Raw genomic sequence first — 57427 nt, forward strand, 5'->3', positions numbered from 1 at the left:
GGGCAAGAAGGGCTCGGTCGCGGTCTATAACTATCTGCGCGAGTCGTTCGGCAAGCTCGATGCCGCGGCGGCCCAGCACGGCCTGGCGGTGTTTGGCGAGCATACGGTGGATGCGCGTAACCGTCCCGGCGCGCACCCGAACGTCGATCGGCTGCTGGCTGTCGCCGAGGGCGCGCCCGCGCTCGAGATCCGCGTGGTCGGCAACGGCTGACCGCATCGCACGCGTCAGCGCATCGCCTCGACGATGCGCGCCGCGTCGCGCGTGGGGGGCAGGCCGAACTCGCGCGCATATTCGCGGCTGAATTGCGTCGCGCTTTCGTAACCGACCGAGAGCGCGACGGTCGTGACATTGCCGGTGCCCGCCACCAGCAGCGTACGTGCCTGCAGCAGGCGAATCTTCTTCTGGTACTGAAGCGGACTCAGCGTCGTCACGGCCTTGAAGTGCCGATGGAACGCGGACGCGCTCATCGCCGCGCGCTCGGCCAATGCCTCTACCCGCAACGGCATGGCGTAGTCGCGCCGGATCCATTCGATGGCCTGGTTCACACGCGCCATCGCGCTGTCGGGTGCCGCGATATCGCGCAGCATCCATCCGCTCGGTCCCTGCAGCACCCGATACAGGATCTCCCGCTCGTAAGCGGGCGCGAGGGCCGCAATATCGTCGGGCCGGTCCATCAGCCGCAGCATCCTTACCCATGCATCCATCAGTTCCGGCGACATGGCCGCGACGGAGAAGCCTGCCTCGTGCCGCGCCGGGGAGGCGCTGCCCGTCACCAAATCGGCGAGCAACGGCGCGAGGATGCGCGGCTCGATCGTCAGACTCACCGCCAGATACGGCTCGCCGGCAGGGGCGGGGTGAACGGTACCGATCGCCGGCAACCCGATGGACATCACGAAATAGGTCGCGGGGTCGTAGCGTAGCGTGCGGTCGCCGATGGTCATGGTCTTGCTGCCTTGCAGGATCAGGTTGACCATGGGGTCGTACACGGCCGCGAGCCGATGCGCCGGAATGGCGCCCTGCACCATCGCCACGCGCGGAATGCCCGTTTCCGTCCGGCGATTCTCGGCCCTGGCGGCCAGTCTTCTGAGTTCCTGCAGTGCGGATTCCATGGCTGCTATCAGACCGCAGGTTGCGGTCCGCCGCAAGGGTTCGGCAGGCCGAATGCGCGGGTCTGGCAGGAATAGGCAGGATCTCGGCAAGATCGGGCACGTCCGGCGCGCGTGCCGCCCCTATCGTTGTGGCTCCTCAACATCCCTGTCTGGAGCCAGATATGAACAACGTCGTCGTCATCACCGGAGGCAGCCGCGGCATCGGCGCCAGCACTGCCCTGCGCTGCGCGCGGCAGGGCATGGGCGTCGTCGTGACCTACCGCCACCATCCCGAGGCGGCCCAGTCGGTGGTCGAGCAAGTTCGCGCGGCGGGCGGTGAAGCGGCTGCGCTGGCGCTCGATGTCGGCGACGTGTCGACCTTCGCGGCGTTTCGCGAGCAGGTGCGCGAGGCGCTGCGGCAGTCGTGGGACGCGTCCACGCTCGCGGGTCTCGTCAACAATGCGGGGTATGGGCGCTACAACCCGATCGAAACCGTCACCGAAGCGGAGTTCGATGGCCTGATGGGCGTGCATCTGAAGGGGCCGTTCTTCCTGACGCAGGCGCTGCTGCCGCTGCTGGCCGATGGCGCGAGCATCGTCAACGTGACCAGCGCCACCACGCGCGTGGCCACGGCCGGCGTGGCCCCTTACGCGGCATTCAAGGGCGGTCTCGAAGTCCTGACCCGCTATATGGCGAAGGAATTCGGCGAGCGGCGCATTCGCGTGAATGCGGTCTCGCCGGGCGCGATCCGTACCGAACTGGGCGGCGGACTGACGCCGGACTTCGAAGCCCTGCTCGCCTCGCAGACCGCGCTGGGCCGTGTGGGCGAGCCCGACGAGGTCGCGCGCGTGATCGCGAACCTGCTGTCCGCGGACGGCGGCTGGATCAACGCACAATCGATCGAGGTCGCGGGCGGCTACAACATCTGAGCGCCCGCGGACCGCGGGCGGTTACTCGATCGTGATCTTGCCTTCCTTGACGAGGCCGGCGAACTTGAGCGTCTCGTCGTCGATGCGCTTCGCAAACGCTTCGGGCGTGCTGGAGAGCGGTTCGGCACCGGCGGCATGCATGCGTTGCTGGAACTCGGGCGAGTTCACGATCCTGACGATCTCCGCGTTCAGGCGCGTCACGAGTGGCTTCGGGGTGCCGGCCGGCGCGAGCACACCGAACCATGTGCCGATGTCGAAACCCTTCAGTCCCACCTCTTCCATCGTCGGCACATCGGGCAGCGCGCTCGAGCGTTTGGCCGTCGTCACCGCGAGTGCCTTGAGCTTGCCGGCCTTCACGTGCGGCAGCACCGTGGTCAGCGTATCGAAGGACATCGTGACCTGACCGCCGAGCAGGTCGGTCGTCAGCGGGCCGCTGCCCTTGTACGGCACGTGCAGCAGCGTCGTGCCCGTGGCGGCCTGGAACTGCGTGCCGATGAGGTGCTGCGCCGTGCCGTTGCCGTTGGAACCGTACGAGAACTCGGGCGATGCCTTCTTCGCCAGCGCCACGAACTCGGCCACGTTATTCGCGGGCGTCTTCGCGGGATTCACCACGAGCACGTTCGGCACCATCGCGATGGGCGTGACGGGGGCGAGGTCCTTCTGGAAGCTGTATGGCAGCTTGCGGTACACGCTGGTCGCGATCGTATGGTGGACCGCGCCCATCAGCAGCGTGTAGCCGTCGGGCTTCGCCTTGGCCACGTAGTCGGCACCGACGGTGGCCCCCGCGCCGGGACGGTTCTCGACGATCACGGGCTGGCCGAGGCTCTTCGAGAGCTGGTCGCCGAGCGCGCGCGCGAGTACGTCGGTCGTGCCGCCCGAGGGGAACGGCACGATCAGGTTGATCGGTTTCGCGGGCCAGTCCTTGTCCTGCGCGATGGCGGTGGCGGCCACGCCAAAGGCAAGCGTGACCAGCAAAGCACGCAGGACGCGCCGGGTCGTGAGAGTACGCATGATTTGTCTCCGATATCGTTATGGTGTCGCCGCAGGCGTTACTGCACCTGAGCGATGCGCAGCAGGAGATGTGGCATCGGGCGGATGCGGGCCCACCGCACCCGATGGTCCGGATGCGGGTACTACGCGGTACCGCGGAGAATCCGCGTCAGGCGGCCTTGGCGACTGCCGCCCGCTTCAGGTAGTCGCACACGGCGCGCGTGACCTGCACCGTGGTGGCCTTGCCGCCGAGATCACCGGTATGCAGCGCGGGGTTTGCGGTGACCGACTCGATGGCGGCCATCAGGCGTTGCGCGGCGGCCTGTTCGCCGAGGTGTTCCAGCAGCATGACCACGGACCAGAACGTGCCGACCGGATTGGCGAGGCCCTTGCCCATGATGTCGAACGCGGAACCATGGATCGGCTCGAACATCGACGGATAGCGGCGCTCGGGATCGATGTTGCCCGTCGGCGCGATGCCGAGGCTGCCGGCCAGCGCGGCCGCGAGGTCGCTGAGGATGTCGGCGTGCAGGTTGGTGGCGACGATGGTGTCGAGCGACTTCGGACGGTTGACCATGCGCGCGGTGGCGGCATCGACGAGTTCCTTGTCCCACGTCACGTCCGGGAATTCCTTCGCCACGTGCACGGCCACCTCATCCCACATCACCATGGCGTGGCGCTGCGCGTTGGACTTGGTGATGACCGTCAGCAGCTTGCGCGGCCGCGATTGGGCGAGGCGGAACGCAAAGCGGAGGATGCGCTCGACGCCCACGCGCGTCATCATCGAGACATCGGTCGCCGCCTCGATGGGGTGGCCCTGATGCACGCGGCCGCCCACACCCGAGTATTCGCCTTCCGAGTTCTCGCGCACGATGACCCAGTTCAGGTCTTCCGGCGCGCAGCGCTTGAGGGGGCCGTCGATGCCGGGCAGGATGCGCGTCGGGCGCACGTTGGCGTACTGGTCGAAGCCCTGGCAGATCTTCAGGCGCAGGCCCCACAGCGTGATGTGGTCGGGAATCTGGTTGTCGCCGGCGGAGCCGAACAGAATCGCGTCCTTGCCGCGCAGCGCACCGAGGCCGTCGGCGGGCATCATCGCGCCGTGCTTGCGGTAATAATCGCCGCCCCAGTCGAAGTCCTCGAACTCGAACCGGAAGTCGGCCCCGGCCGCCACCAGCGCTTCCATGACTTCACGGCCCGCGGGCACGACTTCCTTGCCAATGCCATCGCCGGGAATGGTAGCGATCTTGTAGGTCTTCATCGGTTGTCTCCTGTTCAACGCGTGAACGCATTCTGTCGGGAGACAAGGGCACTGGATCGCCGCGAAAGTTAAGCCATCTTTAACTGTGGATTAACAATGATTTCCCTCCCCGCGCGGGGTCGACATACGCGTGTGCGGATGGGCATCCTGTCGCTGGTTGTGCTACCCAGCGAGAAGGCCATGCTATCGATCAGCAGGAACCCGCAGACCTCGGCGTTGCAGGACAGGCTTGGCCATAGCGTAGGGTCCGCGCTGGAGGCGCACCTCGATCCCGCACAAGGCGCGGCCCTTCTCGTGTTCTGCAGCCTGCTGCCCGACGATGCCACGCTCGGCGACCTGGGCGATCTGCGTCACTTCGCCGACGCCGGCGTCGCGCCGGACACGCTGGCGGCCTTCGCGCCGCTGGGTGCCCGGCTGCGCGCGTTGCCCGATGCGCAGCGCAAGGCGCCGCTGTTCGACCTCTTTCTCTCCGAAGTCCGCCTGCGCTCTGCCAGCCGGGACGGTCCCCCGACCCATTTCGAAACGGCGTGCCCGTCATGCGGGGCGCGCGTGGCATGGCCTGTGCAGGCAGGGGAGGACCTCAAGGACCGTCCGCTGCGCTGTGCTCAGTCGCATGTGTTTGCGTTGAGCGAGGGGCGATTCGTCTAGTCACGGACATGTCATCGCTGCAAGCGTTGGTAGGTCTTACGTGGCGACCGCGTATTAGTGACTGTTCACTTACTGCCACACTTTCTCACCGCACTCAATAACCGTGCGATTGTGAAACGACTTAAGCAGTCCAAAAAGGCCGGAATGGGCGTGGGCGCGCCTTTGCGGCATTAACACGCCGCATTCTGGTGCATGCCCGCGCGCGCGCGGAGCACGGGTTTTCCTCGCGGCACGACATTTGCAAACTCCCCCCGTAAATCCACGGTGGAGCGTATGCATTGGTCGCGAGGCATTTATGGGATTGTCTGCAAAACAGATTCGCATCGTGCGGCGGTTGAAGGGTGGCTACCGCCTCCGCATCATCCGATCGCCCATTACGCATCAGGAGTCCTACGCGGAACTCTATGACCCGGGCGAGCCGAGGGAGATCGAGGTAATCGGATGGTGGAGAATCCTGAAACTGATGCGGGCAGGGCAGATATGTCCCAACCATACCCCGCTGGCCACAGCGACGGAGCTGGTCCTGTGCTGATGGAGCGATTACGGCTTTAATATCAAAAATGCCATCTCGATCAGATTCGAGATAATCGGACAAAGATTTTCGGGCATTTGACGGAGGCAGAATCCCCGGGAATTGACGCGAAATGCATGCGCGTTACCCCGACAAGCCAGCCGATGAAGCGCCGGGCGAGACGTGCGCCGGTCTGGCGGCAAATATCAGGTTACATGTGCAGAAGGCGCCCCGGCGCCAGTCAGTTTGTACTACATTGCACCCTTCTGGTATCCGCGTCCCCGACATTGAAAGCCGCTGTCCACACCGATTTCTCGATCGATCCTGTGCGCGTGGAGTTCGTCGATCCCGACACCGAGCGGGATTTCCAGCGCCATCATCTGGATCACACCCGTGCGTCCCTGCGGCTGACGCTCGTGTTCTGCTCGCTGTTCTACGTCGCGTTCTCCCTCACGGATTTCGCCGCGCTCGGCTACGGCACCCATGCGCTGGTGCTCCTGGTCGGCCGTCTGCTGGTGGCGTTCACCGCGGGCGTCGGCCTCTATCTCGTGCGGGACGAGATCCACACGATCGCGCCGCATCGGCTGGCCGCGAGCGCGGCCGAGATCGTCGGCATGGCGGTATTCATGCTCGTGGTCTGGTTCCGCGCGGGCGAGTTGCCATGGCATGCGATGTCGCTGTGCATCATGCTGGTGGTCGTCTACGTATTTATCCCTAACCGGCTGATCACCTCGATCGCCATCGCTTTCGCGGCCACGCTGGCGTTCATTGCCATCGCGCTCACGCGCGGCGAACTCAAGCCTTCCGACGACGTCACGATGTCCATGCTGCTGTTGCTCGTGAACAGCTTCGGCATCGTCGCGGCGCGCCGCTATCAGCAGCTCTGGCGCGACGAGTATCGCGTGCTGATGGAACTCAAGCACCTGTCGATTCGCGACCATCTTTCCGGCTGCTTCAACCGCCGCCATCTGCACGCGACGCTGCTGCCTTCGGAAATGATGCGCGCGCGCAAGGGCCGGCAGTGGATCACGCTGATGGTCTGCGACATCGATCATTTCAAGCGCATCAACGACAGCTACGGTCACCAGAGCGGCGACGCGGTGCTCCAGCACGTGGCGGGCACACTGCAGGCGATGACGCGCGGGGAACTGGACAGCGTGGTGCGCTATGGCGGCGAGGAATTCCTGCTGGTACTGCCGCAGACCGACCTCGAGCGCGCGATGCGCGTGGCGGAGCGCCTGCGCCTGGCCGTCGAGCAAAACCCGATTCCCGACGTTTCCGGCAAGCAGATCGCGGCGACGATGAGCATCGGTGTCCTGTCGGTCAATTTCGCCACGGTCCGGCGCACAGTGTCGGAGGCCACGCTGATCGCGGCGGCCGACGCGCTGCTCTACGATGCCAAGAAGGCGGGGCGGAACAGCATCCGGTGCCTGCAGTGGACCGACGAGCTATCGCGCGTGGCCACGCATCCGGGCAGCATCCCGTTTCCGCTCTCCGGTCTGGAGGTCGAGGTCGATGATCGCGGTCGTGCCACGCTGATTCCGGGGTCGGGTACGGATGGCATGGACGCCATGGATGGCCTGGGCGCGCCGACCATCACGCGTTAGCGCTTCGCGTGCTTACCGGTAGTCGCCCAGCACCGTCGCGCGCGTGAACGCCTCGATATTGTCGAGCAGCGCATCGAGGGCCTGGCCCGCGGCCTCCACGTCGCCGCGCGCGATCGCCGAGGCCACCGCCGCGTGGAGCTTCGACATCGCCGGCAGGTCCGCGGCTTCCTTGTAATGCAGATACCAGAAGCGCCGCGAGAGTCCGTGCATCAGGCGCATGGCGCCCTCGGCAAACTCGTTGCGCGCGGCAATCAGGCATTGCTCGTTGAATTCGCGATCGGCGCGCACGAACGTAATGTCATCGCCGTTGCGTGACGACACCTCGAACTCTTCAGCCAGTCGCCGGAAATGCTCGCGCTGCTCGGCGGTCGCGCGCTTGGCCGCGCTGCGGCAGATGAGGCGCTCCACCTCGCGCCGCGTCTCCAGCAGCCGCAGTTGACGCGCCACGTCCATCGGCGCGATCAGCAGGCCGCGCTGCGGCAACACCATGATCAGATGCTCGCGCGCCAGGCGCTGGATGGCCTCGCGGATCGGCGTGCGGCCAATTCCCGTCATCTCGCTCAACTGCAACTCGGACACCGAACTGCCCGGCGCCAGCCGCAGGGTGACGATCGCTTCCTCGATCTGTTCGTATGCCTGGTCGGTCAGCTTGCCGCGCTGACCCGCGGGTTCTTCGGGTTCCGGAGTTGCCGCCGCCTTGTCGGGGCGGGACGCGGCGCGTGAGGCGGTTCTTGCGGTCATGAGCGATTGTGGGCGGGCACAGGCCGACCATTCTATCCGGTCCTTGCATCCCGGATGTTTTCTGCTAGCATGTCAGTAATATATTAGATGTACACGAAAAGTGTATCGGTTGGATTGCACCACAGGAGACGGTATGGGAGGGGAGGATCTGGTTCATTTCTGCGCCCCGGCGCGGCTGATCATGGGCACGGGCGCGCGGGAGCGGTTACCCGCGTTGCTGTATCGGCTCGGTTACCGGCGCGGCCTGGTGGTGACCGACACATTCTTCACGTCTTCCACGCCATGGGTGCGGGAACTCGTGGCCGCCGGGCACGCGCATGGCGTGACGCTGACCGTCTACGACGGTGGCGCCCCGGATCCCACCACCACCCTGTGCGACGCCGCGACGGCGGCATTGCGCGCCGATGCCGATGTCGCGGCGATCGACCACGTCATCGCGATGGGCGGCGGCAGCAACATCGATCTGGCGAAGGCGCTCTGCCTGACCCTGCCCGGCGGCGCCCCGATACGGTCGTTTATCGGCCGCATCGACAGCGCGACACCGGTCCTGCCGCTCGTCGCGATGCCGACGACCGCGGGCACGGGATCGGAAGCCACGCCCGGCGCGATCCTCGTCGACCCAGACAATGCCACCAAGGTCGCGGTGATGGACAACCGCCTGCGCCCGGCCGTCGCGCTGATCGATCCCGAGTTCACGTTCACGTGTCCGCCGCGCGTGACGGCCGACGCAGGGATCGATGCGCTGACGCATGCGATCGAATCGTATGTGACGATGGATGCCGCGCGGTTCGATCTCCGAGACGATCCGGACCCCGGCTACAGCGGCCGTAACCCGATGACGATGCTGTTCGCGCACGAGTCCATCCGCCTGTGTGCCCGGCATCTGCGCCGCAGCCTTGCCGACCACGACGTTGCGGCGATGCGCGAAGCGCGTGTCGGCATGAGCCACGCCAGTCTCTATGCCGCACTGTCGTACGGCAGCGCGGGACTCAATGCGGTACACGGCATCGCCTATGCCGTGGCCGGCCTGACGCATCTGTCGCATGGCACCACCAATGCGGTGATGCTGCCCTATGTCCTCGATGCGCTGCGCGACGTGCGGCGCGACGAACTGCTGACCATCGCCCGGCTGTTCGATATCGCCGATACCGATGCGGATACCGCCGTGGCGCGGCTGCCCGTGGTGCTGCGAGACCTCATCCACGCGCTCGGCGTGCCGGTGACGCTGGAAGCGTGCGGCATCCGTGAAGACGACCTCGACACGCTGACGCGCGATGCGCTGGCCGTGACGCGTCTCGCCAAGGCTTTTCCGGTGCCCGACGTGGCCGCGCGGTATGCGCGCATCGTGCGCAACGCCTGGGATGGCACGCTCGCTTTCGACGACGCCCCGATGCAACGCCGCGTGGCCTAGCGGCATACCGCTTTCCAAGACAAGCGCGCCGGACACAGAGCGCGCGACACCTGCAAACAGGAGACAACCATGGACATGTCCGTAGGCGCCCTCAGGCTTGAGACGAGCATCGCGGCGCGGCTGGAGCGATTGCCGATGACGCGCTATCAGCGTTCGCTGTTCGGCATCATCGCCACCGCGTGGTTCTTCGATTCGATGGACCTTGGGCTCATGACGTTCGTGCTCGGCTCCATCAAGGCCGAGTTCGGGCTCACGGCCACACAGACCGGCCTGCTGGCCAGTTCGAGTTTTCTTGGCATGTTCCTCGGTGCCGCCGTGGCGGGCCTGCTGGCCGATCGCTTCGGCCGCAAGCCCGTGTTCCAGGTCAGCATGGTTTTCTGGGGCGTGGGCAGCCTGATGTGCGGGTTTGCGCAGGACGTCACCATGCTGATGCTGTATCGCGTGCTGCTCGGCTTCGGCATGGGCATGGAGTTCCCGATCGGACTGTCGATGGTGTCGGAGATCGTTCCGGCGAAGAGCCGCGGCAAGTATGTCGCCATTCTCGAGGGGTTCTGGCCCATCGGCTTTATCGCGGCAGGGGTGCTCACCTACGCGCTGTTGCCGCTCATCGGCTGGCGTGGCATCTTCATTGCGCTGTCGGTGCCGGCGATCTTCGTGTTCGTGGTGCGCCGCATCGTGCCGGAGTCTCCGCGCTGGCTCGAGGACGTGGGCCGCACGCGCGAGGCCGACGCCGTGATGGCGGGCATCGAGCAGCGCGTGCAGCGCGCATCGGGCGCACCGCTGCCGCCGGTATCGGCGAGCTACACGTCCAGGCCGGCCACGAACCGCAAGGCGCGTTTCATGGAGCTGTGGAGCGGGCCCTATGCGCGCCGCACGGTCATGCTCTGGTCGGTGTGGTTCCTCGCGCTGCTCGGCTACTACGGCCTGACGACATGGCTTGGCGCGCTGCTGCAACAAGCGGGCTATGCGGTGACCAAGTCGGTGCTCTACACCGTGTATATCTCGCTTGCCGGTATCCCGGGCTTTATCTTCTCCGCGTGGCTGCTCGAGAAGTGGGGGCGCAAGCCGACCTCCGCGCTCATGCTGCTCGGCAGCGCATTGGCGGCATTCGCCTACGGGCAGGCCGCCGTGAACAAGGTCCCCGTCGAACAGCTGATTGCCGCGGGACTGTGCATGCAGTTCTTCATGTTCGGCATGTGGTCGGTGCTGTATGCCTATACGCCCGAGCTGTATCCGACGCGCTCGCGGGCCACGGGTTCCGGCTTTGCCTCGTCGGTCGGCCGCATCGGTTCGCTCGCGGGCCCGTACCTCGTCGGCGTGCTGTTGCCGATAACGGGGCAGGGCGGCGTGTTCACGCTCGGAGCCCTGTCGTTCGCGCTGGCCGCGGTCGTGGTGCTGGCGCTCGGTGTGGAAACGCGCGGCAAGGCGCTGGAGGAGGTGTCCAGCTAGCGCTTCCATCCCTATCTGACCGCCCCTGTCGCGCAGGGGCTTTTTTACCGCTCAACCGTTTTTATATCCAACTAATATGTTAGTTGGCCTCTCTGGAGAATCGTGATGATGACCGAACGCCAGCGCCAGTTCCGGGCGCAATACAAGGCCGATATCCATCCCGCCTACAACGGACTGCTGCATGTGATCGTGATCTACGGCGTGGGCGCCGCCGCGCTGTATTTCTCGATCGGCCAGCTGCACGGCGTGACGTGGGAATGGATGCTGATATTGCCCGTCTTTCTTGCCGGCAATTTCGTCGAGTGGTTTCTGCACCTGTATGTCATGCACCGCCGCATCGACGTGTTCGCGCTGCGCGCGATCTACGAACGCCACACGCGGCAGCATCACCAGTACTTCACCGATCAGGAACCGACGATCGATACCACGCGCGAATTCCGCATCGTGTTCTTTCCGTGGCGCGTGCTGGTCACGCTCGGCGTGGGCGGCTGCGGGCTCGGCTACCTGGCCTCGGTACTGTTCAACGCCAACGCGGGCTACTTCGTGTTTATCACGATGGTCGCGCAGTACCTGATCTACGAGACGTTCCATTACTGCTGCCATGTGCACGACAACTGGTTCGTGCGCAACATGCCGTTCGTCAACACGATTCGCCGGCACCATATCGCGCACCACAACATGGGCATCATGATGAAGTACAACATGAACCTGTCGTTTCCGATCGCCGACTACATCATGGGGACGTCGGACCTGCGCCGCGGCCTCATCGGTCATCTGTTCAACGGCTACAGCGAGGAATACGTGAAGGAGGAACTGAAGCCGATCATCCAGAAATTTCGCACCGATCATTCGCGCGTGACGCTCGACGGCCCGGTACTGGATGAAGACGAGCGGCGTGCCATGGCCTAGTTGCCCAGCAGCACTGATGCATGCCATGCATCAATGGCACGCAAATTTGCAATTCCCATGCGAAGCCGTGCCTGCGACCATGCGCGGATAACAATGCCAACATGGGAGACACCGCATGGCGCAGCATCACAACCCGAATCGTCGTCTCGTGCTACAGGCGGGCGGCGCGCTGGCCGCGCTGGCCGCCAGCCCGCTGCACGCGGCCGACGTTGCCGAGAAGGCCACGGAAGAGGGCGGACGGAAGGCGACGCAAACGGACGTCACGGCAAGGCTCGCGCGCTATATGGTCGCCGCGCGCGACACTGCCCTGCCGGACGACGTGCAGACCGCCACCAAGCACCGCATTCTCGACACGATCGGCGCGATGGTATCGGGCGCGCGCATGCGTCCCGGCGAAATGGCCCTCAAGTATGTGCGGTCGCTCGGCGGCACCGCCCAGGCTTCCGTGGTGGCGAGTTCGTTCCGTACCACGGCCGTCAATGCCGCGCTCGCCAACGCAATGTGCGCGCACGCGGACGAGACCGACGATTTCGAGCCCGTGACCAAGGCCCACCCGGGCAGCAGCGTGGTGCCCGCCGCCTTCGCCATGGGCGAGCTCGAAGGGCGCAGCGGTACCGAGATGATCCGCGCGGTCGCGCTCGGTTACGACCTGTGCTGCCGGCTGCTGATGGCGCTGGGCCCCGATCTCGTGCGCGGATCGCACCGCAGCGCCGAGGGCACGTCCTCGACGTTCGGCGCGCTCGGCGCGGCCGCGTCGCTCGCGCGCCTCGACGAGACCGGCATGCGCTACGCCATCTCCTATTCGGCGCAGCAGGTGTCGGGGCTGTGGAGCTGGGTCAAGGACAAGGACCATATCGAGAAAGCCTTCGACTTCGCGGGCATGGGCGCGCGCAATGGCGTCACCGCCGTGTCGATGGTGCAGGCGGGGCTCACTGGCGTGCCCGACGTGCTCGACGGCACGCACAACCTGTTTATCGCGCTGTCTTCGGCACCGAAGCCCGAGGCAATGGTCGAGGGCCTCGGCTCGCGCTTCTATGTCACCGAGACCGCCATCAAGACGTTCTCGGTCGGCTATCCGATCCAGTCGCCGCTGGACGCGCTGCTGACGCTGCGCAGGCAGCATGGCCTGACACCCGACAAGGTGCGCGGCATCGTGGTGAAGCTGCCGACCGACGCGGTGGGAATCGTCGGCGACAGCGCGATGCCCGACGTCAATTGCCGCCACCTCGTCGCGGTGGCGCTGGTCAAGGGCGCGGTGTCGTTCAACGACAGCCACGACGTGGCGCTGATGAAGGATCCGCGCATCGTGGCGGAGCGCGACAAGGTCACGATCGAGGGCACCCAGTCGCTGATGGATCCGGCCGCGCCGCGTGGTGCCGTGGTCGAGGTGACGCTGGCGGACGGCAGCAAGGTCAGCCACTTCACCAGGTTCCCGCCGGGCACGAAGGAGAACCCGCTCGATACCGCGGCCGTCAATGCCAAGGTGCGGGACCTGATCGCGCCCGTGCTCGGCAGGGACAAGGCGGAGAAACTGATCGCGCGCGTGAACCGCCTCGAGCAGGTGGGCAATATCCGCGACCTGCGATCGTTGATCAGCGTGTGATCAGGCTGCGATCATCGATTGGCCAGCTCGGCGGCCGGATTCCACAGCGTGGGGTCGAACGGGTTGATCTGCTGCGTCACCGTGGCGGCCTCGCGCTTCATGAGGTCGACGACGATGGGCAGCCGGTCCGCGCTCAGGCGCTCGATCAGCGTGCCGACGCCGAGCGCCGCCACCGCGCGTCCTTCCCGGTCGAGAATCGGCACCGCGACGCCGGCCATGCCCTCGAGCAGGCCGGTGCGCCGCGCCGCATAGCCGCTTTCGCGGATCAGTTCCACCTCGCTGCGCAGCGACACCTCGTCGTGCACGCCGTATTCGCGCAGTCTCGGCAGATTGAATTGCAGCACCGCCTCGCGTTCGGCCTCGGGCAGGAACGCCAGAATCGCCATGGCGGCCTGGCCCACGCCGAGCGGCACGCGGCCGCCGACGCCGCCCGTGAACGTGCGGATGGCGTAGGGCCCTTCATTGCGGTCCAGGCAGATGGCGTCGAAGCCGCTGCGCACCAGCAGGAAGATCGCGTCGTTGAGCCGCGCACCAAGACGCAGCAGCACCGGACGGCATAACTGCCGCAAGCCGTTGACGTTGCCGGCCTGCGCCGCCAGCACGAAGAATTCGATGCCAAGCCGGTAGCGCTTGGTGCGCGCATCCTGCTCGACCATCCCCTCCCTGACCAGCGATTGCAGCACACGGTGCGCGGTCGCCTGGGTCAGCCCTGCCTGTTCCGCCACATCCTTGACGCGCGATGCGCTGGCCTGGTGCATGGCGAGCACGCGCATCACCGCCATGATCCGGGCCGCGCCGCCGACGCCTGTTTCCTGAGGGTCTTCCATAAGTGGCGAGTTCCTGTGAATGAAATCCGATCGTGCCGAAAAGAGACGGCGATCTCGTTCAATGAAATAAAAAAGAAAAAAATCACGTTCACCCGAATTATCCACGCAAACGGGAATATTTCCTGCTCAAATGAAGACGAACACGATCAGAAGGAAACTGCCCCCATGTCATTCCTTACGTTGAGCAATGTGAACAAGTTCTATGGCGACCTCCAGGTCGTCAAGTCGATAAACTTGTCCGTGGAACAAGGCGAGTTCGTTTCGCTGCTCGGCCCCTCGGGCTGCGGCAAGACGACCTGCCTGCAGATGATCGCGGGGTTCACGCCCGTCTCGCAGGGCCGCATCACGCTGGCCGGCCGCGATATCACGCATGCGCGGCCGAACACGCGGGGACTCGGCATCGTGTTCCAGAGCTATGCGCTGTTCCCCCACATGACCGTGGCGGAGAACGTGCGCTTTGGCCTCGAGATGCGCAAGGTGTCGCGCGCCGAGCAGGAAGCGCGCGTCAAGCGCGTGCTCTCGCTCGTGCATCTGGAGGGGCGCGAAGGGCGCTATCCGCGCGAACTGTCGGGCGGTCAGCGTCAGCGTGTGGCCCTGGCGCGCGCGCTCGTGATCGAGCCCCCCGTGCTGCTGCTCGACGAGCCGCTGTCCAACCTCGACGCCAAGCTGCGCGAAGAGATGCAGTTCGAGCTGCGCCGCATCCAGCGGACCGTCGGCACGACCACGATCATGGTGACGCACGACCAGCACGAGGCGCTCTCCGTCAGCGATCGCGTGGTGGTGATGGAGCAGGGCATGCTCGTGCAGGCGGACGCGCCGTACGCGCTCTACGAGCAGCCCTCCAATGCATTCGTTTCGTCTTTCGTCGGCAAGAGCAATCTGCTCCCCGGACGAGTCAGCGCCGATGCCGGCGGCATCGTGCTCGACGCGCTCCCCGGGCTGCCGCTGGCCGCGCCCGCCGTGACACAGGCGGCGGGCACGGCCATCTTGTTCAGTCTCCGTCCGGAGAAAATCCGCCTGACGCCGGCCGGTGCGGGCCGTGTCGATGGCCGGGTGACCGAGCGGTTCTTCCTTGGCAGCCATTGGCTCTACCGGCTGGAAACGCCGATTGGCGAACTCGTGGCGATGTCGAACAACGACGGCGCCGCGGCGGTGGCCGATGGGGCGACCGCCGGCGTGGCCTGGGACGACGCCAGCGTACGCGTGTTGCCGGCGTCGTCCGCGGCAACGGCTGACACGGCCATGGCGGTGGCGGGATGAGCACGACCGTTCCCGCTGCCGATACCACCGCGCCGGGCCAGTCCGGCGCACCCGATGCACCGGGCCCGGGGCACGTGACGCCGTGGCTGATGACGGCGCCGGGCGTGGTCCTGTTCCTCGTGATGCTGGTCACGCCGCTCGTACTCACGGCCGTGCTGGCCTTCGGCGTGTTCGACCATACCCTCGGCACGATGGTCGATGGCGTGACGATGTCGAACTTCGTGGCCATCGTCACGGACCCGTATTACTACGCGATTCTGTGGCGCACGTTCTGGGTCGCGCTCGTGGTCACCGTGCTCAGCGTGGCGATCGGCGTGCCGGAGGCCTATATCCTGAGCCGCATGCGCAATCCATGGCGCTCGATCCTGCTGGTCGTGGTGCTCGCCCCGCTGCTGGTATCGGTCGTCGTGCGTGCGTTCGGGTGGAGCATCCTGCTGGGCAACGGCGGGCTCGTGAACCAGTTCCTGCAGGCGCTGGGCTTCGAGGAAGTGAAGCTGCTCTATACGAACACCGCCATCATCATCGGCCTCGTGCACGTGATGCTGCCGTTCATGATCATTCCCGTGTGGACCACGCTGCAGAAGATCGATCCCAGCGCCGCCGATGCCGCGCTCTCGCTCAACGCTTCGTTCTTCACGACGCTGCGCCGCATCGTGCTGCCGCAGATGACGCCCGGCATCCTGTCCGGCAGCCTGATCGTGTTCGGCCTGAGCGCGAGCTCGTTCGCCATTCCCGGCCTGCTCGGCGGCCGCCGTCTCAAGATGGTCGCCACACTCGTCTACGACGAATACCTCAACACCCTGAACTGGCCGCTCGGCGCGGCGCTGGCCATCGTGCTGCTGCTCGCCAACCTGTTGATCATGCTCAGCTACAACCGCTTGCTCGAACAGCGCTATCGCAGGCGTCTGGGATAAGGGGGAGAACGCGATGAACAAGAACGGACCGCTCGCCCTGATCTTCAACGCGCTTGTCGTGACCTTCACGCTGGCGCCCCTCGTCGTCGTCTGCCTCGTGGCGTTCACGCCCGAGGAAACGCTGACGCTGCCCACCACGTCGTTCTCGCTGCGCTGGTTCCACACGCTGTTCGAGCACGACGAGTTCCTCCACTCGTTCTGGATCAGCCTGGGCCTGGCCGCGTGCAGCGCCACGCTGTGTTGCCTGATCGCCGTGCCCGCCGGCATCGCCATCACGCGATACGCGTTTCCCGGCCGCAATGCGATCAACGCGCTGCTGCTGTCGCCGCTGCTGATTCCCCACCTCGTGCTCGGTGTGGCGCTGATGCGCATGTTCTCGCTGGTCGGCGGTGCGGGCAGCCTCGGCTGGCTGCTGCTGGCCCACGCGATGGTCATCACACCGTACGTGATGCGGCAGGTCGTGTCCGCGCTTGCCGGCTTCGACGCCAGTGCCGAGCAGGCCGCCGTGTCGCTGGGCGCGAGCCGCGCCACCGTCTTCCGGCGCATTACGCTGCCGATGATCTTGCCCGGCGTCACAGGTGGCTGGATGCTCGCGTTCATCAACAGCTTCGACGAAGTGACGATGTCGGTGTTTGTCACGTCCCCGTCCACGGTGACGCTGCCGGTGCGCATGTATATGTACGCCACCGAGTCCGTCGATCCGATGATGGCGGCCGTGTCGGCGCTGATGATCGCGATCACTGCCGCGGCCATGCTGATGATCGACCGCGTGTACGGCCTCGACCGCATCCTCGTGGGGCGCTCGTGATGACTGGACAACTGCAAAGGCTGCAGGAACTGCAGCGCTCGGTGCTCGTGTTCGAACTCGATGGGGAGCGCTGCGAGGCGCTGGCCGGCGATACCGTGCTGACGGCGATCCTGACCCAGCGCCATCGGCTGCGCGACAACGAATTCACGGCCACGCCACGCGCGGGCTTCTGCATGATGGGCGCCTGCCACGACTGCATCGTCTGGACCGCGCGCGGCGAACGCGTGCGCGCCTGCACCACGATGCTGCAGGCCGGCATGCGGCTGGTAACGATGCCGGCGTCCGCCGGCGCGGCCACCCCGAACGCTGCCGCGGAGGCCGCATGAGCCGACGGACAGCCACCGCCACGACTCCCGCCACGGTCATCGTCGGCGCGGGCCCGGCCGGCGTACGCGCAGCACAGACGCTGGTCCGCCATGGCGTGCGGCCGCTGGTCATCGACGAGGCGCCACGCTGGGGCGGCCAGATCTACCGCCAGCAGCCGCCGGGTTTCGAGCGGCCTGCCACGCAGCTCTACGGCTTCGAGGCCGGCCGCGCGCGCGCCATCCACGATACGTTCGAGGACCTGCTGCCGCATGTCGATTACCTGCCCGGCCAGCTTGTATGGAACGCGGGCGCGCGGCATCTCGATCTATGGAGCGCCAGCGCCAACCGCTATACGCAGGTGGCATGGCAGGACATCATCCTCGCGACGGGCGCGACCGACCGCATCCTGCCGGTTCCCGGCTGGACCACGCCTGGCGTCTATGCGCTCGGCGGCGCGCAGATCGCGCTCAAGTTCCAGGGCTGCGCGATCGGCAGCGACGTGGTGTTCGCGGGTAGCGGGCCGCTGCTTTACCTCGTGGCCTATCAATACCGCAAGGCCGGCGCGCGCGTGCGCGCGGTGCTCGACTATGCGACGCCGGGCGAGCAACTGCGCGCGGTGCCCGCGATGACGCGTCTGCCCGCGGTGCTGGCCAAGGGGCTGTATTACGTGGCGTGGCTGCGTGCGCATGGCGTGCCCATCCATCAGGGCGCGCGGCTCGTGGGCGTGGACGGCGATACGCAGGTGCAGGCCGTGCGATGGCAGCCGCGCGGCACCGGCGATGTCCGCACGATCGCCTGCGATGCGCTGGGATTCGGCTATGGCCTGCGTCCCGAGCATCAGCTTGCCGATCTGCTCGGCTGCCGCTTCGTGTTCGACGCGCAGCAGCGCGCGCACCTCGTGGAACAGGATCGTGGCGTGACCAGCGTGGCCGGCGTCTATGTGGCCGGCGATGGCGCGCGCATCCTCGGTGCCGATGGCGCCGAGCGTGCCGGCGAGCGTGCGGCATTGCGGCTGCTGGCAACGCGCGGCGTGTATCGCGACGACGCACGGCTGGCGGCGCTCGATGCCGAGCTTGCGCGCATCGAAACATTCCGCACGGGCATCGAGCATGCGTTTCCGTTTCCGCGCGACTGGGCGGAGCAGGTGACCGACGACACGCTGGTCTGCCGTTGCGAGGCCGTGACCGCGGGCGATATCCGCGAGACCGTCGCCACGCTCGGCGCGGACGAGATGAATCGCGTCAAGGCGTTGTGCCGGCTCGGCATGGGCCGCTGCCAGGGCCGCATGTGCGGCGCAGCGGGTGCGGAGATCGTCGCGCATGCCTGCGGCAAGCCCATCGACCGTATCGGCCGGTTGCGCGGACAGGCGCCCGTGAAGCCCGTGCCGATCTCCGCGTTCGCGGCGGACGAGATGGCACAGGGTGCGCAGGCGGAGGTGTCCCATGGCTGAGCGCAGTCTGTCGAATGCCGATGTGCTGAAGACCGATGTGCTGATCATCGGCGGCGGCATCGTCGGAACCTCCGCGGCCATTGCGCTGCGGCGGCGCGGCATGTCCGTGGTCCTGCTCGAGCGCGATCTGTGCGGCGCGCGGTCGAGCGGCATCAATTTCGGTGGCGTGCGGCGCCAGGGCCGTGCGTTCGGGCAGCTGCCGCTCGCGCAGCGCGCGCATCGCATCTGGCAGGATCTGCCGGCATTGCTCGGGACCGATGGCGAGTACGTGCGCAGCGGCCATCTGAAGTTCGCGCGCACCGCCGAGGACTTCGGCAAGCTGGAACGGTATCGCGATGGTGCCGCGGCCTATGGTCTCGACCTGGAACTCATCGGCGGCGCACAGCTGCGACGACGCTTTCCGTGGGTCGGCGAAGGGCTGGCCGGCGCCTCGCTGAGCCCCGAGGACGGGCAGGCCAATCCGCGACTCGTGGCGCCGGCGTTCGCCCGCGCGGCGCGCGCGGCGGGTGCGGTGATCCGTGAGCGCGAAGAGGTAATCGATGTTGGGATCGATGTTGGGATCGATGTCGGGGTCGATGCCGGCCGCACGACGGCGGGCTTCCATGCGCGGACCGCATCGGGCCTGACCGTGCATGCCGCCTACCTGCTCAACTGCGCGGGCGCATGGGCCGCGCCGCTGGCCGCGCGCTTCGGCGACGTCGTGCCGCTTACGCAGGGACATCCCGCGATGGCGGTGACGGAACCGATGCCCTATTTTCTGCCGCTGAGCCTCGGCATCGAGGGCGGGGACATCTATTGCCGGCAGGTCGCGCGCGGCAACGTCGTGTTCGGCGGCGGTCGCGTGGAGCCGGACGAAGCGGGTGTCGATGCGATCCGGTCGACGACCGCCGCGCTGTTTCGCCAGATGCGCAGCCTTGCCGCGCTGGTGCCGCGGCTCGATCATGCACAGATCATTCGCACATGGAGCGGCATCGAGGGTTACCTGCCCGACCGGCAGCCCGTGCTTTGCGCGAGCCCAGGTACGCCGGGGCTGTTCCATGGGTTCGGCTTCTCGGGGGCGGGCTTCGAGATCGGCCCCGCGGCCGGCGAGGTCCTGGCGGAACTCGTCGTCGATGGCCATACGCCGACACCGATCGAGACCTTCGACCTGCGCCGCTTCGCACCGGTCACACCGCATCAAGCACAACAACATCACCACGCCGCCAAGGCGACCACGACTTAAAGGAGCTCACTGATGAAACACTTCCTCACCGGTTTGGGCGCGATCGCCGCGCTGTGTTGCGGCATGGCCGGTGCACAGGCCGCCACGCGCACGCTGTATGTGGGCATGAACGGCGGCGCGATGGAGAAGACCTACTCGGAGCACGTGTTCAAGGCCTTCGAGCGCGCGAACGACGTGAAGATCGTCGTCGTGCCCGGCACTTCGTCCGATATCCTGGCCAAGGCGCTTGCCGCGCGCGCCAAGCCGCAGCTGCATCTGATGTTCCTCGACGACGGCCTGATGTACCGCGCCATCCGCATGGGCCTGTGCGAGAAGCAGCCGGCTTCCGCCAACAGCAAGAAGCTCTATCCGCAGGCGCATATCGAGAACGACATGGCCACGGGCGTGACGATGAGCATGACCGGCATCGGCTACAACACCAAGATCTTCAAGGAAAAGGGCTGGGCGCCGCCGACGAGCTGGCAGGACCTCGGTGACCCGAAGTACAAGGGCAAGGTCGTGTTCCAGTCGCTGCCGTCGTCGACGTTCGGCCTGCACGGGTTCCTGATGCTCAACCGCATTCGCGGTGGCAACGAGGCCAACGTGGAGCCGGGCTTCAAGGCGTGGCCGACGACGGTGGGGCCGAACGTGCTCGAGTACGTGTCGAACTCCGCGAAGCTCTCGGAGATGGTGCAGTCGGGCGAGGCCGCCGTGTTCCCGTTCACGCCGAGCATGACCACCATCTTTCAGTCGCGCGGGCTGCCCGTCGCGTATGCGCCGCCGAAGGAAGGCGCCGTGGTGCTGATGGTCGCGCAATGCGTCATCGCCAACAATACCGAGCAGGATCTGTCGCAGAAGCTCGCTGCGTACCTGCTCAGCGTGGATGCGCAGAAGGCCGCGCTCGAAGGCGGTTCGTACAACCCGACCAACACCGACGTGACCGCGTCCGGCAAGGCGGGGCAGGAACTCGCGACGATGAAGGAATACCTGAAGACCGCGGTCACCGTGGACTGGACGCAGATCAACCAGAACCGGTCGAACTGGGATCGCCAGTGGAACCGTCAGGTGGAGCGCTGATTCGCGATGCCTGAACGCCTGCTCGTAGTGGTCAAGTCCGGTGGCGCGGCGGCGATGCCCGAGTGGCGCGCCGCGTTCGCGGCGGCGTTGCCGGAAGCCGAGGTCCGCATGTGGGGCGAGCCCGGCGTCGATCCGGCGGCGGTGACGCACGCGCTGGTATGGGAGCCCGACGCGGGCGTGCTGGCGACGTTTCCGAACCTGCGCCTCGTGATCAGCACGGGCGCGGGCGTGGACCATGTGCTCGCCGATGCCGACTATCCGCGCCACGTACCGCTCGCACGCATGATCCTGCCGGAGACGCGCGAGGGCATGGCCGAGTTCGTCGGCATGGCCGCGCTGATGCTGATGCGCGACATGCGGACGATCGCCCGCCAGCAGACCGAGCGGCACTGGCGCATTCCGCCAGAGATGCCGCTCGCGCGCCGCACGCGTGTCGGCGTGCTGGGGCTTGGCGCGCTGGGTCTCCACGCGGCACGCTATCTGGCGACGCTCGGTTTCCAGACGTCGGGCTGGTCGCGCTCGGCGAAGACGATCGAGGGCGTCGCGACCTCGCACGGCATGATGGCGCTGCCGGCCTTTCTGGCGGGCTGCGACATCCTCGTCAATCTGCTGCCGCAGACGCCGGACACGGTGGGGCTGCTCGATCGGGCGCGGCTGTCGATGCTCCCGCGCGGAGCGAGCCTGCTCAACGTCGGCCGCGCCGCGCATGTGGTGACCGCGGACCTGCTCGCGCTGCTCGATGCGGGGCACGTGTCCACGGCGATGCTCGATGTGTTCGACGCCGAGCCGTTGCCGAAGGATTCGCCGCTATGGGATCACCCGCGCGTCATCGTGACGCCGCACTGCGCGTCCACGCCCTCGCGCACCGATCGCGCGCACCGTGCGGCCGCGCTGATCCGGCTCGCCGAAGCCGGCGAAGCGGTTCCCGACCTGTACGAGGCCGCGCGCGGTTACTGAACGCCGGGGCGGCGCCGCAGCGCCGAGAATCGTCGTCCCCCTAACGGACAACGGACACCAGTTGCGCGCGCCGCTTCGTCACGACCCGATCCCACACCACGCCCGCGCATAACAGCAGCGCCACCGCGCAGATATCGCCGAACAGCGCGACGGATTTCGCGGGAAAGCCGCCGCCGAGCGAGTAGGTCATCCCTTCGATACCGATCGAGATGACCGAACCCACCACGAAGCAGAACAGGCTGCGCTTGCCGATCTGCGCCACGGGGCGCAGCGTCAGCGCCAGCTGATGGAACCAGCCGCGCGCACCCAGTACGTAGACGAGCCAGGCCACGCCGAGAAAGCTTGCGAGACGGATGGCCGCGAGCGAGGACTTCTTCTCGCCGAACGCGAGCTCCTGACGCAGCCACTCGGGCGCGATCGCCTCGAAGAGTTCGGGCCGCATCCATAGGTACGACACGACGATGCCGAACAGCGTCATCGCGATGGCCAGCCACGTGACCATGCGGCGCTTGCCCGCGCTGTCGGGCAGCACGGCATCGGGCCGCAGACGCGCGAGCAGGCCGAGCGCGAACAGCAGTTGCCAGGCAAAGGGGTTGAACGTCCATCCGTACTCGGCGGTGCTCGGCAACGCCTTGCCCAGCCACGGCGCCATCGCCCACAACACGATGCTGATCACGAGGAAGCCATACGGCGATCGTCTGGCGAACCCGATCGACGCGGGCACCGCGAGCATGAACAGCATGTACATCGGCAGGATATCGGCGACGTACGGCTGCCGCGCGAGCGTGGCCACTTCGATCAGCGTGGAGAACGGACTGGCGAGGAACGCGGCGATCTCGGTTGCATCGAGCGCGGGCGGCGGCACCGCAAGCCGCGTCAGGATCAGGCCGCACGCGAGCATCAGCAGCGCGGTGACGATGAACGCGCGATAGATCTCCCATCCCCGCCGCAGAAAGCGCCGCTGGGCGGTGCGCGGATCCTTGCGGTCCGCAATGGCCTGAAACGCCGCGGCGGCCGAGTAACCGGACAGGAAGACGAACGCCTCGGCCGCATCGCAGGCCGCGAAATTGCGCAGCGTATATTGGCCGAGCACGCTGCCGTCAACGTGGTCTACGACGATGAACAGCAGCGCCAGGCCACGGATGAAGTCGATCTCGACATGGCGATGAGTTGCGGGAGGCATGGCATGGACCGGCAGAACGAACGTTGCCGTTCGACCCGCACATGGGGATCGGGTTCCGAGTATGTTGTCGTCGCTACGCAACCGCCGACCGGCCCGAAAAAAACCCCAGGCAGTGCGGGACGGGCCTGGGGTTGTAGTGCTGCCTTGCCACGGGCCTGTCGGCCCAGACGTCCTATTTTTGCAATGGACGTGCCAGCCACGTCACCTGATGGCGAACGGCATGGCGCAAGGACGAAAAACCTTCCGGATCAATGACTTGTGCTGACTGGAGGGCCGGGCGGTGCGGTGCGTCGGACCCTCGGATGGCGTTACGTGTTACGTAACGTCGCGCCCGCCCCCAGTTCCGTTGCCTGCCAGTCATGTGTGCGCACCGACTCGCTCATGCGTCCGCGCCGGACTCCTCGACGAGCCACTGGCGGAAGGTACGGGCGGCCACCGGTTCCGCGCGGTCCCGCGGCCACACCGCGTAGTAGCCGCCCCCCAGCGATGCGCTCGCCTCGCAGGCGCGCACGAGCAGGCCCGCTTCGATGCAGCGGTCGATCATATGGCGCCAGCCGAGCACGATGCCCTGCCCTTCGATCGCCATCTGCACGAGCACGGGATAGGTATTGACGACGACCTCGCGCTCGAACCGGGTTTCGCGCAGGCCATTGCGCGCAAACCACGCGGGCCACGACATCCACTGCCGCTGGGCGTCTTCCAGCACCAGCAGCGATTCGTTCGGCAGCTCGGCGACCGACAGCGTGCGGCCGTTCAGGTAATGCGGCGCGCAGACCGGAAAGACTTCCTCGTCATAGAGCCTGCGCGAGGCCACGCCGCTCGGCGCGCCTTCGCGCAGGTAATAGAGGCCGATATCGAAGTCGGTGCCGGCGAGCGAGGCCAGGCTGTCGTTGACGACGAGGCGGATGCGGAAATCGGGATGACGGGCGCGGAAGGCCGCGAGACGCGGCGTGAGCCACAACACGGCCACGCCGGAGGAGCACGCGACCGTGAGCTCGACCTGCCCCTTGCGCTTCATCACATCCTCGGTCGCTTCCGCGCAGTCCACGAGCAGGCGTTGCACCTGCTCGGCGTACTGCTGACCGCTGACGGTCAGGCGCAGCGCGCGCGTCTCGCGAATGAACAGCTTCTTCCCGAGAAAGCGCTCGAGTTGGGCGACCTGCCGGCTGATCGCACTCTGCGTCAGGTGCAGCTCGGCTGCTGCGCGGGTGAAGCTGCCGTGCCGCATCGCCGATTCGAAGGCGACCAGGCAGGGCAGCGGCGGTAGCGGGGAAATTCGCATGGGGAATGGCGTGTCGTGAAGCGGGGTGGCATCAATGGTAAACGCAACCACGGCGCCCCCTCCGGCAAGACTCGCCATCTCGCAAGGCCCATGCCATGGGCCGTGCACCCCGCTCCCGGGTCAGCCGCGATGGATTCGGCCGGCTTGCATCACCATCTCGATACGCGCTTCGGGTCCCGCCAGCACGCGGATGTCCTTGAGCGGATCGCCATCGACCACGAGCACGTCGGCCAGCGCACCGGCCGCGATCGTGCCGAGTTCGCCCTCGCGCTGCAGGATATCGGCCGCGATGGAGGTCGCGGAGCGCACCGCTTCCGCGTTGCCGAGCAGCTCCGCGCGGATCAGGAATTCCTCGGACTGGTACTGATGCATCTCGCCCAGGAGGTCGGAGCCGAAGCCCATCGGCACGCCCGCTTCCGCGTAGATCGCAAGCGAGGCGCGGCCCGCTTCCCGGACGGTCTCGATCTTGGCCACCGAGTCCGCGGGCAGGCCCAGGCGGGCACCGTCGCGCGCGAGCGCGTCATAGGTGATCAGCGTCGGCACCACGAATGCGCCATGCTCGCGCATGACGCGCGCGGCGGACATATCGACGAGGTTACCGTGTTCGATCGTCCGTGCGCCGCAGCGTACCGCGCGCGTGATGGCGCGGCCCGTGTACGCATGCGCCATCACGTACGTCTGCGCGGCTTCCGCCTCGGCCACGATCGCGCGGATCTCGTCCTCGCTGTATTGCGTGTTGCCGATGGGATCGGTCGGCGACGCCACGCCGCCGGAGGCCATGATCTTGATCTGCGTGGCGCCTTTCTGGATTTCCTCGCGCACCGCCAGGCGCACCGCATCCACGCCATCGGCGACGCGCGCGATGGCGCCCGCGCGGAACGCGCACGAGCAAGGCTCGAGCACGTCGCTGCGCGGACGGAAGTCGCCGTGGCCGCCGGTCTGCGACAGCGCCTTGCCCGACGGGAAGATGCGCGGACCCGGCACGAGGCCAGTGGCCACGGCCTGGGAGAGGCCCCAGTCCGCGCCGCCGGCATCGCGCACGGTCGTGAAGCCGCGCTCGAGCATGCCACGCATGATCGGCATCGCGCGGAAGGCCACCAGCACGTTAGGCTGCACGGCGTTGATGCCGAGGTTGGCCAGCGATGCCAGCACGTGTACGTGCAGGTCGATGAGGCCCGGCATCACGGTCTTGCCGGTCACGTCGATCGCCTTTGCATTGGGCGCATGGATCGGCGTGCCCGAGACTTCGACGATACGTTCGCCGTCGATCAGGACATCGTGGCGGTTCCGCAGGTTGCCGCGGACCGGGTCGAGGACGTTGCCGCCCTTCAGAAGCACTTGAGTCATATTCACTTGCGCAGATAAGCGGGTTCGCGCACGAGGCGCGTGCCGCAGAAGCTGATGGCCGCGGCAATCATCACGTAGATCGCGGGCGCCATGGTGCTGCCGGTGCTGGCGATCAGCCAGGTGATGAAGAACGAGGCAAAGCCGCCGAAGATCGTCACAGCGAGGTTATAGGCGACGGACAGGCCCGTGGACAGCACCTTGGCCGGGAACAGTTCCGAGAATGCCGCCAGGATCGGACCCGTGTACGTGGCGATGAGCACGCCGAACACGATCTGGAATACCAGCAGCGACGCGAGGCCCGGCGTGTGGTTGATGTACACGAACATCGGCCACGCCAGCGCGAAGATCAGCGCGGCGGCACCCGACAGCAGGCCGCGGCGGCCGCGACGGTCGGCGATCATGCCGACGATCGGCGAGAACACCATGATCGCGAGGCCACCGGCCATGCCCGCGACGAAGCCCGTGGATTGCGGCACGTGCAGGACCTTGACGGCATACGTCGGCATGTAGAACAGCAGCACGTACGTGCAGACGGTCCAGAGGATCACCATCGAGAAGCTGGCCGCGGTCTGGCGCGGGTAATCGCGCAGCACTTCCTTCAGCGGCGAATCGGTCTTGTCGGTCGCGGCCTGGAACGTCGGCGTCTCGTCGAGGTGATGACGAATGTAGTAACCGACCGGCCCGATGATCATGCCGATGAGGAACGGCAGGCGCCAGCCCCAGCTGTTCAGCGCTTCGGGACTCAGCGACGCGGTGACGAACGTGCCCACGGCCGCGCCGAGCAGCACGGCCACACCGATGCTCGCCTGGATCCAGCTCGAGTAATAGGCACGCTGGTTCTCCGGCGCGTATTCGGTGAGGAACGCGGTGGCGCCCCCCATCTCGCCGCCGGCGGAGAAGCCCTGCATGAGGCGCGCGATGACGATCAGCATGGGCGCGAACAGCCCGATCTGGTCATAGGTCGGCGCAATGCCGATCAGCGTGGTGCCGGCCGCCATCAGCAGGATGGTCAGCGACAGCGCGGCCTTGCGGCCCACGCGGTCCGCGTAGATGCCGAGCAGGATACCGCCCACGGGCCGCATGAAGAAGCCGACGCCGAACGTGGCCACGGCAAGCAGCAGCGACGTCAGTTCGTTGCCGGTCGGAAAGAACAGCTTGGCGATGATGACCGCGAAGAAGCTGTACACGGTGAAGTCGAACCATTCGAGGCCGTTGCCGATGACGGTGGCAACGATCGCGCGGCGGCGCTGGCTCGCTCCGATATGAGGGGGCGCGCTCGCTGAAGGGGGCGCGCGACGGGCAGGGGCGCTGGCTTGCATGGGGGTTTCTCTCTCCGTTCGTCAGTCTTGACTAGGCTCCAGCCGATGTTAGGTGCCCGTCGAAGACGCGACAAACGCTCGCTGCGCATGCATGCATGACGCCAGCGCATGCGTATCAGGGTCTACCCGTATACGACGTTATTGCATTTGCACGTGAAATTATGCAAAGTGGCAGGTATGAATCTGCCACCCGTCTCGCCTGCACCGCGCGCCGCCCCTACCGCCACCTTCGAGGTGCACGGCCGCACGTACCGCCATATCGACATCGGTGCGCGCCTCGGCCCGGCCTTGCAGCGCCTGCCCGTCGTGCTGCGTCTGCTGGCGGAGAACGTGGCGCGCAACATGGACGGCAACGAGCGCGAGGAGGCCATCGCCGCCATCGCCGGATGGCTGGAGACCGGCACCAGCGAGGCCGAGATCGAGTTCCAGCCCGGGCGCGTGCTCATGCATGACACCACGAGCACGCCGGCGCTCGTGGACATCGCCGCCATGCGCGATGCGCTGGCGGAAGCAGGCGCCGACCCGTCCTCGCTGCGTCCCACGCTGCCCGTCGATGTGTCGGTCGATCATTCGCTCGCCGTCGAGGCGTTTGCACGCGGCGACGCCGCGGCGGAGAACCTGCGCATCGAATGTCGGCGCAATGCCGAGCGCTACGGCTTTCTGCGCTGGGCATCGCGCGCGCTGCATGGCGTGCGGATCCATCCGCCCGGTACGGGCATCATGCATACGATCAACCTCGAGCAACTGGCGACCGTGGTCACCGCCCTCGAGCGCGATGGCGAGACGTGGGCCGTGCCCGATACGCTGATCGGCACCGACAGCCATACGCCGATGATCAATGGCATTGGCGTGCTGGGATGGGGCGTGGGCGGACTCGAGGCGCAGACCGTGATGTTCGGCCTGCCCGTGATGCAGCGGATTCCGGATGTGATCGGCGTACGCCTCACGCATGCGCTGCCACCGGGCACGCTGGCCACGGATCTTGCGCTGACGGTCACGCAGCGGCTGCGGGCCATCGGCGTCTCGGGCGAGTTCGTGGAATTCTTCGGGCCCGGCGTGTCCACGCTGAGCGCCGGCGATCGCGCGGTGGTCGCGAACATGGCGCCCGAGTATGGCGCGACCACGGGCTTTTTTCCCATCGACGCGCGCACGCTCGATTACCTGCGTACCACCGGGCGCGATAGCGGACATATCGCGCTGGTGCAGGCGTATGCGCGGCGTACCGGGCTGTGGTTCGACGCGGACGCGGCTCCCCGGTACACGCGCACGATCGACATCGATCTGTCGACGGTCGGCATGCACGTCGCCGGGCCGCGGCGGCCGCAGGACCTGCTGGCCTTTGGCGACACCGCGCGCGCGCTCGCGGCCTTTCCGCCCGACCGTCCCTCCGGCGATGCAATGCCGCCCCACCCGGTCGCGATCGCGGCCATCACGAGTTGCACCAACACATCCGATCCCGCATTGCTGATGGCGGCGGGGATCGTCGCGCGCAAGGCCCGCGCGCGCGGGCTCACGGTCGCACCATGGATCAAGACATCGCTCGCGCCAGGGTCGCCCGCCGCGTCGCGCTATCTCGAACGCAGCGGACTGCGGGACGATCTGGCGGCGGTGGGATTCGATATCGTCGGCTTCGGCTGCACCACCTGCATCGGCAACGCGGGACCGCTCACGCCCGCGATGCGCGATGCCATCGCGCAAGGGTCGGCACGGCCCGTGGCCATGCTGTCCGGCAACCGCAACTTCCCGGGCCGTATCCATCCCGACCTCGATCTGGCGTTCATCATGTCGCCGCCGCTCGTCATTGCGTTCGCGCTCGCCGGCGATGCGGCGCGCGACCTGCGGCTTGAACCGGTACAGACGGCCGCCGACGGCACGCCGGTATTCCTCGCGGACCTGTGGCCCACGCGCGAAGAGATTGCGGCCGCGCTAGCGGCCGGCGCCAATGCCGCCGACTACGCCACGGCGTTTGCGGAGGCATCGCGCAACCCGGCGTGGGCCGCATTGCCCGCGACCGACGCACCGCGCTACCCGTGGCGGAAGGCTTCCACCACGCTGCGGCGTCCGCCATTCGCCGCTACCGACGCACAGTGGGGCTCGCAGCTCGGCGATTACACGGCCTGGCCGCTGCTCGTGCTCGGCGACGACGTCACCACCGACCATATCTCGCCGGCCAGCGCCATCCCGAAGGATAGCTTCGTCGCGGACTTCCTCGTGAGCCGCGGCGACGATCGCGACGACCTCAACGTCTTCGCATCGCGCCGCGGCAACTGGGAAGTGATGATGCGCGCCGCGTTCTACAACCGCACGCTTGTCAACCTGTTGCAGCCCGATGCGCCCATCGCACATACCGTGCACGTACCCAGCGCAGCGGTGATGCCGATCTTCGAAGCGGCGCAGCGCTACCGGCAGGACGGCGATGCCGTGGTGCTGGTGGCGGGCGCGCGTTACGGCACGGGCTCCTCGCGCGACTGGGCTGCCAAGGGCCAGCGGCTGCTCGGCGTTCGCGCGGTGCTCGCGACGAGCTTCGAGCGTATACACCGCTCCAACCTCATCGGCATGGGTATCCTGCCGCTGCGGATGCCCGATGGCATCGACCCGCACACGCTGGCCATCCGGCCCGGCGACCGCCTGCATGTGCGGGCCGAGGCGGACATGCTCGTGCCGCGCGGTACCATACCGGTCCGCATCGAGCGTGCGGGAGGCGGCGCGGAAACGTTCCATGCCATCGCGGCCGTGGAAACACGCCGCGAGGTCGAACTGCTGCGCCATGGCGGCGTGATCCCGTCGATCCTGCAAAAGACGCTCGCGCAACATGCCTCTTCAGCCTCGTTACCATTGCCATGAGCCAGCCATGAGCCAGGACCGGTCGATCGCCAGCCATGTCGTCAATCAGATCGTTGCGCTGATCCACGCCGAACGTCTGCCTGCGGGCACGCATCTGCCCGCGCAAATGCTCGCGGACCGGCTGCGTATCTCTCGCTCCCCCGTCAACGAGGCATTGGCGCTGCTGCACGAGAAGGGCGTCGTCACGCGCGAAAAGCATCGCGGCTTCTTCGTCGCGCAGCCGGTGGCGTCGCTCGAGGCCACGGCGCCGGACGCCGTCACCGCCGCCTACTTCCAGGTGGCCGAGGATCTGCTGCGCGGCGAATTGCCGATGGAAGTCGCGGAGCAGACCCTGCGCGCGCGCTACGGCCTGACGGCCGCGCAACTGAACGCCGTGCTCACGCGCATCGCGCAGGAAGGCTGGGGCGAACGCAAGCCCGGTTATGGCTGGCAGTTCTCGACGATGCTGACCACGCCGGATTCGCTGCTGCAGTCCTACCGCATGCGGCTCGCCCTTGAACCCGCCGCGCTGCTGGAACCGGGCTACGCGCTGGACCCACGCACGCTCGAACGGCTGCGCGCGGCCGAGCAGCATCTGCTCGATGGCGGCATCGAGACCGACACCGCGGACCAGTTGCACGATCGCGGCGTGCGCTTTCACGAAGCGCTGGTGGAGGCCTCGGGCAACGCGTTCTTCATCGACGCCATCCGGCGCGTCAATCGCGTGCGCCGGCTGCTGTCGTACCGCTCGATGCGAGACCGCGCGCGCTATGCCGCGCATGCGCGGCAGCATCTGCATATCCTCTCGCTGCTGGAACACGGGCGCAACGCGGAAGCATCGGACGCGATGCGCGAGCACCTCGAACATACGCTCTCGGCACTCGCGCGCATTCGGGACGTGCTGTCACCTTAGCGACGCCTCCGCCCGCAGCAGCGCCAGGAAATTCGCGATCGTCTCGTTCTGGCCGCCACGGCGCCAGACCGCGCCCACGGGGCCGAACGAGCCGACGTCGGCGATGGGCAGCGTGGTGACGAGGCCGAGGCCGGTCAGGTGCCGGGCGATGGCGGCCGAGCAGACGCCGATATAGGTGCTGCCGCGCAGGACGGACTCGAGCACGACGACGGAGCCCGTCTCGACGCTGGGTTTGATGCCCGCCCCGCCACGTTCGAGCAACGTGGTGTCGAGCCGCACGCGCATCAGCGTCTCGCGGGGCGGCATCACCCATGCGTACTGGTACAGCTCGCTCCACGATACCGTTGTCGCCTGGGCGAGCGGGTGATCCGGGCTGACGACGATGGCGATGTCGTCGGCAAAGAGCACCTCGTGTTCGAGGTGGGGCCCATACGCGCGCGCATCGATGGAGCCCACGATCAGGTCGTATTCGCGCTCCTCGAGCCTGCCCAGCAATACGTTGAACGTCCCCTCGGTGACCTGGAACGCCACGTCGGCGTGCCGTGCCTGAAAGGCGAGGATCGCCCGCGGGATCAGATGCGCCACACCCGCCGTCACGCTGCCGATATGCAGCCGCGCCACATCGCCCTTGGCCAGCGACACCAGTTCGTCGCTGGTGCGGCTGACCTCGCCGAGCACGCGCAGCGCGAGCTTCCGCACTGCCTCCCCGGCCGCCGTCAGCGTCATGCGCTTGCCGCGTAGCACGAGCCTGGCGCCGACCAGATCTTCCATCTCGCTGAGCCAGTGCGAGACGGCGGACTGCGTCATATGCAGCCGCTCCGCGGCCAGCGTCAGCGTGCCCGCTTCATTGAGTACCAGGAACGATTCGAGGTGGCGCATGCGCAGGCGCCGGGCCCACGCCACGGTGTCGGGCGACTGATCCATGAGTATTTGCTCATACATGGTTCGGAACATTTCACTGGCCGTTCCGTGGCGGCCACGCCAATATTGTCGCGCCTGCGGCCACAGCGCAATCGAAAATCAGACCGACCACGAGGGAAACGACATGAGAAAAATCTCCATTCTGGGGAAACTGCTGGCGACGGTGCTCGCTATGGGTGCATCGGCGGCCGGATGGGCCTGCGGAGAACCCGGTAACACGCGGCCGATCCGGCTCGTGGTGTCGCAGCAGGCCGGTGGCAGCACCGATACGCTCGCGCGCATGTGGGCAGAGAACGTCGGGCGCGACATCGGCACGCCCTTGGTGGTGGAGAACCGCGCGGGCGCGGGCGGCGTCATCGCGGCCAAGTACGTGCTGTCCCAGCCTGCCGATGGCTGCACGCTGTTCCTCGCCGGCGTGTCGCAGATGGTGCTGAACAAGTTTGCCTACGCGCCGCTGAGCTATTCCCCCGAGAAGGACTTCGCGCCCGTGGCCGTGCTGACCACCGTGCCGTTCGTACTCGTCGCCAACCCCCAGACCGGTTACCGCACGCTCGCGGACCTGATCGCCGCCGCCAAGGCGAATCCGGGCGCGATCAACTTCGCCTCCTCTGGCGCGGGCAATTCCACGCACGTCGTCGTGGAGTTGTTCCAGAAGAACCAGAACATCCGGCTGACGCATATCCCGTACAAGGGTGAGCCGGATGGCATCGTGGCCACCGTCGGTGGACAGACGCAGATCATGGCGCCGGTGCTGGGCTCGGCGATGCCGCAGATCCGCGCGGGCAAGCTCGTGCCGCTCGTGCAGTTCGCGCCGAAGCGCACGCCCGACCTGCCCGATGTGCCCACCGCCGCCGAACTGGGCCTCGTCGGATTCGACGACCTCGGCTGGATGGGCGTGGCGGCAAAGGCGGGCACCTCCGCCGAGGTGCTGACGCGCCTGCATGCCGCCACGCAACGCTTTCTCGCGGACAAGACCGCGCTCGACAAGCTCAAGGCCATGCAGGTGGTCGCGATGCCGGGTGCGCGCGAACGTCTGATGCAACTGACCGCGCGCGATACCGCCAAGCTGCAGGACGCCATCGCGAACATCGACTTCAAGGCCAATTGAGGCCAACCGGGAACGGACGACCGATCATGTACGACACTGGAATGGTGGTATGCCCGCAGCCGGAAGCGGCCGAATCGGGCATCGAGATCCTCAAGGCCGGCGGCAATGCCGTCGACGCGGCCGTCGCCTGCGCGCTGGCGCAGACCGTGGTCGATCCCCTGATGTGCGGTATCGCGGGCTTCGGCACCGGCGTGGTGTACAAGCCCGAGGGCGGCGTGCACGAATACTTCGACTTCCATGCGACGGCGCCGGGCAGCGCGCGGGCCGACATGTGGGCGGACATGCTGGAAGGCGAGGCCCGCGACGGCTTCGGCTTCTTCATCAAGGACCGCGTCAACGATATCGGCTACCAGTCCATCGCCACGCCGGGCACGCTGCGCGGGCTGGAGGCGATGCATGCCGCCCACGGCCGCCTGCCGTGGGCGGAAGTGGTCGCCCCGGCGATCGCATGGGCGCGCGACGGCTACTTTGTGCGGCCGGGCATGTATTCGTTCTGGAACGACGATGCCACGCTGGGCCGCGCGAGCAATCGGGAGCGGCTGGCCTATAGTGCATCGGGCCGGGCGCTGTACTGCAAGGAGGATGGTCTGCCGAAGACCATCGGCATGCCTGTGGTCAACAGGGACTTTGCCGGCGTGCTGGAAGAGATTGCGCGTGGCGGTGCCGATACGTTCTATCGCGGCGCCATCGCCGAGGCCATCGATGCCGACATGCGCGCGCACGGCGGCCTGCTCACGCGCAAGGACCTCGAGGACTATCGCGTCATTCGCCAGAAGCCGCTGGTCGGCCGCTATCGCGACCGCGTCGTTACCACGAACCAGCCGCCCGGTGGAGGCGCGATGCTGCTGGAGATGCTCCATGCGCTGGAGCGCTTCGACTTCGGCGCCATCGCGCACAACTCGCCCGAGTACATGCGCATCGTCTGCGAGGTCATGAAGCAGGCGACCGTGGACAAGGACCTGCATATCGGCGATCCGGCGTTCGTGGACGTGCCGCTCGCGGACCTGCTGTCCGATGCGCGCGCGGACCGCACGGCCGCCGCGGTGCGCGCGGGCGAGCGTGTTGCCGTCACGCGCGTGAACCCGGGCCACGTGGTGCCGCGCGATACCACGCATCTGTCGGTGGTCGATCGCGATGGCAACTGCGTGTCGCTGACGCATTCGCTTGCCATGCCCTCCGGCGCGATTACCGACGGGCTGGGCTTCCTCTACAACGGCTGCATGGGCGTCTTCGATCCGCGGCCTGGCCGCGCGGGCAGCATCGCCCCGGGCAAACGGCGGTTCACGTCGTCATGCCCGACCATCGTCTTCCGCGACGGCAAGCCCGAGATCGTGCTCGGCGCGCCCGGCGGCACGCAGATCGCGATGGGCGTGCTGCAGGCGATCATGAACGTGGTGGACTTCGGCATGCCGATGCAGCAGGCCGTCTCGGCACCGCGCTTCTCGTCGACGAGCAATGCGATCGATATCAGCAATCGCATTCCGCGCGCCGTCGCGCGGGAGCTCGAGCAGATCGGCTACGAGGTCATTCGCAACCCGTACAACTACACCATCGCGTGGGTGCATGCGATCCGTATCGCGGGCGCCATGCTCGAGGGCGGCGCCGATCCGGGCCGCGACGGCGTGGCGTATTCGACGGCCGAGTTTGGCTGACGGACGCGCCTGACGCAGGCATCAGCATCTGACGTCCCAGTCCTGTCCGCGCGCGGCCCCGGCCCGCGCGCGGTTTGCAATTTCGCGCGCCATACACTATGAATCACACCATCCACGGTGCAGTTGACGCGATGAGTCGCTGGGGGGCCGTCCGGTGGTTGACGAATCGATCGAGGTTCGCAAGGTCGTAGCACCGGCGGGTGCCGCTGGTGTCGATGAGCGCGCCGGCCGCGTCGAGCTCTACACGCGCGAGCCGATGGTCAACTGGCTTGGCCCGCTGCAGCTCGCACGCACGGCGTTGCGCACGGCCGTGGCAACGACGCTGGGCGCCTTTGCGGACCCTCGCGAGGTGCAGGCCGCGCTCATGCCGCTTGCCAGCAATCCGCCGCTCGAGGTGCCCGCGGGCGGCGCGGGCACGGACGATGGCGTATGGATCGACTATCTGGCCGATACCGGCGACGGCTGGGATTCCACGTACTCGATGGCCCTGTGCGTGAGCCAGCCGGTCACGCTCGACCAGGCGCCACCGCGCACGCTCCCCGCCGGCCGCGTATTGCTGCTCGGTGGCGATCAGGTCTATCCGACGCCCGCGCGCAATGGCTACCGGACACGCTTCCTCGACCCTTTTCGCGCCGCATCGCCCGCGCCCGTCTCCGATGCGGCGACGAGCGATCCCGAGGCACCCATCGCAATCCCGGACGCGCCATGGATGCTGGCCACACCGGGCAATCATGACTGGTACGACGGTCTGCGCGGGTTTGCGCAGCTGTTCTGCAATGGCAAGCCCGTGGGCCGATGGGTCACGAAGCAGCGCACGAGCTACTACGCGCTCAAGGTGCGGCCCGGCTGGTGGGTGTGGGGGCTCGATCTGCAACTGGAGTCGGCCATCGATCGACCGCAGCGCGATTACTTCAACGCGATGCACAAGGCGCTGCTGCCCGGCGATCGCGTCGTGGTGTGCACGCCCGAGCCGAGCTGGGTGGATGAAGCCGAGCGTGTCGAACGCGAAGGACGCAAGGCGCTGCCGTCGATCGAAACGCTGACGCCGCGCTTCCGGAGCCTGCGCGAAATCGAGGTCCTGCTCGGCGAGCATCTCGTGCTCGTGCTGGCCGGCGATTCGCATCACTATGCCCGCTTTGCGCCGCGCGCGGGCTCGGGCGCCCCGCAGCGCATTACGTGCGGCGGCGGTGGCGCATTCGTGCACGGCACGCATGCGCTGCCCGATCCGCCCAAGCCGATTACCGTGGCCGGCATCAAGCAGCATTACACGCTGGCGGCGATCTATCCGGACAAGCCGACCTCCGAGCGGCTGCGCGACCATGCGTGGCGTCTTCCCACGCGCAACCTGTCGTTCTGCGGTGTGCTCGCCGTGCTGTATCTGCTGTGGATCTGGATGGTGCAGAGCGCGAGCAAGGTGCCGAGCCCGATGCGAGGCGGCCGCAGCGTGATGGAGGTGCTGGCCGACCTGCCGCCGTCTCTCGGCAATGCGTGCGAGACCTGGCGGCAACTGTTCTGGGCCGTCGCCCATAGCCCTTCGTCGGTGGTGTACATGCTGGCGATCGTCGGCGGATGCGGCGCGCTGTCGGCGTCGGGCGTCAAGCGGGCGACAGGTTTCGCGTTCTTCGCCGGCGCCGTGCACGGTCTGCTGCATTTCGGGCTTGCCGTGGGCCTGCTCTGGCTGATGGGACGCGTCAACCTGCATCACCTCGGACTCGACGCGGACGACCTGAGGCAGGTCGGCGTCTTCGTCATCGAGACGCTGGTACTCGGCAGCACGCTCGGGGGGCTGCTGTTCGGCGTGTGGATGGTGCTGACCAACCGCGCATGGGGATTGCATGCCGAGGAAGTGTTCTCGTCGCAGCGTATCGAAGACTACAAGTGTTTTCTGCGCATGCACTTCGAGGACGACAGGCTGACCATATACCCGCTCAAGCTCGAGCGCGTCTGCCGGGGATGGACACTGGGCCGCGGCGCAAAGGTCCTGACGCACGTCAAGCGAACATGGCGGCTGCGCGTGCAGCCCGGCGATCACGGGCCGCGCTTCGCCCCCGCGCATGGCGAGCCCGTGCCGGCCAGGAGCCTGCATCTGATCGAGCCGCCGATCGAGATTCCCCGCACGCCATCCAACCGGGCGCCATCATGAATGCATGCGACTACGACGCAATCGTCATCGGCAGCGGGTTCGGCGGCGCGGTATCGGCCTGCCGGCTCGCACAGGCCGGACGCAAGGTGCTGGTGCTGGAGCGAGGACGCGAGTGGTCGCCCGGTACCTACCCACGCGGCCTGGATGCGCCGTGGCTGTGGGACCAGTCGCTGCCGCATCGCTTCAATGGATGGGCGGACCTGCGCACGTTCCGCGACGTATGGGTCATCGCGGGCGCGGGCGTCGGCGGCGGCTCGCTGATCTACGCAAACGTGTCGGTCGAGGCGAAGCCCGAAGTCTTCCTGCAGGGATGGCCGCCCGAGATCACGTACGAGGCGCTGGGGCCCTACTACGAGGAGGTGGGTCGCATGCTCGACGTGCAGACCGTTCCCGTGGGGCAGGAAAGCGCGCGCGAGCTGTTGATGCGCGAGGCGGCGGAGCGCTGCGGCTGGGGCGATCGCTTCCGCAAGCTGCCGGTCGCGGTGAGCTTCTCGCCGACGTGGTCGCCGAATCTTCCCGATGCGCGCGACGATCGCCATTCGGTGCCGTTCGTCAACGCGCATGGCAAGACGCAGGGTACGTGCGTGCATTGCGGCAACTGCGATATCGGCTGCCAGGTCGGCGCGAAGAACACGCTCGACCTCAACTATCTTGCCGTCGCCAGAACGTATGGCGCGGAAATCTGGCCGCTGCACCTCGTACACAGGCTCGAACCGCTTGCGCGCGGGTGGCGTGTGCAGTTCGAGCAGCTGGATGTGGAGACGCATGCGCGGATACCCGGCAGCGTCACGGGCTCGAACGTGCTGATCGCCGCGGGCTCCATCGGCAGCACCGAGCTGTTGCTGCGCTGCCGTGACGAGCATCGCACGCTGCCGGGATTGTCGCCGAGGCTGGGCCATGGCTGGGCGCACAACGGGGATTTCGTTACGCCGGCGTTCTACCCCAATCGGCGGGTCTCTCCCTCGCACGGGATCACCATCTCCTGCGTGATCGATCTGCTCGATCGCGCGGGGCCCGGGGAACAGTCGCTGTTCGTCGAGGACGGCGGCGTGCCCGATGTCGCGGGAAACGTCATACGCGACCGTCTGCGCAGGCATCCGCGCGGCAAGCTGCGCCGGTTCTGGCGCGAGCTGGGCGAGATGATTTCCGATGGCGATCCGCTCGAGACGATGATGCCGTGGTTCGGCCAGGCGCTGGAGCCCGGCGACGGACAGCTGCTATTGCGTCGCAAATGGTATGCGCCGTGGCGGCGCGGGCTGAACCTGTCGTGGTCGTATCGCGGTTCGGAGCCGGTCATCGAGGGCATGATCGCCGCGCACCGGATGCTGTCGGAGGCAACCGGCGGCAAGCCGCTGGTGCCGCCGACATGGACCGTGCTGCGCAACCTCGTGACGCCGCATCCGCTGGGCGGCTGCAATATGGGGATGTCGCCCGCGGAGGGCGTCGTCGATGCGCGCGGACGCGTGTTCGGCTATGACGGGCTATACGTGATGGATGGCGCGATCGTGCCGCGCGCGCTCGGCCTCAATCCTTCGCGCACGATTGCCGCGCTCGCCGAGCGCAACGTGGCGCTGATGCTGCATTGACGTCAGGCCGACTACAAAGGTGTACTACAGCACGCGCCCGAACCACCATAGCGACAGCATGCCCGCGATGGTCGCGAGCAGGGCGCCGAATGCCGCGAAGAACGCGGTGACTTCGGTCTGGTCGCGCTTGCCCAGCGACAGCTTCGCGTGCAGCGCCTCGTACACCTTGGTCAGCTTGCTCGCATCCTCCAGCCGGAAGTACTGTCCATCGGTGGCATCGGCCACCTGCTTCAGCGCCTGCTCGTCGAGCTTGACGCGCGAGGAGAGGCCATCGACCTTCAGCACCACGCCGTCGGTGGTGCCGACGCCCACGGTGTAGATGCGCACGCCATTCTCGGCCGCGAGTTGCGCGGCCTGCAGCGCGGCGGGTCCCGCATTGCTCTCGCCGTCGGAGAACAGCACGATGGCGCCCGCCGCATAGGAGCCGGGCTGCGCGGTTTCGGAAGGCGGCGCGCCATTGTTGTCCGCCGCGTTGTTGCCCGATCGCGGCTTGCGAACCGGAATCGCGTCATCGTCGTCGCTGAGCATGCGCGCTGCGTCGTTGTTCAGTTGCGGCAGCAATGCCGTGAGTGCGATAAGCAGCCCATTGCCGAGCGCGGTGCCGCCCTGCGGCTGCAGCTTGTCGATGGCCGTCGTGACTTCGTCCTTCCTGCGGCTGGGCGCCTGCGCGAGCGCGGCGGTGCCCGCCATGGCGACCACACCCGTGCTCACGCGCGCGGGCTGCGCATCCACGAGAACCTTGGCCGCCTGCTGCGCGGCGCGGATGCGGCTTGGCTTGATGTCCTGCGCGCGCATGCTGCCCGACAGGTCGATGACGAGGATGACGGTTTCGATGCGCGAGGGCAGCGTCATGATGGCCTGCGGCCGCGCGATGGCCACGACGAGCGAGGTCAGCGCGAGCAGCGCCAGCACGGGCGGCACATGGCGCCGCCATCCCGCGCCGGACCTGGCCACGACACCGATCGTCTTCAGCGCGGGATAGGCAATGGCCGTCCGTCGCCGGCGCCGGTCGAGCCACACGTAGCCGGCCGCGAGCAGGACCACGAGCGCAAGCAGCCATAGCAGGCTGGGCCACAGGAAGCTGAGTACCGGAAGGCGGTCCATCGCATCCATTACACGGCTCCCTTGACCAGCGACTCGGCGGCGGCGCGGCTCGCGCTCTGCCGGTGCTGCTGCTGGCGCGCGAAATGCAGCAGTGCGAGGTCGAGCCGCGCGTACGTGGAGAGCGTCAGGCAGGCGACGCCCGCGCGGGCAAATCCCTGTCGCAGTTCCGCTTCGCGCGCTTCGGCCGCCTCCGCAAAGCGCTTGCGAAAGGCCGGGTCGTGCGTGTCGACGAACATCTGCTCGCCGGTCTCGGCGTCCTGCAACACCACGAGGCCGAGATCGGGCATTGCCGTCTCGAGCGGATCGACGAGCCGCACGGCCACCACCTCGTGGCGGCGCGCAAGCGTGCCGAGGGCCGCCTGCCAGCCGGGCGTGCTGATGAAATCGGACACGACGAACATCACCGAGCGCCGGGTGGCGACACCGCGCGCGCGATCGAGCAGATCGCGCAGTTGCGTGTCGCCTGGCGACGCGGCCGGGGTCGCGTGCATGCGGTCGATCATATGGAGCAGATGACGGCGCCCCGCGCGGGCGGGGATCACCGATGCGGCGGCCGGATTGCGCCCGTCCTTAGTCCCGCCTTTCGCGCCCGACCCGCCATAGAGCACCGCACCGACGCGGTTGCCGTAGCGCGTCAGCAGCAGTCCCATCACGGTCGTGAAATCGCTGAGCAGGTCGCGCTTGCTGACCTCGCCCGAACCGAAGCCGACGGACCCACTCAGATCGAGCAGAAACCAGACGGACACCTCTCGGTCTTCCTGGAACTCGCGCACGTGCGGCACCTGCAGGCGCGCGGTCACGTTCCAGTCGATATGGCGCACGTCGTCGCCGGGCTGGTACTCGCGCAGATCGGCGAGGTCGAGGCCGAAGCCGCGGAACAGCGTCCGGTAGTCGCCCTGCAGCAGTCCGTCGAGCCGCCGCACGACGGTCCATTCGAGCCGCCGCACGAGCGCATCGGTATGGCCCGAACCGAGTCCGGCGCGCTCGGTCGCCTGCGGTACCGGCGGATCGATCGGGGGCGCGGTGTCGGCACCGCGCTGGCGCTTACCGCGCAGCCGCCCGAACATGGGATTCCAGCGGACGTTCGGGGACGGGCAGCACCTGCAGGATGCGCGCGATCAGCTGGTCCGCGGTCACGCCGTCGGACATGGCTTCGTACGACAGCGCAAGGCGGTGCCGCAGCACGTCGGGCACGAGGTCGATCACATCCTCGGGCAATGCGTAGTGCCGCGCGCGCAGGTAGGCCAGCGCGCGCGCACCTTCGATAAGGCCGATGGTCGCGCGCGGGCTCGCGCCGAAGGTCACGTAGCGGTCCATGTCCTCCAGCCCGTAGGCGCTGGGCTTGCGCGTGGCCGCGACCACGCGCACCGCGTACTGGATCAGTCCCGGGTCCACGTAGACGCGGCGGCACTCTTCCTGCAGATCGGCAAGCACCTCGGGCGTGGCGATCGCGCCGACGTTGATGCGCGGCCCCGTCACGCGATTGACGATGACCACCTCCTCTTCCTCGCTCGGGTAGCCGACCAGCACCTTCATCATGAAGCGGTCCACCTGCGCTTCGGGCAGCGGATACGTGCCTTCCGTCTCGATCGGGTTCTGCGTGGCCATCACGAGGAACGGCGAGGGCACGCGATGCGTCTCCCCGGCGATGGTGACCTGCTTCTCCTGCATGACCTCGAGCAGCGCGCTCTGGACCTTGGCCGGCGCGCGGTTGATTTCATCGGCCAGCAGCAGGTTGGCGAACACCGGGCCGCGCACGGTCGAGAACTCGCCCGTGCCCTGGTTGTACATGCGCGTGCCGATCAGATCGGCCGGCAGCAGGTCCGGCGTGAACTGGATGCGCTTGAACGTGCCGCTCATCGTGCGCGCGAGCGTATTCACTGTGAGCGTCTTCGCGAGCCCCGGCACCCCTTCCACGAGCAGGTGGCCGCCCGCGAGCATGGCCACGAGCACGCGCTCCAGAAAGTGGTCCTGACCGACCACGACGCGTTTCACCTCGAACAGCAGGCGCTCCATCATGTTGGCGCTGTCCGCAGCACCACGGGCTTGATCGTTCATAGGCCTCCGCGTCTTGGGAAAGGAGATCAGAAAGGAGAAGATCCAAGGGAACCGCCCGCACTCTCGATCGTGATGGCAAAACCGATGCCGATAAAGGTGCCGCTCTGACTGGGGTTGAGGATGGCGGTGACGATACCGACGACCTCGCCGTTCATGTTGACCAGCGGGCCGCCGGAATTGCCGGGATTCGCCGCCGCGTCGAACTGAATGAGCTTGTCGAGCTTGACCTTGCTGTCCGGCGAGATGAACTCGCGATCGAGCCCCGACACCACGCCGGCCGAGACGGAAGGGCCGATGCCGAACGGAAAGCCGACCGCGACCACTTCCGAGCCCGGCGCGAGATCGCGGCTGGAGCCGAGCGTGGCGGCGGGCAGGTCGTCGGGAATCGACATCGGCTTGACGATGGCGAGGTCTTTTTCGGGAATCGCCTGCACGACTGTGGCCTCGGCCACATAACCGTCGTGAAAGCGCACCTCCAGGCGCCTTGCGCCCGCCACGACGTGATAGTTGGTGATGACGGTGCCGCTCTCGGTCACGACCACGCCCGACCCGATGTGGCTCGGCTCGTCGTCGCCGGCGGGCGCGCCCTTGGGGCCCGTCGCATCCTTGCGGCGGTCCGTGGATTTGTCCTTGCCGCCGGTGGGATCCTTCGTCGCATCCCTTGCGGGATCCTTCGCGAGTTCATCGGGACGCGAGAGTCCGGCCGGGGGCGGCTTCGCGGACTTGCCCGCGCGATCCTGCGCCGGATCCTTCTTCTCGGCCTTGCGTTTTTTCGGATCGTCCTTGGGCGCGTTCTTGGGGGAACCGTTGGGCGCATTGGGCGCGGAAGCCGCAGCCAGCGTTTTCTCGGAGGGGGAATAGCCGCGAATCTCGACCACCGACTCGCGCACCGCCTCGGCCGCGCGGGCCGTGCGCGACGGCAGACTCTTCGTCGTCAGCGTGTGCAGGACGGCCGCGTCGATGTCCGCCTGCGTGAGCACGCGCGGCTTGGGCTGCACGAGCCAGACGGTCCCCACACCGGCTGCAAACACCAGTGCGATCGCCACCGAGATCCATCCGTAGATCGTCACCCGCTTCATTGCAGCCTCCGACGTCCCGTACCGCTTTCAAAAATACAGTAACATCCTCTTGTCCACGCGCCAAGGAGCAGGGCATGCAGTTTATCTGGCCGCAAATGCTCTGGTTGCTGCTCGCGCTCCCGTTGCTGGCAGCCGCCTACGTCTATCTGCTCGCGCGGCGGAAAAAGATCGCGCTCCTTTATGCCAGTCTAGCGCTACCGCGCGCTGCATTAGGTCCCCGCCAACGTCTGCGGCGGCACATACCACCCTTGCTTTTTCTGTTTGCACTGACCGCCGCGATTCTTGCGTGCGCGCGGCCCAGCGCAACCGTGACATTGCCCGCTGACGTGCTCACGCTGGTATTGGCCGTCGATACCTCGCGCAGCATGGAGGCGACCGATGTCGCGCCTTCGCGTATCGTCGCCGCGCAGCAGGCCGCGCGCGATCTCATCGTCGGATTGCCCGCCAGCGTGCGGCTGGGCATCGTGACCTTTGCCACGACGGCCACCGTCGTGCAGCCGCCGACGAACAACCGCCAGGACATGCTCGATGCGCTGGACCGGTTCCAGCTACAGCGTGGGACCGCGACCGGCAGCGGTTTGATCCAGGCGTTGGCCGTGCTGTTTCCGGACGATGGAATCGACCTCGAAAACATCCTGTTCAACGGCGCATGGGAGCGCGGCAGCCGCCCCGGCTCGCTCGACGAAGCCGCGGCCGCCGATGCGGCACGCAAGCGCCAGCAGCAGCGGCCGCCGGCGGAACCGGGTTCGTACCGTCACGGCGCGGTCATCCTGCTCAGCGACGGGCGGCGCACGACGGGCCCCGATCCGATCGAGGCCGCGCGCATGGCCGCGCAGCGCGGCGTCCGCGTCTACACCGTGGGCTTCGGTTCGCCGCAGGGTGTGACGGGCGGCGACAACAGCCTGTCCTACTTCATGCAGCTGGACGAACCCGCGCTGCGCGCGGTGGCGACGATGACGGGCGGCGAATATTTCCAGGCGGGCTCGGCGTCCGATCTCAGCAAGGTGTACCGGCAGCTCACGGCGCGCTTCGCGCTCGAGCGCAAGGAGACCGAGGTCAGCGCGCTGTTCGCGGCGGCATCGGTGTTGCTGCTGGTGATCGCCGGTACGCTATCGATACTCTGGTTCCGCCGCTGACCGCTACCGGTAGTGTTCGGCGCTCATGTTCCGCGCTGGTGTTCCTTGTTCCTTCGATTTGTTACGTGACACGGAACACACATTCCCCGACGTTTCGCCGCATCGTCTCCTCCCGCGTGGCGCGACTGTGTGCGCTACCGCACGATAAGTCGCGATAAATCAACGAGTTATTTCCCCGAGGCCCCTCCGTGGGCCGTACCCCTCCAACGTGTGGCACCCGTGGGCATGCTAGTTGCGCAAGGGTTCCCTGTCAGATTCGCCGCACGAGGGCGCGCTCGCACGCTCCCCGGCAGGCAAGCGGCGGACTGAAGGGGAGTGTGCAGGGCCGGCAGCGTCGACGAAAAAGGCGTACCGGTGCAGCACGCAGGTTAAGGGCCGCGCGGACGCAGAGACGGCCACTGCAGGGAACAGGGAACATCATGGTATCGGGAGATCCGCGATACGACAGCGTGCCTGTCGTATCGTCAGAGCTGGCTGCGCGCATGGCAGACATGTTCTGCGTCGCGCTCGGGGCAATGGCCGCCTACCGTGGACTCGGATCGATGGCGGGCTGGAGCGCGTGGCCCAGTGCGTTCGCGGGCATGGTGACGTGCCTGGGCGCGCTGATGATGCCTGCTTTCGGCGTCTATCAATCGTGGCGCGGCCGATCGATGACGGAACTCGTGTTCCGTCTCACACTGGGCTGGTCCTCCGCGCTGCTCGCGGGCTACGCCCTCGCACTGCTGTTCCACCGCGCGAACGACGAGCCGGCGGCCTGGTACGTGGGCTGGTACGGCCTGTCGTGGGTGTCCATGGTGGTGTTGCGCATGGTGGCCTACGGCATCATGCGCGTGCTGCGCAGCCGGGGCTTCGACACGCGTTACGTGGCGATCGTCGGCTGCAACGAACATGGCAGGAGCCTGATCGAACGGCTGCAGACCCACGCCAATGCGGGGTGGGTACCGGTCTGCGTGTTCGATGCGCGCGCCGTGTCCGGCGCCGCGGCGTCGGGCTTGCCCGTGTACAACTCGCTGCCGGCGTTCGCGCGGCGCGTGCGGCAGCAGCGCGTCAAGGAGCTGTGGCTCGCGCTGCCGATGCACGAGGAACGCGCGATCGGCGACGTGCTGCGCGAGTTCGAGCACGACTTCGTCAACATCCGCTTCCTGCCCAACGTCCGCAACCTCGTGCCGAAGTCCGCGCAGGTGTCGGAGCTGCTCGGCGCGCCCGCGATCAACCTCGTCGCATCGCCGGGTTCGGGCGAAGCGGTGTTCTTCAAGGCCGTGTTCGACCGCCTGTTCTCGGCCGCCGCGCTAATCTGCCTGAGCCCGCTGATGCTGCTGATCGCGCTCGCGATCAAGGCCACCTCGCCGGGACCGGTGTTCTTCCGCCAGACGCGCAAGGGCATCGATGGGCGCGAGTTCCAGATCTACAAGTTCCGCTCGATGGTCGTGCACGCCGAAGCGGCCGGCACGGTCACGCAGGCGCGGCGCAACGATGCGCGCATCACGCCGCTGGGCAGGTTCCTGCGCCGCACGAGCCTCGACGAACTGCCGCAGTTCATCAACGTCATGCGCGGCGAAATGTCGGTGGTGGGGCCGCGTCCCCATGCCGTGCAGCACGACGATCAATACAAGTCGCTGCTCAAGGGTTACATGCTGCGCTACCGCGTCAAGCCTGGCATCACGGGCTGGGCCCAGGTCAACGGCTGCCGCGGCGAGACCGAGCAGGTGCAGAAGATGGCGGACCGCCTGTACTTCGATCTCTATTACATGCAGCACTGGTCGCTATGGCTCGACATGCGCATCGTCTGGATGACGCTGTGCAAGGGTTTCACGGGAGCCAACGCCTACTGAATCCGTACCGGACCCGGCAGGGCGGCACACCAACGAACAACGCGGCAAGGACCGGCGGCAATGGCCGGCCATTGATCCGCAAGACACGCGAATTCGAGGGGAAATCCAATTGAACGCTTCCGCCAAGTTGTCGCGGCGGGCCGGCATCGTGCTGGCCGCCGCGCTGATCTCCGCTTGCGCGCAGATACCGGGCATGCAGGTATCCGGCGACGCGCGCGACCGCGCCATCGACCCGAACGCGCCCGATGCGACGCCGGAGATCACCCAGATCACGCCCACGCTCGTGCGGCAGCAGGGCGAGCAGGCGGCCGCGCAACGCACGGAGATCCTGCAGCACTACGCGGCGCTCGCGGCCACGCCGTCCGCCTATCGCGTGGGGCCCAACGACGTGCTGTCCATCACCATCTGGGATCATCCGGAGCTCATTGCGCCGAACCTTACCTACACGGTGGGACCGTCGGGCATCACGTTGCCGACGCAGGCCGGTTCGGCACCGCCGCTGTCCGGGTACATGGTCAGCGCGAGCGGCGAGATCCAGTTGCCCTACGCGGGTCTGGTGCAGGTCGCGGGCAAGACCGAGATCGAGATCCAGTCCATCGTCACGCAGCGCCTGACGCCGTTCATCAAGCGGCCGCAGGTGACCGTGCGCGTGGGCGCCTATCTGAGCCAGCGTGTATACCTGGCGGGCGAAGTCAGACAGGCCGGCATGGTGCCGATTACGGGTGTGCCGATGACGCTGCCGGCCGCCCTCGCGGCTGCAGGCGGGGCCGCGGAAACCGGCGACGAGAGCCGCATCGTGCTGAGCCGCGCGGGCCGCAGCTACACGCTGAGCCTGCCGGAGATGGTCGCCAACGATATCAATCCGGGATCGGTCCTGCTGCGTAACGACGATATCGTGCGCGTGCTGCCGCGCGAGAACTTCAAGGTCACGGTGGCGGGTGAGGTGCTACAGCCGCGCAGCGTACCGATGCGCAACGATGGCCGCCTTACGCTGAGCGAGGCGCTCGGCGAGTCCGGCGGCGTGCGCGGGGATACCGCCGCGCCGAACGCCATCTACATCATGCGCGCGGGCAACCGCGCGGAGTCCCCGCAGATCTTCAGGCTCGACAGCAAGTCGCCATTCGCGCTCGCGCTTGCCGAGCGATTCGACCTCCAGGCGCGCGACGTCGTGTACGTCGATACCACGGGGCTCGTGCGCTGGAACCGCCTGATCAGCCTGCTGCTGCCGTCGGTCAACTCGGTGTACACGGGCACGCGCATCGGAGGTGTCCGATGATCGAGCGCGTCCTCGTGGTCTGCATCGGCAATATCTGCCGGAGCCCGATGGCCGAAGCGCTGTTGCGCACCCAGCTCGGCGCGCTCTCGATTCGCTCGGCGGGCATCTCGGCGCTGGTCGGCCATCCGGCCGATGGCATCGCCATCGATCTGCTCGGGCAACGCGGCATCGATCTCCACCATCACCGCGCCCATGCGCTCACGGCCCGCATGTGTTCCGAGGCCGATCTCATTCTCGTCATGGACCGCGCGCAGCGCCGCACGGTCGAGACCATGAGCGTGGCCACGCGCGGCAAGGTGTTCCGCCTGGGCGAGCACGGAGACTTCGATATCGCCGACCCATATCGCAAGAGCCGCGCGGTGTTTGCCGCGTGCCTGGATGACATCGCGCGGGGCGTCGACGACTGGGTGCGGCGCATCCGCACGCTGGACTGAACGGCACCCGGCATGACCTCCAGCCTCCCTTCGCGCACCGCCACGCTCTCTCAGCCCATGAAGCCAGACCTTCCCATGACGCTGCCGCAGATGACCTCGAACGAGGTGGATCTGGGCGCCTACCTCGACACCATTCTCGAATCCCGCCGCCTCGTGGCGGCCATTGCCGCGGCGTTCATCGTCCTGGGCGTGCTGTATGCCGTGCTGGCGCCGCCGGTCTATCGCGCGGACATCATGCTGCAGGTGGAGGACAGCACCGACGGGGCGGCCGGCGGCAACCTCGTGGCCAACGTCTCGAGCCTGTTTCAGGTGAAGTCCGTCACGGCGGGCGAGATCGAGATCCTGCGTTCGCGCCTCGTGGTGGCGACCGCGGTGGACAAGCTCCGCCTCTATATCGACGCGGATCCGGTTCGCTTTCCGCTGATCGGCGACTGGATCGCGCGCCGGCAGCGCGGCCTGTCCACGCCCGGCCTCATGGGCATGGGCGGCTATGCGTGGGGCGCGGAGCGCATTGCGGTGGAACGTTTCGACGTGCCGCGCGCGCTCGAGGAGCTGCCGTTCCGTGTGGTTGCACTCGGCAATGGCCGCTACCGGCTCGACGGCAAGGCGCTCGATGGCGCGGCAGGGCCGCGCGAGGGCGCCGTGGGCCAGACGCTGATCGTACCGACGCTCGACGGTGCCGTGGCGCTGCATGTCACGGCGATGGAGGCGCGGGCTGGGGCGGAGTTCGAGGTCGTGCGCCATTCGCGCAACGGCATCGTCGAAAGCATCCAGAAGCAGCTCGATATTCAGGAGAAGGGCAAGCAGCAGTCGGGCGTGATCGGCGTGCGGCTGGAGGGGACCGATCCGGACCTGACCGCGCGCACGATGAACGAGATCGGCGCAGAGTATGTGCGGCAGAACGTCGATCGCAAGTCGGCGGAAGCGGCCAAGTCGCTCGAATTCCTCGATGGCGAACTGCCCAAGCTGAAGGCGACGCTCGAACGCGCGGAGGCGCGCTTCAACGACTATCGCCGCGCGCATGGCGTGATCGATGTCAGCGACGAGGCGCGGCTGACGCTGCAGTATGCGGTCGATGCCCAGACGCAGCTGCTGGGGCTCGAGCAGAAGCGATCGGACCTGAACAGCCGCTTTGCCGCGAACCATCCGAGCATCGGCACGATCGACGAACAGATCGGTGCGCTGCGCCGGGTGCTCGGCGACGTGGACAAGCGCATTCGCAAGCTGCCCGCCGTGGAGCAGGAAGTCGTGCGGCTTCGCCGCGACGTGCAGGTCAACAACGAGCTGTATCTGGCCCTGCTGCAGAGCGCGCAGCAGCTGAGCCTGCTCAAGGCCGGCAAGGTGGGCAGCGTGCGCGTGGTGGACGAGGCCGTGCAGCCGGAACTGCCCGTCAAGCCCGTGGCGTGGCTCGTGGTGGCGGTGTCCGCGGTGGTGGGGCTTTTCGTGGGCATGATCGCGGCGATCGTGCGCGACCGCATGTTCGGCGGCATCACGGACGTGGACGAGATCGAGCGCTATGTGGGCATGAGCGTCTACGCGACGATTCCCTCGGCGCAGCCGCAGCGCGAGCTGACGCGCCAGGTAAGCGCGAAGGCCGCCGGCACGCACCTCCTGGCGATCACGCATCCGCACGAGCCCGCGGTGGAGAGCCTGCGCAGCCTGCGCACGGCGCTGCAGTTCGCGATGATCGATGCGCCCAACAATATCGTGTTCGTCACGGGACCGACGCCCGGCGTGGGCAAGTCGTTCATCTCCGCCAATTTCTCCGCGCTGATCGCAAGCGCGGGCAAGCGCGTGCTGCTGATCGACGGCGATCTGCGGCGCGGCTATCTGAATCAGTACTTTGGCCGCACGCGTGAGCGCGGTGTCTCGGATGTGCTCGCCGGCACGTGCGAGCTCGCCTCGGCGATCCACCGCACCCCCATCGACAACCTCGACTTCCTGTCCACGGGCGCGCTGCCGCCGAACCCGTCGGAGTTGCTCCATTCGCCCGCGATGGCCGCGCTGCTTGCCGAGGTATCGGCGCAATACGACGTCGTGCTGCTCGACGGTCCGCCGGCACTGGCCGTGTCCGATGCGGTCATCCTCGCGCCGCTCGCGGGCATCACGTTCGTCGTCGCGCGCGCGGGCCGCACGCGCGCCGGAGAGCTGGCGGAGATCCAGCGCCGCCTCGAGCAGAACGGCGTGAACGTCAAGGGTGTGCTGCTCAACTACCTGAACCCGCGTTCGGGCCGCCAGAGCTATGGCGGCAAGTACGGCAGCTATCGCTACGTGGCCTACGAATATGCGCCCGCCAAGCACTGACGCCCGCTATTCCCACGGCTCGTTCCGCAGGGTGCATGACCTCGGGCGGCAGTCGCGCAACCGCGAGTTGCTGCGCCTTGGCATGATCGGCTGGATCGTCGCGGGAGTCGTGCTGGCCGCGCTGAACCAGTGGATCCTGCCACGCAAGTACTTCTTCGACAGCGGCAATATCGCGTCGCGTTTCGGCCAGACGCAGGGATTCGAGATCGGCGATTCCTACGACAACACCGCGCGGCTATACGACCTGACGGGGCTGGCGCAGAGTCAGATGGTCACCGCGCTGCTCACGGTCGCGATCTACGGCGTGTTCCTGCTGCGTTGCTGTCCGGCGCCCGAGCGTGTTGATCGGCGGGCGCTGCTGAACCTGATCGTGTTCGGCTTCGCGTGCGTGACGGGTGCGATCTATCTGGGCCAGTACAGCAAGGAATCGATCGTGCTGCTCTGCGTGATCGCCTTCTTCTCGCTCTCCAGGGGACGCCGCCAGTGGCTGCTGGCATGGGTGCCGCTCGTCGTGATCTACGCGACATGGTTCCGCACGTACTGGTTCCTCGTGCTCGCGATGTATTGCTACTACGCGCTGGTATTCCGCGTCGCGCGCAATATGCCGATGCTCGTCGCGAGCGTGATGCTTGCGTTCCTGCTGCTGGCGGTGGCCTTCCACACGGTGCTCGGCGTGGACCTCGCGTTCTACCGCTACACCGTCAACGAGACGCGGCTCTACGACGCCAATGCGAACACGATGATCCTGCCGCTGCTGCCGACCGGCAACGTCGCGCTCGAGTGGGCCAACGCGGTCCTCCAGTTCCTGCTGATGTTCATGCCGGTGCCGCTGCTCGACGGCAACCCCGTGTACGCGGCGTTCTTTCTGGTCTCGATGGTGCTCGGCCGGCGGTTGTGGACCGTGCTGCGCGATGCGATGGCGGTACACGCGCTGGCCCAGCCCGCGCGCGAGACGCGTTGCGTCGCGCTGCTGCTCGCGTTCGTGACCATCCAGAGCATCTTCGAGCCCGACTACGGCTCCTATATCAAGCACCTGACGCCGATGCTGCCGATCTTCCTGTACGTGTTCGGCTGGCATCAGCGCATCTTCCTGGAAAGGCGAGGCCCCTGATGCCGACGATCGTTCATGTGACCGAAGCGCTGGGCGGCGGCGTGCTCCACTGCATCGAGCTGCTGGCCAACGAGCAGATACGCGCGGGGCATCGCGTGATCGTCGTGCATTCGATCCGCGAGGAGACGCCGTCGGTGTCGGTGCTCGACACGGGGTTTCATCGCGACGTGCAGCGCATCGTGCTCGACATGCGGACGGAGCCGGGATGGTCCGATCTCGGCGCGGTGCTGAAGCTGGCCGTGCTGCTGCGCCGGCATGGCGCCGACGCGGTGCATCTGCATTCGTCGAAGGCTGGCGCGCTCGGCCGAGTGGCGGCGCTGCTGTCGGGGCTGATCGGCCGTACGTGCTACTCGCCGCACGGTTTTGCATTCCTGCGGCGCGATATCTCCGCGCGCAAGCGCGGGATGTTCCTGCGTATCGAACAGGCGCTCGGGTTGCTGGGCGCGCGTGTCACGGCGTGCTCGGCGAGCGAGGCGCGCTACGCGCGGCTTGCGGTGCGCAGCCGCCGGACGTGCCTGCTCGAGAATGCGATCGACCTCGACACGGCGGCGCGCCCGGGCGGGCGCGAGGGCGGTGGACGCGTGCGCGTGGTGACCAGCGGCCGCGTCACGTATGCGAAGGCGCCGTGGCGCTTCGGCCTGATGGCGCGCGCGCTGGCGGATCCGGACGCGACGTGTTTCGACTGGCTTGGCGACGGCGATGACGACGTGCGCCGGCGCTGGCTCGCGGGAACGCCGGTACGGATCACGGGCTGGCTCGAGCGCGATGCGCTGCTGCGGGAGCTGGCTACCTCCGACATCTTCGTCATGACCTCGCTGTGGGAGGGCATGCCGATCGCGCTGATCGAAGCGCAGGCCATGGGCATCCCGGCCGTCGTGAGCCGCGTGTCGGGCAACCGGGACATCGTGCGGCACGGTGTCACGGGGTTTGTCGCGGGCTCCGACGAGGAACTGATCGCCTACACCTGGCAGCTCGTGCGCGATGCATCCTTGCGCGCACGGATGGGGGAGGCGGCTCGCCGCGCCGCGCATGCGCGTTTCGGCAAGGAAGCCTTCGCGCGGCGGTCGCTCGATATCTACTTCGGCGAAAAGACGACGATGCCCTCGCTGCATCCCAAGCCGCGGCCGGAGCTGCCATGACGCCGATGCGAGGCGTCTCCAGCGCGGCGGTCTACGCGGCCGCCAACGTCGTCAACGGGTTGCTGCCGTTCCTGCTGATGGCCGTGCTGACGCGCGTGCTGCCCGTGGCCGACTACGGGCGGATCGCAATGTTCGGGATGCTGATCAGCGTGTGTTCGGCATTGACCGGCGCGGGCGTGCAGGGCGCCATCAACGCACGCTACGACGCGCGGGCGACGGAAGCGTTTCGCGGCTGGGTCGTGGCGGGGGCGATCGTGGTGGCGGCCAGCACGCTGCTGCTCGCGTTGCCGGTCACGATGGCAAGTGACGCGATCGCCCGATTCACGGGACTCGACGCGCACTGGGTCTGGCTTGCCGTGCCGGCGGCCGGCGCGATGACGGTCGCGCAAGTCTGCGTGGGCGTATGGATGATGCAGCGGCGCGCGTGGCGCTTCGCCGCATTTCAAATCGGCAGTGCGGGCGCCGGCATCGCGTTGTCGCTGGCGCTCGTGCTCTGGGTCACGCACGACGAGTCCGGGCGCATCTGGGGGCAGGCGATCGGCGCGTGGATTACCGGCGCATTCGCGCTCGGGTGCCTGTGGCGCGGCGGCTGGCTGGCCTGCGCCTGGTCGTGCCCGCGTGCGCGCGAGGCAGTGCGTGAGGCGGTGCGCGAGGTCGCGGCTTTCTCGGTCCCGTTGATTCCGCATTTTCTGGGTGGCTTTCTGCTCGTGGGTGCCGAACGGTGGATCGCCACGCAGACGCTTGGCCTCGATGCGGCGGGCATCTACATGGTGGCCGCGCAGATCGGCGTCGGGTTCGGCCTGGTCGCGGACGGCGTCAACAAGGCGCTGACGCCATGGGCCTATGCGCGCCTGCGCGGCAAGGCGCCGGGCGACCACGCGGTGCTCGTGCATGCGTACTGGCGGCTGATTGCACTGGCGGCGGCGGGCGCCGTCGTGCTGCTGGCGCTGTCGCCATGGCTCGTCGCGCTGATGGCGGGACCCGCGTATCGCGAGGCCGCGCGCGTGCTGCCCTGGATTGCGCTCGGGTATGGCTGCCATGCGGTGTATCTGCTGCTGACGCACAGCCTGTATCTCACGCGGCGGACGCGGTTGCTGGGCCTGGCCACGCCGATCGCCGGTGGCGCCGGCCTGCTGGTCGGGACATGGCTGGCGCCGCGCGTCGGCATTGCGGGCATCGGCATGGGCTTCGCCTTCGGCATGGCGTGCCGGTGCGGATTCACGTGGTACCTCGCGCAGCGGGCCTGTCCGCTGCCGTGGTTTGGCGGTGCGGCGATCGTCGCGCCGGATATCCCCGGCATTCCCGAGATCCCCGATTCGCGTCCGTGAGGCGCGTCTGGAGCAACCCATGCTAGTCATCTGCTGCACGCCGCTACATACGCTGATCGCCCGCGCGATGCTCGATGCGCGAGGCACGCGCGATTTCCGGCTTATCTACTACACGTGCGTCGACAACGCGAAGCAGCGCCGCTACTACGACCGGCTGGCGCAACGGGCGGTGGCCGCCGCGTATGTGGTCGTCGACAGCAGGTTTCCGACGAACTTCGCGCGCTTCCGGCATGCGCTGCGGGCGGTGCGCGCGGAGGCCGAGCACGAGATCGGGCTGGCGAGCATCGACAACTTCTACTCCCAGTACACGATCAAGAAGCACGGGTTCGGCTCGATCGTGACATATGACGACGGGACGTCCAACGTCGATCGCGGCAGCGCGTACTTTCGCGCGGCGCGGCGGTCGCCGTTGCATGCGGTGCTGATTCGCTATCTGCGCGGGGAGGTCGATCTGCACTGGATTCGCGCGCGCAGCCAGGCGCATTACACGCTGTACCCCGAGTTCGACAACATCGTGCACAACGCGCTGCTGCAGCCCGTGCTGCTGCGGACCGATCGACCGGCGGTGTCTTCGCTCGCGCGGCATCCTGGGGAACGGCGCATCTTTCTTGGCCAGCCGCTGACAGATCCGGGGATGGTGGGGATCGCGGACATCTACGCGGATGTCGTGGCGTCGCTGCAGATCGACGAGTATCTGCCGCATCCGCGCGAGGGGCGGCCCAGTGGCGCGTTCGAGCTCGTGGATACGCCGCTGATCGCCGAGGAGTATCTGCTCGGTCAGCTGGATCTGTACGAGTCGGTGACCGTGTTCACGGTGCGGAGTGCCGCGCTGATGAACATCGATCATCCGCGCTTGCGCAAGGTCGTGCTCACGCATCCGGACCGCAATCCGGCGACGGACGCGCTCTACGAAAAATTCGCCACGCGCGGCTGCGAACTGCTGAGCGCCCCGGGCGTGATCGGGCTGGGCCTGCTGGCGGGAGGTGCCGCATGAAACCGCTGTTCCTGCTCCCGGACCTTGGTGGCGGCGGCGCGGAAGCGGTCACGCTGAACCTCGTCGGCCAGTTGGCCACCGAAGGCTGCGACGCGCGCGTGCGGCTATTGCGCGATGCGCCGGTCAAGGCCAGCCTGCCACCGAACCTGGCCGTCAATGGCCGCGAAGTCCGCGCGAGCGCGTCAGGCGGCGGCCGGCGGGAAGCGCGCGGTCTCTTCGCCGCCGCACGCGCGAGCGACGTCATCGTTGGCGCGCTCGAACTCCGCACCTATCTCGTCGCCGTCGCCCTCGGTGCGGTATGCCGGCGCCCCGTCGTCCTGTGGCTGCACAAGGACCTCGACACGTTCCTCGCGCGCAAGCGCGCCTCCATCCGCTGGCTGTATCTCACGCTATTGCGCGCCGCCGTTGCCCGCTGCGACCGGCTCGTTGCGGTCAGCGATGGCGTGGCGGAGGGGATGTGGCGAATCGCGCCGGCCCATGCGGACAAGATCTGCCGCCTCTACAACGCACTGCGCATCGATGCCATCGATGCGGCCATCGCTACCGCGACAGCAAAGCCCGCATGGTGGCCGGAGGACCGCTACGTACTCGCCGTGGGCCGCCTCACGTGGCAGAAAGGGTTCGACGTGCTGATCGACGCGTTCGCGCGCGTGGTGCGGCAGGACGCAGCCGTGCAGCTCGTTATCCTCGGCGAGGGCGAGTTGCGCGATACGCTGCAACAGCGAGTCCGCGCACTGGGCCTGGAAGGCCGCGTCCAGCTGCCGGGATACCACCCGCCGTACCAGGCGATGACCCACGCCAGCGTATTCGCCATGTCGTCGCGCTTCGAGGGCCTGTCGATGGTGCTGCTCGAAGCGCTGTACTGCGGCGCGCGCGTGGTGGCCACCGACTGTCCGTCCGGGCCGTCGGAAGTGGTGGGCCGTGGACGCTTCGGCACGCTGGTCCCGCCCGGAAACGCCGAGGCACTCGCGAACGCCATCGTGGCCGCGCTAACCAGGCCGGTCGGTGGGGAGGAAGCCGAGCGACAGCGCGAACATGTACGCGGTTTCGCGCCCGCGCGCATCGTTCCGACATGGCATCGCCTGTTGCGCGACGTCGCCGCGGGGCGCAGACCCTCGCGCGCCAACATGCCGGAGCGCTCGGCATGATCCGCGCCGCCACAGGGCTCACCACGGCCCTCACCTCAGGTTTCCAGAAATGGCCGTCCGGCAGTGCCGCGGACGCGCCAGCCATTGTCCCCGGATCGGCCACGACGATGCCGACCGGTTCTATCCAGGGGTATTCGCCAGCAGCGCTGGTGCCAACCTTTCGAAAGCGAGCCAAATGAAAACGAAGCTGAGTCAATCCCTGGCATTCGGTGCCATCGCCTGTGCAGCCACGATGCTCGTCGCCTGCGGCGGCGGCGGCGGTTCGGACAGCGGCGGTGGCGGTGGCACCGGCCCGACGCCGGCATCCGTCTCCGGCAAGGCTGTCGACTTTTACCTGTCTGGCGCGACGGTCACGTTCCTCGACTGCGGCAACCAGACCGTGACGACCAATGCGAGCGGCGACTTCACGTTTCCGCCGAATTGCTCAAAGAGCGCGCTCAAGGTGGCGGGCGGTACCGACATCGGCACCAGGCTGCCGTTCTCGGGCGTGCTGCAATCGCCGGCCGTTGACTACAAGGCCGGCGTCACCCCGGTGGCATCGCCGCTGACGACACTCGTCGCGCAGCTCGGGCCCGCGCAGGCGGCGGTGCTCGCCAACAAGCTGGGACTTGGCGGGAAGGACCTGCTGAACCTCGACCCGATGCGGGACGCCGGCGCGCTCAAGGCCGCGGTGGTCGTGCAGCAGCTGGTGAACCAGATCAGCCGCTCGCTCGCGGGCCTGGCGGCGGGCGCCGGCGGCTCGCTGAGCGCGGAAGCCGCCGCCGCTGCAGCGGCCAATGCCGTTGCCAATGTTGTCGGTAACGCGAGTGGCGTGGTGGACTTCACCGATCCGGCCACCTTGACGGCCACCGTGACGGCCGCCGTCAAGGCGTCCGTGCAGAACGCGAAGAGCAGCCTGCCGGCAAGCCTGCAGTCCAACATCGGCGCGGTATCGGACAACCTCGCGGCTCTGGCCGGCCCGCTGATCGGCGCACAGGTGTCGGCGATCAACACCGCGCTCGGCACCATCACGCTTGGCGCGGACCCCACGGCCACGCTCGATGCCATCACGCAGTCGGGCGGCCTGAGCAAGGTCGTCGCCAGCGAATCGTCGCAACTCGTCAACAAGCTGGTCAGCGCCATCGCCCCCGCGGCATTCGGCGACGCGTCGATGAGCACCAGGCTCGCCGCCCTGGGCGCCGCGGTGGCAACGGGCAGCGCGCAGGACGTGCTGAATGCCGCGAACGATCTCGGCGGCGCGGTGAACGGCGGCCTGATCAGTGACGTGGTGGCGGCCGTCACGCTGTCCGACTACGTGCAGCTGGGCAATGTGTCGCTGAACGGCGGCGCACCGATGCCGCTCGCCGACAACATGTCCGTCTCGGGCGGCCGCCTCGACGACGTGGCGATGATCATCACGAAGCAGGGCGCGCCGTTCGGCAGCGGCGCATCGGAAGTTCGTGCCGGCATGCGCTACGCGTTCAACGGCAACACGGTCGAGGTGGTGATCGAGCGCATCGTGCTGGGTTTCACCGGCAACGCGCTGAGTTCGGTGTCGATCCCGCCGGGCGCAGGCATGTCGTTCCGCATCACGGGCAGCGTGAACGCGTCCGGCGCATTCAGCAATGGCGACAACGACAGCCTGTTCGCCAATGTCGGCACCGGTGCGATGCGCCTGCCGTTCAACACAGTGTTCCGCAAGGTCCAGGGTACCGGCCTGCTCACGTCCGCGCAGATCCTGGCGCTCACGCCTTCCGCCAACAGCACCGTCAATGCGACCTTCGCGGTGGCGGGGACGAGCGGCAACGATGTCAAGGCCGGCATCGGCTCGGGTGCGCAAGCCGTGCGTTTGCCGACCGCGTCGGTAGGCACCGGCGCGAACACCGTGGGCGGCGATGGCGTGAAGTTCGCGATCGCGATCCAGCCCTGAACCGCCACGTGCGAGGTATGCGCCGGCCGCGTGGAGGCGGCCGGCACGCCGAGCCCTTGCCCCATATCCCGACTCCGGAGTCAACGATGATCAATACCCGGCCGCGCGTGCCCCAGGCCGCGGCGCTAGCCGTGGCGGCCCTGCAATGGATGACGGTAGCCGGCGTCGCCCATGCGGCGTCCGAAGACGAATTCATGGTCGCGGAGCCGATTGCCGGCGACCTGCATCGCCTGAAGATCGAGGCGAGCTACGACTTCGTCAACCGGTTCGTCGATGTGTTCGACGTCCGCGCGAAGCAGGGCGCGGCCTATGACAATGCCGGCGACTATCGGGGGGGACACGTATCCGCCGGC

At 67.4% G+C, this 57427-nt stretch carries 48 protein-coding genes (2 of these 48 cut by a window edge); 34 read left to right on the top strand and 14 right to left on the bottom strand.

Translation table 11 applies throughout. The features are described from left to right. Positions 1-211, top strand: partial view of a DUF2322 family protein gene (locus AAHB16_RS16025; protein WP_150375456.1) — the 3' portion only. The gene continues 122 nt to the left of window position 1, outside the view; the window shows 211 of its 333 coding nt (coding positions 123-333); the start codon falls outside the window, past its left edge; its stop codon occupies positions 209-211. A 14-nt stretch (positions 212-225) separates the two neighbouring features. Here the strand turns inward: AAHB16_RS16025 and AAHB16_RS16030 are convergent, their stop codons facing one another. Next, a complete protein-coding gene (locus tag AAHB16_RS16030) occupies positions 226-1110 on the bottom strand; it encodes an AraC family transcriptional regulator (protein WP_342051438.1) in 885 nt (294 codons plus the stop codon). A 161-nt stretch (positions 1111-1271) separates the two neighbouring features. Between AAHB16_RS16030 and AAHB16_RS16035 the strand changes: the two genes are divergently transcribed. Further along, on the top strand, positions 1272-2018 hold the full coding sequence (locus tag AAHB16_RS16035; RefSeq protein ID WP_342051439.1) for an SDR family NAD(P)-dependent oxidoreductase: 747 nt from the start codon (positions 1272-1274) through the stop codon (positions 2016-2018). A gap of 21 nt (positions 2019-2039) precedes the next feature. On the opposite strand, the gene AAHB16_RS16040 is transcribed toward AAHB16_RS16035, so the two are convergent. Both AAHB16_RS16040 and AAHB16_RS16045 read right to left on the bottom strand, forming a co-directional pair. Then, on the bottom strand, positions 2040-3029 hold the full coding sequence (locus tag AAHB16_RS16040) for a Bug family tripartite tricarboxylate transporter substrate binding protein (protein ID WP_150375452.1): 990 nt from the start codon (positions 3027-3029) through the stop codon (positions 2040-2042). Between the two features lie 148 nt (positions 3030-3177). Beyond that, entirely contained in the window at positions 3178-4266 is a 1089-nt protein-coding gene (locus AAHB16_RS16045) for a tartrate dehydrogenase (protein WP_150375450.1), read from the bottom strand. 180 nt (positions 4267-4446) lie between these two features. Between AAHB16_RS16045 and AAHB16_RS16050 the strand changes: the two genes are divergently transcribed. Both AAHB16_RS16050 and AAHB16_RS16055 read left to right on the top strand, forming a co-directional pair. Then, entirely contained in the window at positions 4447-4914 is a 468-nt protein-coding gene (locus tag AAHB16_RS16050; protein WP_150375448.1) for a hypothetical protein, read from the top strand. Positions 4915-5712: 798 nt separating this feature from the next. Beyond that, positions 5713-7032, top strand: coding sequence for a GGDEF domain-containing protein (locus tag AAHB16_RS16055; RefSeq protein WP_223851567.1), 1320 nt, complete (start codon positions 5713-5715; stop codon positions 7030-7032). 12 nt (positions 7033-7044) lie between these two features. Here the strand turns inward: AAHB16_RS16055 and AAHB16_RS16060 are convergent, their stop codons facing one another. Then, a complete protein-coding gene (locus AAHB16_RS16060; RefSeq protein ID WP_150375444.1) occupies positions 7045-7773 on the bottom strand; it encodes a GntR family transcriptional regulator in 729 nt (242 codons plus the stop codon). A 133-nt stretch (positions 7774-7906) separates the two neighbouring features. Here AAHB16_RS16060 and AAHB16_RS16065 point away from each other — a divergent pair, with 133 nt between their 5' ends. The 4 genes from AAHB16_RS16065 (at position 7907) to AAHB16_RS16080 (ending at position 13145) form a co-directional block, all read left to right on the top strand. Then, positions 7907-9184 (top strand): iron-containing alcohol dehydrogenase, encoded by a 1278-nt coding sequence (locus AAHB16_RS16065; protein ID WP_342051440.1) that lies wholly within the window; start codon positions 7907-7909, stop codon positions 9182-9184. 69 nt (positions 9185-9253) lie between these two features. Beyond that, complete coding sequence (locus AAHB16_RS16070; RefSeq protein ID WP_342051441.1) at positions 9254-10633, top strand: MFS transporter; 1380 nt, start codon at positions 9254-9256, stop codon at positions 10631-10633. A 105-nt stretch (positions 10634-10738) separates the two neighbouring features. Next, positions 10739-11542, top strand: coding sequence for a fatty acid hydroxylase family protein (locus AAHB16_RS16075; protein WP_342051442.1), 804 nt, complete (start codon positions 10739-10741; stop codon positions 11540-11542). Positions 11543-11657: 115 nt separating this feature from the next. Then, entirely contained in the window at positions 11658-13145 is a 1488-nt protein-coding gene (locus AAHB16_RS16080; RefSeq protein ID WP_150375436.1) for an MmgE/PrpD family protein, read from the top strand. 11 nt (positions 13146-13156) lie between these two features. Here the strand turns inward: AAHB16_RS16080 and AAHB16_RS16085 are convergent, their stop codons facing one another. Then, positions 13157-13972: an IclR family transcriptional regulator gene (locus AAHB16_RS16085; protein ID WP_150375434.1), complete on the bottom strand. Its 816-nt coding sequence runs from the start codon at positions 13970-13972 to the stop codon at positions 13157-13159. A gap of 165 nt (positions 13973-14137) precedes the next feature. Between AAHB16_RS16085 and AAHB16_RS16090 the strand changes: the two genes are divergently transcribed. The 8 genes from AAHB16_RS16090 to AAHB16_RS16125 are packed head-to-tail and all read left to right on the top strand — an operon-like array spanning position 14138 to position 21945. After that, positions 14138-15232 (top strand): ABC transporter ATP-binding protein, encoded by a 1095-nt coding sequence (locus AAHB16_RS16090; protein WP_342051443.1) that lies wholly within the window; start codon positions 14138-14140, stop codon positions 15230-15232. Next, entirely contained in the window at positions 15229-16146 is a 918-nt protein-coding gene (locus AAHB16_RS16095) for an ABC transporter permease (protein ID WP_191002268.1), read from the top strand. The genes AAHB16_RS16090 and AAHB16_RS16095 overlap by 4 nt, the downstream gene beginning before the upstream one ends. Positions 16147-16159: 13 nt before the next feature. Next, on the top strand, positions 16160-16954 hold the full coding sequence (locus AAHB16_RS16100) for an ABC transporter permease (RefSeq protein WP_150375430.1): 795 nt from the start codon (positions 16160-16162) through the stop codon (positions 16952-16954). Continuing rightward, the gene (locus AAHB16_RS16105) at positions 16954-17280 is read left to right on the top strand and encodes a (2Fe-2S)-binding protein (protein WP_150375428.1); all 327 of its coding nucleotides are present in this window, start codon (positions 16954-16956) and stop codon (positions 17278-17280) included. Before AAHB16_RS16100 ends, AAHB16_RS16105 begins: the two co-directional genes overlap by 1 nt. After that, complete coding sequence (locus tag AAHB16_RS16110) at positions 17277-18710, top strand: FAD/NAD(P)-dependent oxidoreductase (RefSeq protein ID WP_342051444.1); 1434 nt, start codon at positions 17277-17279, stop codon at positions 18708-18710. The genes AAHB16_RS16105 and AAHB16_RS16110 overlap by 4 nt, the downstream gene beginning before the upstream one ends. After that, the gene (locus tag AAHB16_RS16115; RefSeq protein WP_342051445.1) at positions 18703-19932 is read left to right on the top strand and encodes an NAD(P)/FAD-dependent oxidoreductase; all 1230 of its coding nucleotides are present in this window, start codon (positions 18703-18705) and stop codon (positions 19930-19932) included. Before AAHB16_RS16110 ends, AAHB16_RS16115 begins: the two co-directional genes overlap by 8 nt. 12 nt (positions 19933-19944) lie before the next feature. Next, positions 19945-20988, top strand: coding sequence for an extracellular solute-binding protein (locus AAHB16_RS16120; protein ID WP_150375422.1), 1044 nt, complete (start codon positions 19945-19947; stop codon positions 20986-20988). A gap of 6 nt (positions 20989-20994) precedes the next feature. Continuing rightward, a complete protein-coding gene (locus AAHB16_RS16125) occupies positions 20995-21945 on the top strand; it encodes a 2-hydroxyacid dehydrogenase (protein ID WP_342051446.1) in 951 nt (316 codons plus the stop codon). A gap of 40 nt (positions 21946-21985) precedes the next feature. Here the strand turns inward: AAHB16_RS16125 and AAHB16_RS16130 are convergent, their stop codons facing one another. The 4 genes from AAHB16_RS16130 to AAHB16_RS16145 form a co-directional block, all read right to left on the bottom strand. Beyond that, positions 21986-23128: an OpgC domain-containing protein gene (locus AAHB16_RS16130; RefSeq protein ID WP_342051447.1), complete on the bottom strand. Its 1143-nt coding sequence runs from the start codon at positions 23126-23128 to the stop codon at positions 21986-21988. Between the two features lie 379 nt (positions 23129-23507). Beyond that, complete coding sequence (locus tag AAHB16_RS16135; protein WP_342051448.1) at positions 23508-24410, bottom strand: LysR substrate-binding domain-containing protein; 903 nt, start codon at positions 24408-24410, stop codon at positions 23508-23510. 120 nt (positions 24411-24530) lie between these two features. Next, complete coding sequence (locus AAHB16_RS16140) at positions 24531-25757, bottom strand: metal-dependent hydrolase family protein (RefSeq protein ID WP_150375416.1); 1227 nt, start codon at positions 25755-25757, stop codon at positions 24531-24533. Positions 25758-25759: 2 nt separating this feature from the next. After that, the gene (locus AAHB16_RS16145; RefSeq protein ID WP_150375414.1) at positions 25760-27076 is read right to left on the bottom strand and encodes an MFS transporter; all 1317 of its coding nucleotides are present in this window, start codon (positions 27074-27076) and stop codon (positions 25760-25762) included. 177 nt (positions 27077-27253) lie between these two features. Between AAHB16_RS16145 and acnA the strand changes: the two genes are divergently transcribed. Together acnA and AAHB16_RS16155 are read left to right on the top strand one after the other, a co-directional pair. Continuing rightward, positions 27254-29920 carry an aconitate hydratase AcnA gene (gene acnA / locus AAHB16_RS16150; RefSeq protein ID WP_342051449.1) on the top strand — a complete coding sequence of 889 codons (2667 nt, stop codon included), beginning with the start codon at positions 27254-27256 and terminating at the stop codon, positions 29918-29920. A 7-nt stretch (positions 29921-29927) separates the two neighbouring features. Then, entirely contained in the window at positions 29928-30812 is an 885-nt protein-coding gene (locus AAHB16_RS16155; RefSeq protein WP_150375410.1) for a GntR family transcriptional regulator, read from the top strand. Here the strand turns inward: AAHB16_RS16155 and AAHB16_RS16160 are convergent. After that, positions 30804-31736 (bottom strand): LysR family transcriptional regulator, encoded by a 933-nt coding sequence (locus tag AAHB16_RS16160; protein ID WP_223851566.1) that lies wholly within the window; start codon positions 31734-31736, stop codon positions 30804-30806. The two genes, AAHB16_RS16155 and AAHB16_RS16160, sit on opposite strands and share 9 nt — an antisense overlap. 121 nt (positions 31737-31857) lie before the next feature. On the opposite strand from AAHB16_RS16160, the gene AAHB16_RS16165 reads away from it, so the two are divergent. The 4 genes from AAHB16_RS16165 to AAHB16_RS16180 all read left to right on the top strand — a co-directional run bounded on the left by AAHB16_RS16165 (position 31858) and on the right by AAHB16_RS16180 (position 38222). Beyond that, positions 31858-32841 (top strand): Bug family tripartite tricarboxylate transporter substrate binding protein, encoded by a 984-nt coding sequence (locus tag AAHB16_RS16165; RefSeq protein ID WP_342051450.1) that lies wholly within the window; start codon positions 31858-31860, stop codon positions 32839-32841. Positions 32842-32867: 26 nt separating this feature from the next. Continuing rightward, entirely contained in the window at positions 32868-34493 is a 1626-nt protein-coding gene (ggt, locus tag AAHB16_RS16170; RefSeq protein WP_223851565.1) for a gamma-glutamyltransferase, read from the top strand. Positions 34494-34647: 154 nt separating this feature from the next. Beyond that, positions 34648-36636, top strand: a complete 1989-nt coding sequence (locus AAHB16_RS16175) for a preprotein translocase subunit YajC (RefSeq protein WP_223851564.1) — start codon at positions 34648-34650, stop codon at positions 36634-36636. Continuing rightward, on the top strand, positions 36633-38222 hold the full coding sequence (locus AAHB16_RS16180) for a GMC oxidoreductase (RefSeq protein ID WP_342051451.1): 1590 nt from the start codon (positions 36633-36635) through the stop codon (positions 38220-38222). The genes AAHB16_RS16175 and AAHB16_RS16180 overlap by 4 nt, the downstream gene beginning before the upstream one ends. A 24-nt stretch (positions 38223-38246) precedes the next feature. Here AAHB16_RS16180 and AAHB16_RS16185 read toward each other — a convergent pair whose 3' ends face one another. The 4 genes from AAHB16_RS16185 to AAHB16_RS16200 are packed head-to-tail and all read right to left on the bottom strand — an operon-like array spanning position 38247 to position 42463. Next, a complete protein-coding gene (locus AAHB16_RS16185) occupies positions 38247-39335 on the bottom strand; it encodes a VWA domain-containing protein (protein WP_342051452.1) in 1089 nt (362 codons plus the stop codon). Beyond that, entirely contained in the window at positions 39335-40393 is a 1059-nt protein-coding gene (locus AAHB16_RS16190; RefSeq protein WP_150375402.1) for a DUF58 domain-containing protein, read from the bottom strand. Before AAHB16_RS16190 ends, AAHB16_RS16185 begins: the two co-directional genes overlap by 1 nt. Then, entirely contained in the window at positions 40371-41384 is a 1014-nt protein-coding gene (locus AAHB16_RS16195; RefSeq protein WP_342051453.1) for an AAA family ATPase, read from the bottom strand. Before AAHB16_RS16195 ends, AAHB16_RS16190 begins: the two co-directional genes overlap by 23 nt. A 26-nt stretch (positions 41385-41410) precedes the next feature. Then, positions 41411-42463 (bottom strand): trypsin-like peptidase domain-containing protein, encoded by a 1053-nt coding sequence (locus AAHB16_RS16200; protein WP_150375398.1) that lies wholly within the window; start codon positions 42461-42463, stop codon positions 41411-41413. Between the two features lie 74 nt (positions 42464-42537). Here AAHB16_RS16200 and AAHB16_RS16205 point away from each other — a divergent pair, with 74 nt between their 5' ends. The 12 genes from AAHB16_RS16205 to AAHB16_RS16260 form a co-directional block, all read left to right on the top strand. Continuing rightward, positions 42538-43599 (top strand): VWA domain-containing protein, encoded by a 1062-nt coding sequence (locus AAHB16_RS16205; RefSeq protein WP_150375396.1) that lies wholly within the window; start codon positions 42538-42540, stop codon positions 43597-43599. Between the two features lie 482 nt (positions 43600-44081). Beyond that, the gene (locus tag AAHB16_RS16210; RefSeq protein WP_342051454.1) at positions 44082-45431 is read left to right on the top strand and encodes an undecaprenyl-phosphate glucose phosphotransferase; all 1350 of its coding nucleotides are present in this window, start codon (positions 44082-44084) and stop codon (positions 45429-45431) included. Positions 45432-45540: 109 nt separating this feature from the next. Then, a complete protein-coding gene (locus AAHB16_RS16215) occupies positions 45541-46707 on the top strand; it encodes a polysaccharide biosynthesis/export family protein (protein WP_223851562.1) in 1167 nt (388 codons plus the stop codon). Beyond that, a complete protein-coding gene (locus AAHB16_RS16220) occupies positions 46704-47141 on the top strand; it encodes a low molecular weight protein-tyrosine-phosphatase (RefSeq protein WP_150375392.1) in 438 nt (145 codons plus the stop codon). The genes AAHB16_RS16215 and AAHB16_RS16220 overlap by 4 nt, the downstream gene beginning before the upstream one ends. A 57-nt stretch (positions 47142-47198) precedes the next feature. Then, complete coding sequence (locus AAHB16_RS16225; RefSeq protein ID WP_446718101.1) at positions 47199-49445, top strand: polysaccharide biosynthesis tyrosine autokinase; 2247 nt, start codon at positions 47199-47201, stop codon at positions 49443-49445. Continuing rightward, on the top strand, positions 49426-50556 hold the full coding sequence (locus AAHB16_RS16230; protein ID WP_342051456.1) for a hypothetical protein: 1131 nt from the start codon (positions 49426-49428) through the stop codon (positions 50554-50556). The genes AAHB16_RS16225 and AAHB16_RS16230 overlap by 20 nt, the downstream gene beginning before the upstream one ends. Continuing rightward, entirely contained in the window at positions 50556-51695 is a 1140-nt protein-coding gene (locus AAHB16_RS16235; RefSeq protein ID WP_342051457.1) for a glycosyltransferase, read from the top strand. The genes AAHB16_RS16230 and AAHB16_RS16235 overlap by 1 nt, the downstream gene beginning before the upstream one ends. Then, the gene (locus tag AAHB16_RS16240) at positions 51692-53023 is read left to right on the top strand and encodes a lipopolysaccharide biosynthesis protein (RefSeq protein WP_342051458.1); all 1332 of its coding nucleotides are present in this window, start codon (positions 51692-51694) and stop codon (positions 53021-53023) included. Before AAHB16_RS16235 ends, AAHB16_RS16240 begins: the two co-directional genes overlap by 4 nt. Before the next feature lie 19 nt (positions 53024-53042). Continuing rightward, positions 53043-54017, top strand: a complete 975-nt coding sequence (locus AAHB16_RS16245; RefSeq protein WP_342051459.1) for a glycosyltransferase family 52 — start codon at positions 53043-53045, stop codon at positions 54015-54017. Beyond that, positions 54014-55165 (top strand): glycosyltransferase, encoded by a 1152-nt coding sequence (locus AAHB16_RS16250; RefSeq protein ID WP_342051460.1) that lies wholly within the window; start codon positions 54014-54016, stop codon positions 55163-55165. The genes AAHB16_RS16245 and AAHB16_RS16250 overlap by 4 nt, the downstream gene beginning before the upstream one ends. Positions 55166-55340: 175 nt before the next feature. Beyond that, positions 55341-57074, top strand: a complete 1734-nt coding sequence (locus AAHB16_RS16255) for a hypothetical protein (protein ID WP_342051461.1) — start codon at positions 55341-55343, stop codon at positions 57072-57074. Between the two features lie 86 nt (positions 57075-57160). Continuing rightward, positions 57161-57427: the beginning of a hypothetical protein gene (locus tag AAHB16_RS16260; protein ID WP_223851795.1), read on the top strand. The gene runs 864 nt beyond the window's last position; 267 of the gene's 1131 nt are visible here — the first part of the coding sequence; its start codon is at positions 57161-57163; the stop codon falls past the right edge of the window.

This window comes from Cupriavidus sp. OTU4054 (genome assembly GCF_038440175.1).
In the GTDB taxonomy this organism is placed as follows: Bacteria; Pseudomonadota; Gammaproteobacteria; order Burkholderiales; family Burkholderiaceae; genus Cupriavidus; species Cupriavidus pauculus_D.

Excerpts from the sequence above, each read along its gene's own strand:
- AAHB16_RS16145 (WP_150375414.1), bottom strand. The coding sequence starts at position 27,076 with ATGCAAGCCAGCGCCCCTGCCCGTCGCGCGCCCCCTTCAGCGAGCGCG.
- AAHB16_RS16165 (WP_342051450.1), top strand. The coding sequence starts at position 31,858 with ATGAGAAAAATCTCCATTCTGGGGAAACTGCTGGCGACGGTGCTCGCT.
- AAHB16_RS16205 (WP_150375396.1), top strand. The coding sequence starts at position 42,538 with ATGCAGTTTATCTGGCCGCAAATGCTCTGGTTGCTGCTCGCGCTCCCG.
- AAHB16_RS16225 (WP_446718101.1), top strand. The coding sequence starts at position 47,199 with ATGAAGCCAGACCTTCCCATGACGCTGCCGCAGATGACCTCGAACGAG.
- AAHB16_RS16100 (WP_150375430.1), top strand. The coding sequence starts at position 16,160 with ATGAACAAGAACGGACCGCTCGCCCTGATCTTCAACGCGCTTGTCGTG.
- AAHB16_RS16095 (WP_191002268.1), top strand. The coding sequence starts at position 15,229 with ATGAGCACGACCGTTCCCGCTGCCGATACCACCGCGCCGGGCCAGTCC.
- acnA (WP_342051449.1), top strand. The coding sequence starts at position 27,254 with ATGAATCTGCCACCCGTCTCGCCTGCACCGCGCGCCGCCCCTACCGCC.
- AAHB16_RS16130 (WP_342051447.1), bottom strand. The coding sequence starts at position 23,128 with ATGCCTCCCGCAACTCATCGCCATGTCGAGATCGACTTCATCCGTGGC.
- AAHB16_RS16070 (WP_342051441.1), top strand. The coding sequence starts at position 9,254 with ATGGACATGTCCGTAGGCGCCCTCAGGCTTGAGACGAGCATCGCGGCG.
- AAHB16_RS16255 (WP_342051461.1), top strand. The coding sequence starts at position 55,341 with ATGAAAACGAAGCTGAGTCAATCCCTGGCATTCGGTGCCATCGCCTGT.
- AAHB16_RS16140 (WP_150375416.1), bottom strand. The coding sequence starts at position 25,757 with ATGACTCAAGTGCTTCTGAAGGGCGGCAACGTCCTCGACCCGGTCCGC.
- AAHB16_RS16185 (WP_342051452.1), bottom strand. The coding sequence starts at position 39,335 with ATGGATGCGATGGACCGCCTTCCGGTACTCAGCTTCCTGTGGCCCAGC.
- AAHB16_RS16200 (WP_150375398.1), bottom strand. The coding sequence starts at position 42,463 with ATGAAGCGGGTGACGATCTACGGATGGATCTCGGTGGCGATCGCACTG.
- AAHB16_RS16155 (WP_150375410.1), top strand. The coding sequence starts at position 29,928 with ATGAGCCAGGACCGGTCGATCGCCAGCCATGTCGTCAATCAGATCGTT.
- AAHB16_RS16075 (WP_342051442.1), top strand. The coding sequence starts at position 10,739 with ATGATGACCGAACGCCAGCGCCAGTTCCGGGCGCAATACAAGGCCGAT.
- AAHB16_RS16135 (WP_342051448.1), bottom strand. The coding sequence starts at position 24,410 with ATGCGAATTTCCCCGCTACCGCCGCTGCCCTGCCTGGTCGCCTTCGAA.
- AAHB16_RS16050 (WP_150375448.1), top strand. The coding sequence starts at position 4,447 with ATGCTATCGATCAGCAGGAACCCGCAGACCTCGGCGTTGCAGGACAGG.
- ggt (WP_223851565.1), top strand. The coding sequence starts at position 32,868 with ATGTACGACACTGGAATGGTGGTATGCCCGCAGCCGGAAGCGGCCGAA.
- AAHB16_RS16035 (WP_342051439.1), top strand. The coding sequence starts at position 1,272 with ATGAACAACGTCGTCGTCATCACCGGAGGCAGCCGCGGCATCGGCGCC.
- AAHB16_RS16240 (WP_342051458.1), top strand. The coding sequence starts at position 51,692 with ATGACGCCGATGCGAGGCGTCTCCAGCGCGGCGGTCTACGCGGCCGCC.
- AAHB16_RS16250 (WP_342051460.1), top strand. The coding sequence starts at position 54,014 with ATGAAACCGCTGTTCCTGCTCCCGGACCTTGGTGGCGGCGGCGCGGAA.
- AAHB16_RS16065 (WP_342051440.1), top strand. The coding sequence starts at position 7,907 with ATGGGAGGGGAGGATCTGGTTCATTTCTGCGCCCCGGCGCGGCTGATC.
- AAHB16_RS16180 (WP_342051451.1), top strand. The coding sequence starts at position 36,633 with ATGAATGCATGCGACTACGACGCAATCGTCATCGGCAGCGGGTTCGGC.
- AAHB16_RS16080 (WP_150375436.1), top strand. The coding sequence starts at position 11,658 with ATGGCGCAGCATCACAACCCGAATCGTCGTCTCGTGCTACAGGCGGGC.
- AAHB16_RS16105 (WP_150375428.1), top strand. The coding sequence starts at position 16,954 with ATGACTGGACAACTGCAAAGGCTGCAGGAACTGCAGCGCTCGGTGCTC.
- AAHB16_RS16060 (WP_150375444.1), bottom strand. The coding sequence starts at position 7,773 with ATGACCGCAAGAACCGCCTCACGCGCCGCGTCCCGCCCCGACAAGGCG.
- AAHB16_RS16120 (WP_150375422.1), top strand. The coding sequence starts at position 19,945 with ATGAAACACTTCCTCACCGGTTTGGGCGCGATCGCCGCGCTGTGTTGC.
- AAHB16_RS16030 (WP_342051438.1), bottom strand. The coding sequence starts at position 1,110 with ATGGAATCCGCACTGCAGGAACTCAGAAGACTGGCCGCCAGGGCCGAG.
- AAHB16_RS16040 (WP_150375452.1), bottom strand. The coding sequence starts at position 3,029 with ATGCGTACTCTCACGACCCGGCGCGTCCTGCGTGCTTTGCTGGTCACG.
- AAHB16_RS16245 (WP_342051459.1), top strand. The coding sequence starts at position 53,043 with ATGCTAGTCATCTGCTGCACGCCGCTACATACGCTGATCGCCCGCGCG.
- AAHB16_RS16110 (WP_342051444.1), top strand. The coding sequence starts at position 17,277 with ATGAGCCGACGGACAGCCACCGCCACGACTCCCGCCACGGTCATCGTC.
- AAHB16_RS16125 (WP_342051446.1), top strand. The coding sequence starts at position 20,995 with ATGCCTGAACGCCTGCTCGTAGTGGTCAAGTCCGGTGGCGCGGCGGCG.
- AAHB16_RS16230 (WP_342051456.1), top strand. The coding sequence starts at position 49,426 with ATGCGCCCGCCAAGCACTGACGCCCGCTATTCCCACGGCTCGTTCCGC.
- AAHB16_RS16235 (WP_342051457.1), top strand. The coding sequence starts at position 50,556 with ATGCCGACGATCGTTCATGTGACCGAAGCGCTGGGCGGCGGCGTGCTC.
- AAHB16_RS16160 (WP_223851566.1), bottom strand. The coding sequence starts at position 31,736 with ATGGATCAGTCGCCCGACACCGTGGCGTGGGCCCGGCGCCTGCGCATG.
- AAHB16_RS16190 (WP_150375402.1), bottom strand. The coding sequence starts at position 40,393 with ATGTTCGGGCGGCTGCGCGGTAAGCGCCAGCGCGGTGCCGACACCGCG.
- AAHB16_RS16090 (WP_342051443.1), top strand. The coding sequence starts at position 14,138 with ATGTCATTCCTTACGTTGAGCAATGTGAACAAGTTCTATGGCGACCTC.
- AAHB16_RS16085 (WP_150375434.1), bottom strand. The coding sequence starts at position 13,972 with ATGGAAGACCCTCAGGAAACAGGCGTCGGCGGCGCGGCCCGGATCATG.
- AAHB16_RS16210 (WP_342051454.1), top strand. The coding sequence starts at position 44,082 with ATGGCAGACATGTTCTGCGTCGCGCTCGGGGCAATGGCCGCCTACCGT.
- AAHB16_RS16220 (WP_150375392.1), top strand. The coding sequence starts at position 46,704 with ATGATCGAGCGCGTCCTCGTGGTCTGCATCGGCAATATCTGCCGGAGC.
- AAHB16_RS16045 (WP_150375450.1), bottom strand. The coding sequence starts at position 4,266 with ATGAAGACCTACAAGATCGCTACCATTCCCGGCGATGGCATTGGCAAG.
- AAHB16_RS16195 (WP_342051453.1), bottom strand. The coding sequence starts at position 41,384 with ATGAACGATCAAGCCCGTGGTGCTGCGGACAGCGCCAACATGATGGAG.
- AAHB16_RS16115 (WP_342051445.1), top strand. The coding sequence starts at position 18,703 with ATGGCTGAGCGCAGTCTGTCGAATGCCGATGTGCTGAAGACCGATGTG.